Source organism: Streptomyces sp. 7R007, from assembly GCF_054850255.1.
In genome coordinates, this window is record NZ_JBTWMV010000002.1 from 170,937 (window position 1) to 226,924 (window position 55,988).

Genomic DNA, 55,988 nt, shown 5'->3' on the forward strand with positions numbered 1-55,988 from the left:
GCGGCCAGCGCCGCCTGCGGTACGTCGGTGGCGCTCAGCTCCGCCGTGCCGCGCGCCAGCATGCGCGCCACGTCCACCGCGACGTTCCCGACGCCGATGACCACCGCCGACCGGGCGTCCCGTACGAAACCGTCGTCGGCCGCGTCCGGATGGGCGCTGTACCAGGACACGAACTGCGTCGCCGACCAGCTGCCCGGCAGGTCCTCGCCGGGGATGCCGAGGTGGCGGTCGGTGGCGGCGCCCACGCAGTACACCACCGCGTGGTACAGCTCCCGCAGCCGCGCGACCGGCAGCCCGCCCGGGCCGATCTGGACGCCGCCGAGGAAGCGCACCCGCTCGTGTTCCAGGACCTTGCGCAGGTTGCCCTGGAGGGACTTGATCTTCTCGTGGTCCGGCGCCACCCCGTACCGCACCAGACCGTAGGGGCACGGCAGCCGGTCCAGGACGTCGACGAGGACCCCGGAGTCCTGCTGGACGAGGCTCTGGGCGGTGTAGACCCCGCTCGGCCCGGAGCCGACGACGGCGACATGCAGCACGGCAGAACTCCTTACCTGTTGAATTTACTGACGCCTCCAGCATCGCACTTGCGGCGCTCCGCTGACAGGGGCCAGACGGAACGGGTCTGCGCGTGTCCGTTCGTATGGAAAGTGATCATGCGGTTACGTTGCGTGTGTGCTAGAAGCATCCTTTCTTAATCTTTCTGATCGTTGTCCGACGGACGGCGCGGTGTCCGTATGGCCCGCGTGGGAAGTGCGGGAGGACGCGGGCGCGGTGACGACGACCTGGTACAACGTCCGGCTCACCTTCGCCGACGGCGCCCGGGTCGACACGCTCGCCGTCGTGTCGGAAGGGTGCGTGTCCCTGGAGGACGTACGGGCCCGGCCCGCGCTGTCCCTGGACGACCTCGCGGTCCTCGCGGACTGGATCGAGGGGCCGCTGTCCGAGGCGTGCGGGGCGGAGGGCGAGCAGGTGCCGTCCGGCGCGCGGCGGGCGCGGCCGACGTGGCCCCGGGGGATCGAGGGGCGGTGGCTGGTCGCGCAGGAGTACCGGGCGGCCCAGGAGGAGGGCGCCGACCCGGTGCTCGCGGTGATGTCGGCGACCGGTCACAGCCGGCGCAAGTCGCTCCGGCTGATCTCCCAGGCGCGCGACGCGGGCTTCCTGACGCCTCGTCACGCGCGCCGCTGACGCGCTGTGAAAAGCCGTTGCGCGGAGCGGGGCCGGGGCTGTTGGCTGGTCGTCGCCGTGACGCCGTCCGAGGAGGTGAGACCCGTGAACGCTGTATCGACGTGGGTGCTCCCCTCTTCTCCACGGTCTGGCGACTGAACGCAGGTGTCGCCGGGAGCGCCTCGACCACCAGGCACTCCCGAAAGGCACCAGCCATGCACGCTCCGCACTTCACCACCACCACGACGTCGAACGGCGTCCTCGAACGCGACTTCACCGTGGGCGACGTCCCCGGCGTCCTGTGGTCGCCCGTCTCCGCCGCCGACCGGGCGCCCCTGGTCCTGATGGGTCACGGCGGCGGTACGCACAAGCGCTGGCCGGCGATGACGGGCCGCGCCCACCGGCTGGTGACCGGCGGCGGCTTCCATGTCGCCGTCATCGACGCCCCCGGCCACGGCGACCGGCCGCGCACGGCGCACGACGAACGCGAGATCGCCGAGCTGTACCGGGCGCGGGCGGCGGGCGAGCCGGAAGGCCCGGTCGTCGTCCGCTACAACGCCCACCTCGCCCAACGCGCCGTACCGGAGTGGCGGGCGACCCTGGACGCCCTCCAGGAACTCCCGGAGATCGGCCCCGACGGGCCGGTGGGCTACTTCGGCCTCACCATGGGCACCGCGATCGGCGTGCCGTTCGTGGCGCTCGAACCGAGGATCACCGTGGCGGTCTTCGGGCTGCACTGGCCCGACGCCCTGGCCGAGTGGGCGCAGCGGATCACCGTCCCGGTCGAGTTCGCCCTGCAGTGGGGCGACGAGCACATCCCGCGCGAGGCCGGCCTCGCCCTGTTCGACGCCTTCGCCTCGCCGGAGAAGACGCTGCACGCCAACGCGGGCCGGCACAAGGAGCTGCCGCGGTTCGAGGCCGACAGCGCGGTCCGGTTCTTCGTCCGGCACCTCGGCCGGACGGCCTGACCCGGCCCGTGGGCGGCGCCCGGCCCGGCAGCCGGGCGCCGCCACGGGTCCGTCACCGGGCCGACCGACCGGTTTCCCCGGCCGCTGTGTCACCCGTGGCGAAGAAACGGGACACGTCCGTCTCGGACGTGTCCCCGGGCGCCGCACCGGCCTGCGGGGGGAAGCCCATCGTCCAGTCCAGCCGGTAGCGCTTGAACAACTCGGCGCGCACGGTCGTGATCGGCATCGGCACGTTCGGCAGCACCATGGCGTAGACGGCGCCCATGAGCAGCGACCGCAGCATCGGGTAGTCCGTGTCGGGGTCGGCCGACCCGTGCCGGACGCTGGTGTCCCGCAGCAGCTCCGCCAGCCGCTGCTGCTCCGGGCACTGCACGAAGCCTTCCGCCTGTAGCAACCCGGCCATGTGCTGGCGCATGAGCACCGGCCGGTCCCGGGCCAGGCCCAGGATCGCGTCGATGGCCCGCGCCATCCGCTCCCGGCCGTCCTCCGTCCTCGGCTCCCGCTCCAGCCCCTCCTCCAGGGTGCGGTGCATCAGCCGGTGCACGGCGGACTGCACCAGCTGGCGCTTGCCCGGGAAGTAGTACGACACCAGGCCGCGCGCCGAGCCCGCCCGGTCCGCGATCGCACCGAGCGTCGTCGCCTCGTACCCGTGCTCGCCCACCAGCTCCACGGCCGCCTGCAGCAGCCGCTCCCGGGAACGCCTGCGCAACTCTTCATTGACCGAGGCGCTGCGCGGGGACATGCTGTAACTCCCGTGTTGACTGGCTGCCAGCCAACTATACTAAGCGAGTCCGGACCGGCGCCCCGCGGGGCCTGGTCAGGGCTGCCGTCCGCCCTGGGCGACGCGGGGGATCGTCCAGGGCGGACGTGCCCTTCGCCCCGGTAGTGGCCTCAGGCGACGATGTCGGCCACCGCCTCCACGCCACCCGTCCTAGAGTGGGCACCAGTCTGCCGAAGCGAGGAGGCGTACGGAATGGAACAGGACCAACGGATCCTGGCCCGGATCACGGAGATGGTCGAGGACGAGCGCAAGCTGCGCGAGGCCGTCGCCTCCGGTGAGATCGACAGCGCGACGGAACACCAGCGGCTCGGCGAGCTGGAGCGCGAGCTCGACCAGTGCTGGGACCTGCTGCGCCAGCGGCGCGCGAAGGCCGAGTTCGGCGAGAACCCGGACGAGGCGCGGGTCCGGCCCTCCTCCCAGGTGGAGGGCTACCTGGAATAGGGGCCGACGGGGGCCGGAGCGCGGTCAGTCCACCAGGTCCAGCACCGCGCGCAGCGCGTCGGGCCGCTCGTGGGCCGGCAGATGGTCCACGAAGTGCACCCGGCACCCCAGCTCCGCCGCGCCGCCGTCGGCGCGGCGGTCGTCCCCGACCATCAGCGCCTCGTGCGGCTCGACCTCCAGCGCCTCGCAGGCGGCGGCGAACAGGCGCGGGTCGGGTTTCTGGACCCCGTGCTCGTACGACAGGACGTACGCGTCCACGAAGCGGTCCAGCCCGTGCTGCTCGAAGACCGGGCGCAGGTCCCAGCCGATGTTGCTGACCACGCCGATGCCGAGGCCGCGCTCGCACAGCCCGTACAGCACCTCGGCGGCGTCCGGGTACGGGCGCCAGGCGGCCGGCCTCATGTGCCGGTCGTACAGCAGGTCGTGCAGTGCCGGGTCGGGCAGCGGCACCCGGCGGGAGAGTCCCGTGTAGGCGGCGCGGTGCAGCGCGGCGCTCTGGTCGCGGACCTCCCACAGCTCGACGAGGTCCTCGGGCACCTGCTCGGGAGCAGGTCCGCCCGGCAGCGCTCCGGCCGCCTCCAGCGCCTTCGCCGCCTGCGTCACCTCCGGCTCCGGCAGCGGGATCCCGGCCTCCGCGAGCCCGGCGCGCAGCCAGGACTCGGTGGACTCGATGCGGAAGAGGGTGCCGGAGAAGTCGAACAGGACAGCGAGCATGCGGGGATCCTACGGCCCCCACCGCTCGTGCGCCGTCACCGCCAGCGCCACCAGCGTCGCCCCGATCAGCCAGCCGCCCAGCACGTCCGAGGGCCAGTGGACGCCCAGCCACACCCGGGTGAGCCCGACACCGGCGACCGAGACCACGGCCACCGTCACCGCCGTACGCCACACCGCGCCGCCGGCTCCGTAGCGGTGGCACAGCCACAGCAGGAGGCCGCAGACGAGGGTGGCGGTCAGGGCGTGGCCCGACGGGAAGGCCGCGTAGTGGGCCGAGTCGACGGGGTCGGGCCAGACCGGACGCGGGCGGCCGACCGCCGCCTTGAGGAACTGCTGGAGCAGCGTGCCCAGCGCGCACGTCAGCGCCAGCCACACCGCCGTCCACCAGGCCGCCCGGCGCCACACCAGCCACACCGCGACGGCGGCGCACAGCAGGCGCATCGTCGTGGGGTCCCACACCCAGTCCGTCAGGATGCGGAACACATGGGTGACACCGGGCTCGTCGACCGCCCAGCGGTGCGTGGTGCGGGAGACGTCGCCGTCGAGGCCGGTCAGCGGGTGCCAGCGGGTCGCGACCAGGGTCAGCAGCAGCGCGGAGCACAGGGCGAGCGCGCCCGCCGCGCGGGGGGCGGTGCGGGGGCGCGGCGGGTGGGGCGGGGACTCGACGGACGGGGTGTGCATACGGTGATCCTCGCCGACCGGTGGGGTGCGGGGCGAACGCCGGTACGGCTGCGGTCGTACGGGTACCCGGCCGCACGCGCTTGACGCGGAGCCGCTCCGCGCACGGCCGCCTCCCGCCTCCCGCTCACAGCGTGATCAGCATCGCCACCATCGCGATCCCCATGGACAGCCGGCACGCCCGCGCCAGTTCCGGCCGGTCGCCCCACCGCACGGCGCCGCCGCTTGCGGCCGCGGGGAGCAGCCGCGCGCCCGCCAGCAGCACGTACCCGGTGAAGTACAGCAGCAGCGCTCCCGTCACCGGCGGGACGCCGGACGGTGTGCCGTGCCCGGCGTGGTGGCCGGGGGAGGCGGCCATCACGACCGCCATGTAGACCATGGCCGCGGTGCCCACCAGATGGTGCAGATGGTGCGGGCCGGTGCGCGCCGCCCACAGGGCGCGCAGCGCGGCGGCGCCGAAGACGGCCGCGTAGGCGGGCCAGGTCCACGACGGCGGGCTGAACACCGCCGCCGGCACGGCCATCGCGGCCATGCCGAAGCCCATCAGCGCCTCGCCGCCCGCCGACCGGCGCTGCTCCTCGACCGTGCTGCGCATCCGCAGCAGGCAGTAGGCCCCGGTCGCCGCACAGAGCGCGACCAGCAGCCAGCCGGGCGAAGCCGGTCCGTGCACCGCACACCTCCCCGCTCGACGTGCCGTCAGTCCGTCGATGCCCGAGCCGCGCGGCGCGCACGCAAGCGCAAGGGTGTACACGGGGAGCACTTGAGGGAGCACGGGCGGTGAGCGCCTGGTCCGGCCGCCGGTGTCGCCCCCGCAGAGATTCGTTTACTGGTAAAACACCTGTTAAACTCCTTCGCATGAGAACTCCGCGTCCCCGTCTCCCCCTCGCCGGAGTGCTCCGCCTCGGCCGCCCCTCCGACATCTGGTTCAAGCCGGCCCTCAGCGTCGTCGCCTCGGTCGCCCCGCCCAACCTCACCCTCCTGGCGCTGGGCCGCCTCGACCTGGCGATGTACACGATGGCGGGGTCCCTGTGCGCGCTGTACGCCCACAACCGCCCCTACGCCGCCCGCGCCCGGGTTCTGGCCTGGGTCGTGCTCGGCATGACCGCCGGCCTCGCCGTCGCCCTGACCACCGCGTCCCTCACCGCCAACGCCGTGGTCCTGGTCACCGTCGGCGCCCTGCTGGCCGCCGCCCAGAAGGCCCTGTGCGACGCGACCCGCGTCGGCCCGCCCGGCAACGTCGTCCTCACCTTCATCAGCTCCGCCGCCCTGTTCGCCCCGCAGACCCCCGGCCGGATCCCCGGCCACCTCGCCCTCGCCGTCGCGGCCGGCGCCTGGGCCTGGACCGTCGGCATGGCACCGGGGCTGGTGCGCCCGCACGGCCCGGAGCGCCGGGCCACCGCCCAGGCCCTCGACGCCGCCGCCGCGTACGCCGCCACGCGCGGCACCGGCGACGGCCACCCGCGCGCCCGGGCCGCCGCGGCCGCCGCCGTCCAGGCCGCCTGGCACGTGCTGCCGGCCGCGGGCGACGCGGACACCCGCCGCGCCCTCGAACGCCTCGTCGTCCGTGCCGAGGTCACCCTCGCCGCTCCGGCCGACGCCGACCCGCGACGCCTGCGCACCTGGGCGCGCGAGCTGTGCGGCACCGGCCCGATCCCGCGGGCGCAGGGCCCGTACGACGACGAGGTACTCGGCGCGGAGGCCGAACGCGCCACCCCCGCCCGCCCGTTGCGCCACCGCCTGGCACCGCTCGCCCCCATCGCCGCACGCACCGCCCTCGGCTGCGCCCTCGCCGGCTACGCCTCCCTCGCCCTCGGCGTCGGCCGCCCCTACTGGGCCCTGGTCACCGCGGCCTCCCTCTACCAGGCCAACCTCGCCCTGACCTGGAGCCGGGGCGTCCAGCGGGTCGTCGGCAACCTGGCCGGCGTGCTGCTGTTCGCCGCCGTCGCCCCGCTCGCGCACCTCGGGCAGGCGGCCCTGGTGCTGTGCTGCCTGGCCTTCAACTTCGGCGCAGAGGCGCTGATCAGCCGCAACTACTGGCTCGGCACGGTCTGCGTGACCCCGATGGCGCTGCTCATCACGGAGTTCGCCGGATTCCAGGAGCCCGGCCTGCTGATCACCGAGCGCGTGGTGGACACCCTCGTCGGGGCCCTGGTCGGCCTCCTCGCCGCCGTCGCCGTCACCAACCGGCGCGCGGGCGACCGCGTCGAGGACGCGCTGGCGGCCGTCGAACGCGCCCGCGAACACGCCGCCCGCCTGCTCGCCGGGCCGCAGCCCGCGCCCGCGGCCCTGGAATCCGCCCGCCGCGGCCTCGTCGCCGCCCTGGCCGACCTGCGCGCCACCGTCGACGCCGCGTCCGGCGAGTGGTGGCGGCGCGCGCTGCCCGAGGAGCGGGTGGTGCGCGCCGAACAGGCCGGACACCGTACGCTCGCCGCGACGGTCCGCAACCAGGACGCGAGAGCGGAGGGCGTACAGCCATGACGGCACCGAACGGACGGCAGACGAGCGCGACGAGGGGCGACACCGTCTCCGCGGTCGTCCGGCAGTGGCAGGCCGTCCACCCGGCGCTCGACACCGGCCCGATGGAGATCATCGGCCGGATCAACCGCTGCGCCGCCCTCCTCCAGCAGGCCGAGGACGCCCCGCTGCGCCGGGCGGGCCTGAGCCGCGCCGAGTTCGACCTGCTGGGCGCCCTGCGCCGCACCGGCCACGAGCTGACGCCCGGGGAGCTGGCGCGCGAGACCTTCTCCTCCGGCGCCGCCGTCACCAAGCGCCTCAAGCAGCTCACCGAGCGCGGTCTGGTCGAGCGGCGCGGCGACACCCGCGACCGGCGCGTCGCCCACCTCCGGCTCACCGACGCCGGACGCGACCTGGTGGACGAGATCCTGCCGCACCAACTCGCCTACGAGACCGCCGTACTGTCCGTGCTCGACCCGCAGGGGCAGGGCGAACTGGCCGTACTGCTCGGCGAGTTGCTCGGCCGGCTGGAGGGGCATCCCGGGATTCCGCGCGCCTGAGCGGAACTTTCGGTGTCCGCCGGGGCGTTGACGCGATCGGCACCCGCTCCCTACGTTCGACCAGGCCGGTTCGGAACGCCGACTGGCGTGCGACATGCCGAACGAAGGGGATGCCGTGGAAGCCGAGACCCTCACCGTCGACCTGGGCACCGCCACCGGCCCCTTCCACGGCGGCGCGAGCGGCACCCTCTACGGCCTGTACGGAGACGGGGTGCCCGCCCGCAACGTCGTCGAGGGCATGTACGTCCGCACGGTCGCCACCAAGGCCCAGGACGGCGTCCAGCACCCCGGCGCCGACGCCCTGGAGATCCTGCCGGGCTTCGTCGCGGCCGGCGGCCGGGACGTCTACGTCTACCTGCCCGACCTGCACCGCGGCTTCCCCTACGAGTGGCCCGGCGCCACCGGCGAGGAACGCCTCGCCGCCCACCTGGACGGCATCCGGCGCCAGGTGGGCCTGGTGCGGACGACGGGCCCGCTCAGGTCCCACGTCGTGTACGTGCCGTTCAACGAAGCCGAGGGCAACATGTTCGGCACGGGGGAGTGGAGCTACGACGGGGTGTCCTGGCGGGACGACCCGCGTCACTTCTTCGCCGCCTGGCAGCGGGCGTACGAACTGATCAAGGGGCTGGACCCCGACGCGCGCATCGCCGGACCGAACACCTGTGTCCTCTACCCCGAGGTGCGCGGCTTCCTGGAGTTCGCCCGCGACCACGGCGTCCTGCCCGACGTGATCACCTGGCACGAGCTGTCGTCACCGGACGAGGTCCGCACGAACGTCGCCCAGTACCGCGCTCTGGAACGCGAGTTGGGCATCGGGCCGCTGCCCGTCAACCTCAACGAGTACGCGCACAACTACCACCTGTCCGTCCCCGGGCAGATGATCCAGTGGATCGCCGCGATCGAGGAGTGCAAGGTCGACGCCGACATGGCGTACTGGAACATCGCCGGCAACCTCGACGACTCCGCGGTGGAGGCCGTCAAGGGCAACGGCCAGTGGTGGCTGTTCAACGCCTACGGGCGGCTGACCGGGCACACCGTGCGGGTCACCGCCCCGCACCCGAACGCGCAGTACACGCTCCAGGGCCTCGCCACGCTGGACCGGGACAAGCGGCAGGCCCGGGTGCTGTTCGGCGGTGCGGGCGGGCGCGCCGACCTCGCCGTCGAGGGCGTGGACGCGGAGGTCTTCGGCGCGCGGGTGCACCTGCGGCTGGAGGAGATCTGCTGGACCGGCCAGGTCGGCGCGTGCGCGGGCCCGGAGCGGCTGCGGGACATCGAACTGCCCGTCGTCGACGGGCGGGTGACCCTGCCCCTGACCGGCCTCGACGAGATGTCCGCCTACCAGGTGACCCTGTCGCCCGGCGGCAACGGAGCCGTGCTGCTGCCGCCCTCGGTCGGCTGGCGGCGCACCTACGAGGCCGAGGACGCGGCGCACACGGGCAGCGGCTACGAGAAGCTCGGGCCCGAGGGATCACCGGCCGCCGTGGACCGGTTCGCCACTTCCGGCGGCCACCACGTCGGCGGCCTGCGCACCGGCTCCGACCTCGTCCTCGCCTTCGACGTCGAGGTCCCGCAGGAGGGCACGTACGACCTGCGGGTCTTCGCGGGCTCCCACAACCTGGCCGCCCTCGTGCGCGAACAGGGGCCCACCAACGTCTTCCTGCGCGTCGACGGCACCGACGCGCGCGAGCTCGTACTGCCGCTCGGCTACAAGCCGGCTGTGTGGGGCCACACCGACACCGCGTTCCACCTGACCGCGGGCCCGCACCGGATCACCCTCGCCGCCCGGGACCCCGACCTCGGCGCGACGAGGGGCGAGGCGACGGTCGATCGGCTCGACCTCGTCCTGCGCACCGGGGAAGTGGCGCTGTACGACGCCGAGTTCGCCGTCCTCGGCGGCGGGGCGCGGGTCAGCCACGCCAACATCGGCGCGTCCGGGCCCGGCACCGCCGTGCTCCCGCGCGGCGGCACGGTCACCTTCTGGGTGCACGCCGACGACGACGGCGAGGCGACGGTCACCGTTGATGTGCTCGGCCCCGGCGAGGGCCTGCTCACGGTCAACGGCGAGGAGATCGGGCGCCTGCACCGGGGCGCCCTCCCGGTGTTCCTGTCCGGCGGCGTCAACAAGCTGACGGTCACCGGGACCTCGGAACGCCTGATCGTCGACCGGCTGCGCGTCGGCCCCTCCCGCGGGCTGCTGCCGGCCAGGGCCTACGCCGCCGCGGACGGCATCCTCACCGGCACGGCGAAGGTGACCGCCTACCCGTACGCCACCGGCGGCAAGGCGGTCGACGGCATCGGAGCCGGTCCGCGCAACGCCCTCACCGTCACCGTCACGGCCGACCGCCCCGGCCGCCACGCGCTGACCATCCGCTACTCCAACGGCGAGCAGGCGCCCGCCACGCACTACAACCCGGACCCGGTCTGCCGCCACGCCGACCTGTCCGTCAACGGCGCCCCGCCGCGGCGCGTGCTGTTCCCCACGACCTTCCACTTCGGCAACTTCTGGAACCTCTCCCTGCCGGTCACCCTCGACGAGGGCCGGAACACCCTCACGTTCACGGCCGACGAGCTCCCCGACTTCGACGGCCGCACCCGCAACCCGTACGGCCAGCGCTCCGCGTACGCCCCGGTCCTCGACAGCGTCACGGTGACCCCGCTCGCCCTCCCCTGAGACGGCGCCTCAGCCCTCCGCGCCCGCCGCGTACACCCCGAACATCGCCCCCTGCGGGTCCCGCAGCACCGCGATCCGCCGGACGTCGGCCAGGGACGTGGGCTCCATCAGGACGGTGCCGCCGGCGTCCGTCGCCGTCGCGGCCGTGGTGTCGGCGTCCGCCACCGCGAAGTACGGCAGCCAGTGCGGGGGCACGGCCTGCGGGAACTTGTCGTCCATGCGCATCATGCCGCCGAAGTCGGCGCCCTCGACGCCCCACTGCGTGTAGTGCTCGGAGGCGCGGACGCTCCAGCCGAACACGGTCGTGTAGAACGTGACGGCCCGCTCGGGCGCCCGGGTCAGCAGCTCCACCCAGCCCAGCGAGCCGGGGGCGTTGAACAGCCCCGCGCCGGGAAAGGTCCGGGGCTGCCAGAGCTGGAAGGCCGCGCCGCCGGGGTCCAGGGCGACGGTGAAGCGGCCCGCGTCGAACACGTCCACCGGTCCCATGAGGACCGTCCCGCCGGCCGCCGTCACCGTCCGCACGGCCTCGTCCGCGTCCGTCACCGTGAACGCCACGTTCCACGCGACCGGCTGCGACTCCTGGTACAGCGGACTGATCCCGGCCACCGCCGCGTCCCCGACGTGCGCCACCGTGTAGCCGCCCGCCTCCTGCCGCGTGTCCGTCTCCGGCCGCCAGCCGAACAGCTCCGCGTAGAACCGCTTCGCCGCCTCCACGTCACTGGTCCCCAACTCGGCCCAGCAGGGCCCGCCGGTCACCGGCTCGTCGAGCTTCATGAGGTCGCCTCCACCGGCCGCCCGGGTCTCACCCCCTCCAGCACGCTAGCCCCGCCCCGGCCACCGGGCCAGTCGGCGAAAACCCCTGGCCGGTACCGCCCCGACCCGCCTACCCTCGACCGGGTACCGCACCGCATGGCGGCCTCCAGCCCACCCCGTACGCCCGGAGGTTCCCGCATGTCCGCGCTCACGGTGCGCCCCTTCCGCCGCGACGACCGCGACCAGCTCACCGACCTGGTCAACGCGCACGTCGCCGCCGTCGTCCCCGGCGTCTCCGTCTCCGTCAACACCGTCCTGAGCGACCTGGAACGACAGCCCGGCGAGTTCATCACCGACCCCTGGGTGGCCGCCCGTGCGACCCTCGTGGCCGAGCAGCGCCGTGCCGTCGTGGCCGCCGCCCACCTGCTGCGCTACCGCGCCGACGCCGAGGTCGGCGAGAACTACCGGGACGCCGGTGAGATCGACTGGTTCGTGTGCCGGCCGCCGGCGTCCTTCTGGCCCGACTCCGACGCCGCGGCCGACCTGCTCATGACCGCGTGCCTGGCCCAGCTCGCCCGCTGGAACGTCCGCGCGCGCTACGCCGACGGCGCCCTGCCCGCCCCCGTCGTCTACGGTCTGCCCCGCACCTGGCCGCACATCCGCGCCGCCTACGAACGCGCGGGCTTCCGGCACGTCGGCGACACGGAGGTCATCCTGATCGCCCGGGTGGAGGACCTGCCGACGGCCCCGTCCCGGCCGGACGTCAGCCTCGAACGCACCCTGGGGGAGTGCGGCACCCGCTTCACGGCCTACGACGACACGGGCGCCGCCCTCGGCTTCGTCGAGGTCGACACGTCCCTGGCCCGCCCCGAGCGCCACGCCCGCGGTGAGGGCCTCGCCGACGTCGGCAACCTCCACCTCGGCCCGTCCGCGCAGCGCACGGCCCTGGCGCACACGCTCCTCGCCCAGGCAGCCGACTGGCTGCGCCTGTGCGGCGCGGACCGGCTGTGCGCCTACGAACCGGCCGACGACCCGGCGGCGATCGACTTGCTGCTCGGCGCGGGCTTCCGGGAACTGACCCGCACCGACCGCCGCTGGGAACACCGGGCCCGCTGAGCGGGGCTCAGATGCCCGGGCGGTACCGGATCGGGTGGTCGGCCGGCACTTCCACCAGGACGATCCGGGTGCCGTCCGGGTCGGTGATCCACATCTCCAGCAGGCCCCACGGCTCCTTCACCGGCGGCCGCACGATCTCGACGCCCCGGCCGCGCAGCTCCTCGTGCGCCGCCGTGAGGTCCTCGACCTGGAGCCACAGCTGGACGGCCGGGGAGGGCGGGGTGGCGGAGCGGCCGGAGACCTCCAGGAAACCGCCGCCCAGGAAGTAGACGACGCCCCGGTCCGGGCCGGTGCCGAACTCCCGGTAGACGGACAGGCCCAGCTGCTCGCCGTAGAAGCGGCGCGCGCGTTCGGGGTCCGTGGGCCGCAGCAGGACGCGACTGCTCAGTACATGCACCATGCACCAGGAGCGTAGTGGCGCGTTACCCTCGTCCCTGGCCGAGCCGCGCCCGAGAAGTGGAGAGAGCCCGCATGGAGACCGCCGCCGACGGACTGACCTTCCGTGACGCCACCGACGCCGACGTGGACGCGCTGGTCGCGCTGATCGAGTCGGCGTACCGCGGGGACGCCAGCCGGGCCGGCTGGACCACCGAGGCGGACATCCTGGAAGGGCAGCGGACCGATCCCGAGGGCGTGCTCGCGGTCATCAAGTCGCCGGACAGCCGGCTGCTGGCCGTCGAGCGGGACGGCGCCGTCATCGCCTGCTGCCAGCTCGAACACCGGGGCGACCACGCCTACTTCGGGATGTTCGCGGTCAGTCCGAAGCTCCAGGGCGGCGGCCTGGGCAAGGTGATCATCGCCGAGGCGGAGCGCGCGGCGCGCGAGACCTGGGGCGTGCGCGAGATGCACATGACCGTGATCTCCGTACGCGAGGACCTGATCGCCTGGTACGAGCGGCGCGGCTACCGCCGTACGGGAAAGACGACGCCCTTCCCGTACGGCGACGAGCGCTTCGGTATCCCGCAGCGCGCCGACCTGGAGTTCGAGCTGCTGGTCAAGCCGCTGGTGTGACGTTCATGCGGTGAAGCGGGCGGTGCGCTTGATCTCCGGGAAGTCGGTGGTCGCGCCGTCCAGCCCGAGGGCCCGCACCAGCCGCAGGTGGTCCTGCGTGTTGACCACCCAGCCGATCACCCTGAGGTCCGCCTCGCGCGCGTGCTCCACGACCTCCAGCGTGAGCCGGCGGATGTTGAGGCAGAGGGTCCTGGCGCCGGCGGTCACGGCGCGCTCGACGATGTCGGTGCCATACCGGCTGCCGATCAGGGCGGTGCGGACGCCCGGCAGCAGGCGGGCGACCTCGGCGATCGCCTCGTCGTGGAAGGAGGAGACCTCGACCCGCGAGACCAGGTCCCGCTTGTCCATCACCTCGGCCAGTGCCCGAGCCGCCTGCACGTCCTTGATCTCGGCCTGCAGCGGCGTCTTCACGGCCTCCAGGACCTCCTCGAAGACGGGGACGCGCTCGCCGTCGCCCGCGTCCAGGGCGCGCAGCTCGGCGAGGGTCTTCTCGGCGATCGGGCCGGTGCCGTCGGTCGTGCGGTCCACGTCGGTGTCGTGCATGACGACGAGGGCGCCGTCCTTGCTGAGGTGGAGATCGAGTTCGATGACGTCGAGGCCGGCCTTCTCGGCGGCGACGAAGGAACGGAGGGTGTTCTCGGGTTCGAGTCCCATGACTCCGCGGTGACCGATGGTAAGGAAGTTCAAGGTTCAACTCGCTTCCGTCGACGGCGGCTCGGTCCGCGCGCGACCGGAGCGGACGGCCGCGCGGGCAGAGCCGCAGCCTAACGGCCCCGCCTCGCGATGAACCCGCGCCTGCACGGGGCCGTCGGGGTGGTGGACGGGGCACGTCCGGCCCGTGCCCCCGCACACGGTCACCCGGGGGTGGGCGAGTCCCGCGGCGATTGACCGGCGGGGCCGGCCGGGGCCGACTGGCGCGCACGTATACCCGGAACGGCGGCATCCAGCGTATCCGGCAGGAAAAAGTTCTGTGACCACCCGGGGTGAGCAGGAGGATTTCCCGAGGCTCCTCTTGCTGGGAGGAAGGCCCTGTGTATACGGTCGCCTTACGCGAGGTTCTCCCGTGGAGGATGGGACATGACGGAAATTCTTGTGCAGGCGGCTGAGGGGGATGCGGTGTCTCCCGCGACCAGGGTGGTGGAGCACCCGGCGTGGCCGGTGCTCAAGGATGCCGTGGAGCGCATCAGGCCCTGGCAGACCAAGGACGGCTCGATCGACTTCGACGCCGAGGGGGCGCCCGGGCGCGCGGAGGCCGAGGCCGCCGTACGGCGTGTCGCCGAGGCGGTGGAGGAGCTGTCCCCGCTGCTGCCGCACGACCGCGCCTACCACGAGGCCCTGGTCAAGGACCTGGACCGGTGGGCCGTCGACGGCTTCCAGGTGCCCGACTTCCTGGACTCGCTGCTCGCCTTCCAGCCCGCCGCCCACCGCGCGGACGGCCTGCAGCACCTGGTCGTCTTCCCGATGTACACGCAGAACGGCAACCCCGACCGCAACCTCGAAGCGGTCGTGCTGCGCATGGTGTGGCCCGACTGGCTGGCCGAGCTGGAGCGCACCCGGTACGACAACCCGCTGTTCTGCGGCATCACGTTCGAGGACTTCACGTCGGGTTACGACACCAACTCCGCCGTGCTGTTCCCGGAGACGATCGCCGTGCGCGAGGCGCCGGAACGATTCTCCTGGGGTGGCATCTTCTGCGACCGCGAGGCCGCCCGCTTCCGCCGGGTGACCGAGGCCGCCGTCGACATCCTCGGCCTGGAGCTGCCCGAGGACATCGCCGCCATGGTCCACGACCAGAAGCGCTGCGAGGAGGCCTTCGTGCTGTGGGACATGGTCCACGACCGCACCCACAGCCACGGCGACCTGCCCTTCGACCCGTTCATGATCAAGCAGCGCCAGCCGTTCTGGATGTACGGCCTCGAAGAGCTGCGCTGCGACCTCACCGCCTTCAAGGAGGCCGTCAAGCTCCAGGCGGACGGCGTCCCGCAGGGCCGTGACGTGCAGTACGCGGTCCTGTTCGACCGCATGTTCCGCTTCCCGGTCACCGGCGAGCGCGTGCGCAACTACGACGGCCTCGGCGGCCAGCTGCTCTTCGCCTACCTGCACAAGCACGACGTCGTCCGCTGGACCGACAACAAGCTGCACATCGACTGGGAGCGCGCCCCCCAGGTGACCAACCAGCTGTGCGCCGAGATCGAGAAGCTCTACCGCGACGGCATCGACCGCCCCAAGCTCGTCCACTGGTTCGCCGGCTACGAACTGGTCTCCACCTACCTCGCCCCGCACCCCGGCTCCAAGTGGGCCAAGGGCCCCGACGCCCTGGACCTGAGCCAGCCGCCGCGGAAACTCGTCGATGACGTGCTTCCGGACGAGTTTCCCCTGAGCATGTTCTATGAGGCCCTCTCCAAGAAGCTGAAGAACGTGATCGCCTCCACCAAGGGCATCACGGCGGAGAGCGCCGCGCGGATCGCCGCGTGAGCGGCGCTGTCGTGCGCGAGACCGAGAACACTGCTCAGCAGGAGGCGAAGATCATGGCGGGGAACGGAGCGCTCAGCGGTGCGGTGATCGCGGTGGCCGGTGCGGGCGGGCCCGCGGGGCGCGCGACGCTGCTGCGGCTGGCCGAGGCCGGGGCGACCGTCGTCGGCGCGGACAACGACCCGGAGCGGCTGGCGGAGGCCGTGGACGCGGCCCGCTACGCCTCGGGCGGGGCCACGGTGACCGGCGAGCCCGTCGACCTGCTGGACCTGGACTCCACACGGGACTGGGCCACGCACATCGAGAAGGAGTTCGGGCGCGTCGACGGCCTGGTCCACCTGGTCGGCGGCTGGCGCGGCAGCGAGACCTTCATCAAGACCAGCCTGGACGACTGGGACTTCCTGGAGCTGCTGCTCATCCGCACCGTGCAGCACACCTCCCTCGCCTTCTACGAGGGCCTGCAGCGCAGCGACCGCGGACGGTACGTGCTCATCAGCGCCGCCGGCGCGACCAAGCCCACCGCCGGCAACGCCTCGTACGCCGCCGCCAAGGCCGCCGCGGAGGCCTGGACGCTCGCGCTGGCCGACGCCTTCCGCAAGGCCGGGGGCGCCGGGGGGCCGACCTCGGCGGCTGCGATCCTGGTGGTGAAGGCGTTGGTGCACGAGGCGATGCGCGCCGAGCGGCCCAACGCGAAGTTCGCGGGCTTCACGGACGTCAAGGACCTCGCCGAGGCCATCGTCGACGTCTGGGGCAAGCCCGCCGCCGAAGTGAACGGAAAGCGTCTGTGGCTGACCGAGAAGCCGTGAACCCACCGAAGACCGACGCCCGCCGCCACCACGACCCGGGCGTCCGCGGTTTCGCCAGTGACAACTACGCCGGGGCCCACCCGGAGGTGCTCGCCGCGCTGGCCCTGGCCAACGGCGGCCACCAGGTGGCCTACGGCGAGGACGACTACACGGAGAACCTCCAGCGGATCATCCGCAGCCACTTCGGCGCCACCGCCGAGGCGTTCCCGGTCTTCAACGGCACCGGCGCCAACGTCGTCGCGCTGCAGGCGGTCACCGACCGCTGGGGCGCGGTGATCTGCGCCGAGAGCGCGCACATCAACGTCGACGAGTGCGGGGCGCCCGAACGGGTCGGCGGCCTGAAGCTGCTCACCGTACCCACGCCGGACGGCAAGCTCACGCCGGAGCTGATCGACCGGCAGGCGTACGGCTGGGACGACGAGCACCGCGCGATGCCGCAGGTCGTCTCGATCACGCAGAGCACGGAACTGGGCACGCTCTACACGCCCGACGAGATCCGCGCCATCTGCGACCACGCGCACACGCACGGCATGAGGGTCCATCTCGACGGCTCCCGCATAGCCAACGCGGCCGCCTCGCTGGACGTCCCCATGCGGACGTTCACCGACGCGGTCGGCGTCGACCTCCTCTCGCTCGGCGGGACGAAGAACGGCGCCCTGTTCGGCGAGGCGGTCGTCGTGCTCAACCCGGACGCCGTCCGCCACATGAAGCACCTGCGCAAGCTGTCCATGCAGCTCGCCTCCAAGATGCGCTTCGTCTCGGTGCAGCTGGAGGCCCTGCTCGCCAAGGACCTGTGGCTGCGCAACGCCCGGCACGCCAACGAGATGGCGCAGCGCCTGGCGGAGGGCGTCCGGGCCGTCCACGGCGTGGAGATCCTCTACCCGGTGCAGGCCAACGGCGTCTTCGCCCGGCTCCCGCACGCGGTGAGCGAGCGCCTGCAGAAGCGGTTCCGGTTCTACTTCTGGGACGAGGCGGCGGGCGTGGTCCGCTGGATGTGCGCGTTCGACACGACCGAGGACGACGTGGACGCGTTCGTGGCGGCGCTGAAGGAGGAGATGGCGCGGTCGTAAACCCGCCTAGTGCATAGGTATGCGGTCACCCGTAAAGTCATTGACTGACGGGTGATCGCTTTCCTATGCTCTGCGGGCATGGAGCTGATCCAGAACACCCCCGACCTGTCCGCATACTTGGCCGCCGACGAGGTCATCGACCATCACCATCCGGTGGTCCGCGAAACGGCCGCCCGGCTCGCTCGGGACGCCGAGGACTCGTATGCCTATGCACGTCTGGCGTTCGAGTTCGTGCGCGACACGATCCCGCACTCCCAGGACTCCGGTGACCCGCGGGTGACCTGGCGGGCCTCCGACGTGCTGGAGCAGGGCACCGGCATCTGCTACGCGAAGGCGCACGCGCTGACGGCCCTGCTGCGGGCCGAGGACATCCCGACCGCCCTGTGCTATCAGAAGTTCGACGTGGTCCACGGCCTGGTCGCCGTCCGCTTCAACGGAGCCTGGCACCGGCAGGACCCGCGCGGCAACAAACCCGGCGTGGACGCGCAGTTCTCCCTCGACGGCGAACGGCTGGCCTTCACGCCCGACCCCCAGTCCAATGAGCTGGACTATCCAGTCTTGTATGCTGAACCGCACCCGGCCGTCCTGGGCGTCCTCAAGGCCGCCCCCGACCGTCCGACCCTCTGGAACTCGCTCCCCACCGCACTCTGAGGCAGGCCATGACCCTCTCCCTGACCGTGTCCGACGAGGTACGCGCCCTCGCGCCCGGCTTCACCCACGTCGCGATCGAGGCGCACGGCCTCGTCAACGGGCCCAGCACGGAGGCGAGTTCGGCCCTCCTCGACGACGCGGCCCGCCGTCTCGCCGTACGCCTGGACGGACGCGCGCCGCACGAGGACCCGCACATGGCCGCCTGGCGCGAGGTCTACACGGCGTTCGGCTCGAAGCCGTCCCGCACCCGCAACTCCGCGGAGGCGCTGGCCAAGCGAGCCCTGTCGGACGCCGGTCTGCCCCGCATCAACCTCCTGGTCGACCTCTACAACGCCATCAGCGTCGCCCATCTGATCCCCGTCGGCGGCGAGGACATCGACCACATCCAGGGCGGCATGCGGCTCGTCCGTGCCACCGGCGACGAGGAGTTCGCGACCGTGGCCGGTGGCGAGCAGGTCGTCGAACATCCCGACGCGGGGGAAGTCGTCTGGCGCGACGACACGGGCGTGACCTGCCGCCGCTGGAACTGGCGCCAGGGCCCGCGCACCCGGCTCACCGAGGACACGGTGTCCGGCATCTTCCTGCTGGAGAGCCTGACGCCGATGCCGGTCGCCGAGGTGGAGGCGGCGGGGGCCGAACTCGCGGAGCTGCTGGAGAAGTTCAGCCCCGGGGCGCGGATCGAGGTGCGGACGGGGGACTGACGAAGTCGACCTCGCGGCGGGCCCAGGCGCGCAGTAGGTCGTCGCAGCCGGGTGGGACGGGGAGGTCGGGCAGGGCTGCGTCGGCGGCGCCGGCGCGCCGGGCTTCGACGTAGGCGCCGAGGGGGGCGAGGGGGCCGAGGACGGCGGTGAGACGGGCGGGGGGTGGGGGGTTGGTGCTCGCCTCCAGGGAGGTGAGGAGCAGAACCGCGGCGCCGAGGTAGCCGTCGGGGTCGAGGACGTCGGGAGGCATGGGCTGCGGCGACCTTGACTCCAGGCTCTGGACGATGGTCTCCAGGAAGCGCGACTCGTCGGTCGGCTGCCGCGCCCAGGGTGGGCCGGGGTGCTCTCGCACCCAGGCGCCCACGGCTGAACAGGCGGGTGGCGTGCTGTCCCACGGCGGTCTGGAATCCTCCTCCTGTCCCAGGAACACGAAGAGGCAGCGGGTGGCGAACGGGGACCAGAAATACTCCGCGTCGAAGATTCCCGGCCGCCATCGGTGGAAGAGCGACTCCAGATCCAGGTCGCCATTGCGCAGATGGGTGCCGAGGTCGGTCAGCCCATGCCCCAGGCAGACGTCCAGGAGACCGATGTCGTCGCCGCGAGCCATGGCCCGGAACCGTGCCGCGTGCTCGGCGACCTGTTCCCTGACGAACGACCACCAGTAGTCGGACGCGCCCGAGTCGGGTCCCCACGCGGCATACCCCGCCAGAAGGAGTCCCGTACGCCGGCGGCTCCCGTCATCCGACCCCACCGCTTCCCGGATCGCCGCTGCCAGTTCGTCGGCCACCACCTCAGGGCTCTCCCGGCAGTTGCCCAGCACCGCGGCCACCGCCCCGCTGAACTCCTCCGTCGCCGGATCCCCCGGCAACACATGCTCGAACGCCGCCCTCGTCAACCGCCGCACGACCCTCGGCGGCGGATCCACGCAGCTCAGGCAACGCCCCAGGAACGCCAGCACGTTGCCCCGCCCCGCCGCCGACCGGTGTCGCCGTTCACCGAGCAGGGCCGTGAAGAAGCGTGCCGCCCCGTCGACCGTCGTACGGTCCTTGATCTGGACCGCCAACTGGCCCACGATGTCCCACTCCTGGCGCGCCACCCGCGGAGCGAGCCGTCGGGCCAGGGCCTCCGGGGTGTCGCTGAGGCCGGCGAGCTGGGCCGCGGCGAAGTACTCCAGGAACGTGCGGTGCGTGAAGGTGTACAGGCCCTCGCCGCGCGCGGTGGTGCCGACCTCCGTGAAGACCCAGGCCCGCCCGCGGCAGAAGTCGACGAACTGCCGTGCCGCCACCTCCGCGTCCGCGCGCTCCTCGTAACCCCGGCCGTCCAGGAACTCCACGACCTGGCCGACGAGTTCGCCTTCCGTCACCGCCTGGGCGTCGCCCTCGCGCAGCAGCAGCCAGTACGCGACGTGCCGCAGCGCGGGCTCGACCATGCGGGACATCGCGAGTTCGACGTGGATGCGCCGTCGTACGTCCCACTTCTGGAACAGCAGCGCGGCGCACTGCTCGTAGACCTCGGGGCGGCTGCGCGGCATGAAGCCGGTGCCGCGGTAGAGGATGCACATCAGCGCCAGCATCAGGGGGTTGGCGCGCAGGTCGGTCAGGCCCGCGCTCTCGGCGAGGAAGTCGTGGGCACTGCGACGGGCCTCCTCGGCGGTCGTCTCCTCCTGGGCGAACCACTTCTCGACGTACTCCTCCGTCTGCGGCGCCCCGAACGAGCCGAGCCGGAAGCACTCGAAGAAGCGGTCGTCCAGGCGGGCCTCGTCGTAGCCGACGAACCGGGAGGTCACCAGGACCTGCGCCAAAGGGTACTTGGCGCAGAAGAGTTCCACGACCTCGGTCACCTCGCGCCGGCGGCCGGCGTCGAGCAGTTCGTCCAGGCCGTCGAAGAACACCGCCGCGGCGCCGCTCAGCAGCAGCCGGTCGACGGCGCCCGGCGGCGCGGGGCACTGGTAGTGGGTCTCCAGGCGATGCTCGATGTGGTCGACGACCGAGCGGCGCTCCCCGTCGCCGACGGCGAAGTCGCGCAGGACGACGAGGAAGGGCACCGCGGCGGCCGGGTCCGTCGCCCGGGCGTGCACGAGGACCTGGCAGGTGGTGGACTTGCCGCCGCCGGGGTCGCCCAGGAGCACCGTGCGGTCCAGCGCGCGCTCGAAGTCGCCGATGTCGAGGGCGGGTCCGTCGTCCTGGCCGGCGCGGTCCTCGGCGAGCCGCTTGAACTCGGGGCTCACGTGCAGCGCTTCGATCGGCACCCGCCGGCGCCGCTCGAAGTCGGGCGGCTCCAGTGAACCGTGCGCGAAGGCGGCCTGGCGCCGGTACGCGGCGACGAATTCCTGGTCCGCCGCCAGGCTGGCGGAGTCACGCAGGGTCAGGGCGCGGGTGTGCCGCTCGATCGCGCCGAGGACGGCGGTGACGCGGGCCGAGAAGGCGTCCTGGCGGACCCGGCCGAGCACGGTGGCGTCCATGTCGGCCAACGGGCCCACCAGGGAGGCGATTTCGAGGTCGCAGTGGTCGAAGAACTCCGTCGCGAGACCGGCCGCCGCCGAGCCGGGGTCCTGGTGGTCGGCGGAAGGGAAGAGGGCGGCGAGCGTCGCGCGGCCGCACGCGGCGTACGCCTCCCGGAGCCGGGTGATCACCGACTCGGGCGCGTCCGTCAGCCGCGCCGCCAGCAACTCGTGCAGCAGGGCCTGGCTGTCGTCGCCGCGGAAGAACTCCTCCACCGGCTGCAGCGGTACGCCGTCCGGGAGTTCCGGGCCGCCCTCCGGGGCCAGGGCCAGCTGATAGGTGTCGAACCAGCGGATCAGGGCCTGTTCGGCGCCGGAACCCCGCGCGGACTCGCGGCGCAGCCAACGGGCGGTGCCGGTGACGGCCTCGACGAGCACACCGGCCGCGACCTCGGCGAACACGCGCTGCGATCCCCCCTTCCCGGGCGCCGGCCCGGTAGGGCGACGGTAGCCAGGGCGCGCCCGGGCGTCCAGAGGACGTGGGCTGGGGGAGCGGGCCTCAGCCCGCCTCGGCCTCCCGCACCTGCTCCGGCGTGGGCGCCGTACCGCCCAGGTGCGCCGGCATCCACCAGGTGTCGTCCGGGCCCTTGGGACGTACCGGATAGGCGCGCTGGGCCGCCTCCAGCAGCTCGTTGACCCGCTCGCGCAGCTGGCGGGTGATCGCGCCGGCGTACTTGTCCTTGGATGCCTCGATCGCCTCGCCGACGCGGATGGTGATCGGGATGTGGCTGCGCTTGAAGTTGCGCGGGTGGCCCTTGGTCCACAGGCGCTGCGTGCCCCACACCGCCATGGGGATCAGCGGGACGCCCGCCTCCTGGGCGAGGCGGGCGGCGCCCGACTTGAAGCTCTTCAGGGTGAACGACTGCGAGATCGTGGCCTCGGGGAAGACGCCCACGATCTCGCCGGAGCGCAGCGAGCTCAGCGCGTGCTCGTAGGCGGCCTCACCCTGCTCGCGGTCCACGGGGATGTGCTTCATCCCGCGCATCAGCGGGCCGGAGATCCGGTGGCGGAAGACGGACTCCTTGGCCATGAAGCGCACGAGACGTTTCTGCGGCAGCGCCGCCAGTCCGTTGAAGATGAAGTCCAGGTAGCTGATGTGGTTGCTCACCAGGACCGCACCGCCCGAGCGCGGGATGTTCTCCGACCCCTTGCAGTCGATCTTCAGGTCCCACGCCTTGAACATCGTGAGCGCGAGGCCGATGACGGGACGGTAGACAAGCTCTGCCATGGACGGGGTGGGCCCTTCTCTCTGCCTGGGAAGGGAGCTCCCGGCGGGAAAGTTACGCAGCCGTAGGTTTACGGCATCTCGCAGATCGTGCCCGAAGAACGAACCGGTGGCCAGTCCGCGTGCCTGTGAACGGCGAGATCCTCGTCACGTCACCCGCCGTACGACCAGGTACATCTCGCATCCCAGGCAGTACCCGAAGGCTGCGTTGAGGAAGGCCGCCGCGAGCGCGGCGCCGGTCGCGGCGAGCCCCAGCCAGCCGGGCCCCAGTGTGTAGCCGACGAGGCCGAGACCGGCGAAGAGCAGCCCGACCGCCTGTGCGAACCGCGGCGGCTCCGGTGCCTCGAACCCGGTCGGCGGCCCGAGCCGGGGCCGTACGGCCGCACGGAAGAGCCAGCCGTACGGCGAGCGGGCCACCCCGCCCGCCGCGCCCAGCGCGAAGGCGAGTGTCTGCCAGGCCAGCAGCCACGCGTTGCCGGTGATCAGCACGACCGCCAGGACGACGGTCGTCACGGCGGCCCCGAAGCGGGGCCCCCTCACATCGATGTCCATGAATCAAGCATTCCGCAGCGGAAACGATCCGGGGAGCCGGGAATCTTTGCAGTCTCGTGAATGCTTCTGCAGGTTGTGACCGGACTTGTGGTGTGCGTGGCGGTGCTCGCGGCGGCGAGCGCCTATGGAGTGCTTCATCGGAAGCGGAGCGGGAGGGTACGGGTGCGCGGACGCGACGACGGCAAGCGGCTCGGCGCGGCCGAGCTGGGCGAACGGCTCGGGGAGCGGGCCACGCTGGTGCAGTTCTCCAGCGCGTTCTGCGCGCCCTGCCGGGCCACCCGGCGCATCCTCGGCGAGGTCGCGGGCATGGTCCCGGGCGTGCGGCATGTCGAGATCGACGCCGAGGCCCGGCTGGAGCTCGTCCGCGAGCTCGACATCCTCAAGACGCCGACCGTGCTGGTGCTCGACGCCGACGGCCGCGTCGTGCGGCGCGCCACCGGCCAGCCGCGCAAGGCCGACGTCATCGCGGCGCTGGGAGAGGCGGTTTGACGGCTGTGCGCGCAGAGGTGAGGCATCTCCCAGATGCCGGGACGCACTTGACTGTGCATGCCACCTATCGTCAGCCTGACCGTATGCCTACGGAACTCCTTCTCCACGGGCGGGTCCACGTCGACCTGGCCCGCACCGCGAGCGCGTGCTGTCCGGGCTGTTGAGCAGCCACGGACCCCGACGCCACTCCTCGCAGAAGGACATTCCCTTGACGGCCTCGTCCGAGCTCGGCACCCCTCAGCTCGCCTCTCCCGATCTGCTGCGCTCCGTCTTCCGCCGGCACGCGGCCGGAGTCGCCGTGATCACCGCCCGCGGCGACGCGGGCCCGGTCGGCTTCACCGCCACCTCCCTCACCTCCGTCTCCGCCGAGCCCCCGCTGCTCTCCTTCGGCATCAGCACCGGCGCCTCCAGCTGGCCGGCGATATCCGAGACCGGGCATCTCGGCGTCCACATACTCGGCGAGCACCAGCAGGACCTGGCCGCCACCTTCGCCCGCAGCGGGGCCGACCGCTTCGGCGCGCCGACCGCCTGGCGCGAGGGCCCCGAGGGCGTCCCCGTCCTCGACGACGTGCTCGCCTGGCTGGTGTGCCGGGTCGTCGCGCGCGTGCCCGCCGGCGATCACCGCATCGTCGTCGCCGAGGTCGTCCTCGGCGACCCCACGGGCCCCGGCCGGCCCCTCCTCTACCACCAGGGACGCTTCAACGGCCTGCGGGACTGACCGGCTTTCCTCCCGGCCTGCGAACCGGTCGAGTTCCGATTACGCTGCGTTGCGAAGGTCACAGTTCAAAGCGCTTGCTTAGCGGGAACGAACTAGGTGTACTGACGAGTAATATTTCGCTCGGAGCGCGGGTCGCCCCGATCGGGATCGGCCGCTTGAGGCGCCTATGCTGCCTGCAAGCAGGCAGCACTGAAAAGACGATGCAGTAGGAGAGCCGGCGTGAGCTTGAGGATCGTTGTCACTGTGAAGTACGTGCCCGACGCCACTGGCGACCGGCACTTCGCCGATGACCTGACCGTCGACCGGGACGACGTGGACGGTCTGCTCTCCGAGCTCGACGAGTACGCGGTCGAGCAGGCGCTGCAGATCTCCGAGAACTCCGACGACGACGTGGAGATCACCGTCCTGACCGTGGGTCCGGAGGACGCCAAGGACGCGCTGCGCAAGGCGCTGTCGATGGGCGCGGACAAGGCGATCCACGTCGAGGACGATGACCTGCACGGCACCGACGCCATCGGCACCTCGCTGGTGCTGGCCAAGGCGATCGAGAAGGCCGGCTACGACCTCGTGATCTCCGGCATGGCCTCCACCGACGGCACCATGGGCGTGGTTCCGGCGCTGCTGGCGGAGCGGCTGGGCGTGCCGCAGGTGACGCTGCTGTCCGAGGTGAGCGTCGAGGACGGCACGGTCAAGGGCCGCCGCGACGGCGACGCCGCCAGCGAGCAGCTGGAGGCCTCCCTGCCGGCCGTGGTCTCGGTGACCGACCAGTCGGGCGAGGCGCGGTACCCGTCCTTCAAGGGCATCATGGCGGCCAAGAAGAAGCCGGTGGAGTCCTGGGACCTGTCGGACCTGGACCTGGAGGCGGAGCAGGTCGGTCTGGAGGGCTCCTACACCACGGTCGAGTCCGCGGCCGCGCGCCCGGCCCGCACCGCCGGCACGATCGTCAAGGACGAGGGCGAGGGCGGCAAGCAGCTCGCTGAGTTCCTCGCGAGCCAGAAGTTCATCTAGGGCTTTTCGGGCTCGACACGCTGACCGCCCCTCACTTTTCGCAAGCAGGAGAGCAATCCCATGGCTGAAGTTCTCGTCTACGTCGACCACGTGGACGGTGCCGTCCGCAAGCCCACCCTGGAGCTGCTGACCCTGGCCCGCCGCGTCGGCGAGCCCGTCGCCGTCGCGCTGGGCAACGGCGCCGCCGACACCGCCGCCACCCTCGCCGAGCACGGCGCCGTCAAGGTGCTGACCCACGAGGCGTCCGAGTACGCCGACTACCTGGTCGTACCGAAGGTCGACGCGCTGCAGGCGGCCGTCGCCGCCGTCTCCCCGGCCGCCGTGCTGGTGCCGTCCTCCGCCGAGGGCAAGGAGATCGCCGCCCGCCTGGCGCTGCGCATCGGTTCCGGCATCATCACCGACGCCGTCGACCTGGAGGCCGGCGAGGACGGCCCGGTGGCCACCCAGTCGGTGTTCGCCGCCTCCTTCACCACCAAGTCCCGCGTCTCCAAGGGCACCCCCGTCATCACCGTCAAGCCCAACTCCGCCGCCGTCGAGGCCGCCCCGGCCGCCGGTGCCGTGGAGGCCCTGGACGTGACGTTCTCCGCGCAGGCCACCGGCACCAAGGTCACCGGCCGCACCCCGCGCGAGTCGACCGGCCGCCCGGAGCTGACCGAGGCCGCGATCGTGGTCTCCGGCGGCCGCGGCGTCAACGGCGCCGAGAACTTCGCGATCATCGAGGCGCTCGCCGACTCCCTCGGCGCGGCCGTCGGCGCCTCGCGTGCCGCGGTGGACGCCGGCTGGTACCCGCACACCAACCAGGTCGGCCAGACCGGCAAGTCCGTCTCGCCGCAGCTGTACATCGCCAACGGCATCTCCGGCGCCATCCAGCACCGCGCCGGCATGCAGACCTCGAAGACGATCGTGGCGGTCAACAAGGACGCCGAGGCCCCGATCTTCGACCTGGTCGACTACGGCGTGGTCGGCGACCTCTTCGACGTCGTCCCGCAGCTCACCGAGGAGATCAAGGCCCGCAAGGGCTGACCTCCGCCGCCTGTCCGAGGCCCCCGCGACCGCGCTGACGGTCGCGGGGGCCTCGTCTCATCCCAGGCTCAGCCACGCCTGCACGGGCAGGTGGTCGCTGGGGAACTGGCCGTGCGCGGAGAAGGTGTCGACCGCCGCCCGGTGCACCGTCACCCCCGGTGTGGCGAGGATCCAGTCGATGCGCTCACCGTCCTGCTTGAGGCCGTGGTAGCCGTGGAAGGTCCCGTACAGCGGGCCGCGCTCGGCCGCCGCGTCCCAGGTGTCGACGAGCCCCGTCGCCAGCATCTGGTCGTAGACCGGGTTCTGGTGGGCCGGCACGTTGAAGTCGCCGGTCACCACCACGGGCAGGGACGGCCGAAGTCCGGCCGTCCGACGCGTCATCAGGTCGGCGCTGCGTTCGCGCGCGTACTGGCTGGCATGGTCGAAATGGGTGTTGCACACGTAGAACTCGCGTCCGCCGTCGGCGAGATCACGGAAGCGGATCCAGGTGACGACACGGGGGAAGGCCGCGCCCCAGGTGTTGGAGGCGATGGTCTCGGGGGTGTCGGAGAGCCAGTAGGTGTAGTGCTCGACGGGGGACAGGCGCCGGTTGTCGTAGTAGACGGCGGTGGACTCGTCGCGGCTGCCGCCCTCACGGCCCGTGCCGATCCAGTCGTAGTGCGCCCCCAGGTCGGACTCGATGTCCCGCAGTTGCTGGTACAGACCCTCCTGGGTGCCGACGACCTGGGGGCGGGCGCGGCGCAGGAGGGCGCGCATCACGGGTCTGCGGTCGCTCCAGCTGTTGGGTTCGGCGGTGCTCGCGAAGCGCAGGTTGAAGGTCATCACCTGCAGGGCGGGTGCCTGGTGTGCCAGGAGCGGGGCGCGGCGCACGCGGGGTGCCGGGACCGAGGCGGAAGCCGTGGACGAGGCGGACGAGGCGGACGAGGCGGAGACCGCGGCGCTGGAGAGGGGCACGGTGACCGCCGCGGCCAACAAGGCCCGCAGGCCCAGACGGCGGGTGACTCGGCTGTGGTTCGGCACTCAGACTCCTTCGGTGGCACGGCCGGACGAGTCGCGCGGAGGCGAGTGGTGTGTCGAGCAGATGTGTCGAGCAGTGTGATACCCGGGTGCGAGTGGGGCGTGAACATGCGCAGGTGACGGCGCGGCCGGCAGGCGACATGCTGTTGACCATCCCGCCGGTCCGCGGATACCTTCGTTCTACGGATTGTTGATTCCGTACAGCGGAAAACAGGAGGGTGCGGGATGGGGCAGGGCCGGCAGGAGAAGGTGACGACGAGCCTCGCGGGCGCCGTCAGCGAGGAGATCAGCGCCTCCCTCGCCCCCGTCGACGCCGAACTGGAGCGCCGCTACCCCGGCGACCCGGGCACCCGCCAGCCCGTGCACACCGTGTACGTCCCCGGTGACGTCTTCGACGCCGGCACCCTCCGCTCCTGGGGCGACCAGGCCCTCGCCGCCCTCGACGAACACGCCCCGGACGCCGCCGCTTTCGCCGCCGTCCTCGGTCTGGCCGACGACCTCGCCGGGCCCGTCCACGCGCGCGTGCGGGCCAAGTTGGAGCGTGAGCCGATCGAGGACCTGCGCGTCGACTTCGAGGACGGCTACGGCCCCCGTCCGGACGCCGAGGAGGACGAGGCGGCGGCGCGCGCGGCGCGGCTGATCGCGCGGGCGTACGAGAACGGGACGGCGGCGCCGTACATGGGCATCCGGATGAAGTGCATGGAGGCGCCGGTACGCGACCGGGGCATCCGCACCCTCGACGTCTTCCTCACCGGGCTGATGGAGGCCGGGGGCCTGCCGGCGGGGCTGGTGCTGACACTGCCCAAGGTGACCTACGCCGAGCAGGTGAGCGCCTTCGTCCGGCTCCTGGAGGCCTTCGAGAAGGCGCACGGCCTGGACGCCGGGCGGATCGGGTTCGAGATCCAGATCGAGACCAACCAGGCCATCCTCGCCACCGACGGCACCGCCACCGTCGCCCGGATGATCCAGGCCGCCGAGGGCCGCGCCACCGGGCTGCACTACGGCACTTTCGACTACAGCGCCTGCCTCGGCGTCTCCGCCGCCTACCAGGCCAGTGACCACCCGGCCGCCGACCACGCCAAGGCGGTCATGCAGGTCGCGGCGGCGGGCACGGGCGTGCGGGTCTCGGACGGCTCCACCAACGTGCTGCCGGTCGGCCCGGCCGAGCGCGTCCACGACGCCTGGCGGCTGCACTACGGCCTCACCCGCCGTGCCCTCGCCCGCGCCTACTACCAGGGCTGGGACATGCACCCCGGCCACCTCCCCACCCGGTACGCGGCCGTCTTCGCGTTCTACCGCGAGGGGTTCGAGGCGGCCGCGGCCCGTCTCGCCCGGTACGCGAACCGCGCCGGCGGCGACGTCATGGACGAGCCCGCCACCGCCAAGGCCCTGGCCGGCTACCTGCTGCGCGGACTGGACTGCGGTGCGCTGGACCTCGCCGAGGTGTCCCGCGCGACCGGTCTGACCAGGGCCGGTCTGGAGGGCTTCGCGGCGCCCCGGCGCGGTGACCTGACGGTGTCGGCCACGTAGCAGGCAGGTCACAGCCGTCACGGGCGGCTGGCGTTGTCACCCCCGGCCCGTAGTCTGTTGGGCACGCGCGGACAGGTCACGCACAGACGGTCACGCACGAACGGGTCACGCACAGAACGGGGCGGCGGTGTCTTCGGGGGAGCACGGACAGACGGAGGGGGCCGGCCGGCTGCTGGCCGGGCGCTATCGCGTCGTGGCCCAGCTCGGCCGCGGCGGCATGGGCGTGGTGTGGAGAGCCGTCGACGAGGTGCTCGGCCGCGAGGTCGCCGTCAAGGAACTGCGCACGTACAACGACGCCGACGCGCCCGAACTGGCCGATCTGCGGCTGCGGATGCAGCGCGAGGCCCGCGCGGCGGCCCGCGTGCGCCATCCCGGCGTGGTCGCCGTGCACGACGTGGCGGAGGTCGACGGGCGTCCGCTGATCGTCATGGAGCTGATCGACGGCCCCTCCCTCGACGACGTGCTGCGCGAGCGCACCCTCGACCCGCGCGAGGCCGCCGAGATCGGCGCCGGGGTCATGGACGCGCTGGCCGCCGCCCACCGCGCCGGCGTCCTGCACCGCGACGTGAAGCCCGGCAACATCCTCCTCGACCGTTCCGGCCGCGTCGTCCTGACCGACTTCGGCATCGCGACCATGGAGGACCCCGGCGACGGTTCGGCCACCCACCTCACCCGCAGCGGCGAACTCGTCGGCTCCCTGGACTACCTCGCCCCCGAGCGTGCCCAGGGCGCCGACCCGGGCCCGGCCTCCGACGTCTGGGCCCTGGGCGCCACCCTGTACGCCGCCGTGGAGGGCGCCTCGCCCTTCCGCCGTACGTCCACGTACTCGACGCTCACCGCCATCGTCGCCGAGCCCCTCCCCGAGCCCCGCCGCGCGGGCCCCCTCGGCCCCGTCCTGCGCCGGCTGATGGACAAACGGCCCGAGTCCCGCCCGGAGGCGGAACAGGCCCGTGACCTGCTGCGCACGGTGGCGACGACGGTGGTCACGGACACACCGACGACGACCCTGCGCCCCACCTCGCCCCCACGCCAGCCCACCGAGCCCAGCGTGCCGGTGATACCGCCGGGGTTCGGCCCGCCCGAGCCGCCGGGGCCGGCCCAAGCCGGCGCCGAGGGCTTCGCCGCCGCCGAACCGGGCGCGGCGGGAGCACCGGGCGGCGCGGCCTCGGCCGTCACGGGCCCCCTGTCCGCCACCCCGCCCCGTCGCAGGCGCCGCGCCCTGCTCGCCGTCGCGGCCGGCGCCCTCGTGCTCGCCACGGCCGGGGCGACCGCCGCGCTGGTCAACGGCACGGACGACGCCGAAGCCGGCGCCGGTGCGGCCACGGACGGCGTGCGTACGGCCGTCGCCTCGTCCGCCTCCGCCCGTACCGACGCCGACCACTCCAAGAACCCTCGTCCCACAGAACAGGGCGACCAGAAGACCTCCACGCCGACGCGGAGCGCCCCGGGCGCCGAGCCCACCGGCGGGGCCTCCTCGTCCGCGCCGGCGAAGTCGGGCGGGGGCACCTCCAGGGGAACGTCCGGCGGCGCGGCCACCAGCGGCTCCGGCAGCGGAGGCGGTACGACGACGGGCTCCGGCGCCACGACGCAGGCCCCCTCCTGCACCTCCAGGGGCGGCGGCAGATACGACTGCTCCGTCTGGACGGACGCCAAGTCCTACACCGCCGACGGCACCGAGGCCGGCGTCCTGCACGCGGGCACCAACTACTTCTACTGCCAGGCGAACCTGGGCCGCCGCGAGACGTACGGCCAGTGGACCAACGTCTGGTGGGCGAAGACGGACGACGACAGCGGCAACACGGACGTCTACGTCAGCGACGTCTACATCAGGGGCGGCGACAACGATCAGCCGGTCCCCGGACTCCCCGTCTGCTGATCCCGCACGAAGCGCTCCAGGCCGGACGCCGTCACCAGCTTCTCCCGCGCGAACAACCGCGTCCCCTGCTCGCACAGCGCCCGGTCGGCCCGCGCCCGCGCGCAGAACTCCTCCGGGGTGACCCCGAACAGCTCCCTCAACCGGGGCAGCCCGACGAGGAGTTCGGTCAGCAGCTCCCGCTGCCCCGGGTGCACACGCGGCACGCCGGTGCCGTCGTGCAGCACCCCGTGCCGGTTGACGTACGCGAACGCGCCGGGCAGGACCGTCCCGTCGGCCGCCTCGACGCGCACCTCGGACGCGGGCAGCCAGGCGCGGCGGTAGTTGCCGTGCGGCAGCGGCACCCCCTCGCTCGCGTCGATCACCGTCAGCTGCTCGGCGTCGAGCCAGACGACGAACAGCTCCCGCACCGTCCCCGGCGATTCGACCGGCGAGGCGGACACGTACCCCATGCGGCTGACGTGCGCCGAGACGCCGACGTCGATCCCGGTGACCCGCGTCCTCACCATCGGAACGGGCGAAGTGATCCCCGATCCGGCCATCTTGTGGCGCAGTTGACCCGGGCAGGCGTTGGAGCCGATCGCCAGGACCGGCACCCGGTCCTCGTGCACCGGGCGGTCCAGGGGCAGCAGCCGGTCGCCGTCGAGCAGCCCGGACTCTGCGGGCCAGGCGCCGGGATACAGCAGCGGATGGTCGCGCGGCGCCTCGGCCAGGCCGAGCGCCTCCAGGGTGCGGTCCTCCACGGGCCGCTCAGCTCGCCGGCGGCAGTTCGCCCGAACCGCGGGTGATCAGCCGGGTCGGCAGCTCGATGCGCTCCGGGGTGAGCAGGTCGCCGTCCAGCTGGCGGAAGAGGCGTTCGGCGGCCGTCCGGCCGAGGGCCGCCGCGTCCTGGGCGACCACCGTGACGCCCGGCTGGAGCAGGTCGGCGAGCTCGATGTCGTCGAAGCCGACGAACGCCACCGGCCGCGGCTGCTCGGCCAGGACCCGGATCACGGTGACCGTCACCCGGTTGTTGCCGGCGAAGATCGCCGTGACGGGCGAGGCGCCGGAGAGCATCTCCTCGGCCGCCCGGCGCACCCGCTGCGGGTCCGTGACGCCCAGGGACATCCAGGAGTCCGCCACCTCGATGCCCGCGTCCTCCATGGCGGCCCGGTAGCCGCGCAGGCGCTCGGCGGCGGTGTGGATGCGGGGCATGTCGCCGATGAAGCCGATCCGGCGGTGACCGTGGGCGATCAGATGTGCCACGCCGTCGCGGGCGCCGCCGTAGTTGTCGGACAGCACCACGTCGGCGTCGATCTTCCCCGCCGGACGGTCGACGAACACCGTGGCGACGCCCGCCTTGATCTCGGGCTCCAGATAACGGTGGTCGTCGCCGGCCGGGATCACCACCAGCCCGTCCACCCGGCGCGCGCACAGCGCGAGGGCCAGTTCCTGCTCGCGGTCCGGGTCCTCCGCGCTGGAGCCGTTGATCAGCAGGGCGCCGTGCGCGCGGGCCACCTCCTCGACCGCGCGGCTGAGGGGGCCGTAGAACGGGTCGGCGAGGTCCTCCAGGACCAGGCCGATGCTCGCCGTGCGGCCCTTGCGCAGCACGCGTGCGCTGTCGTTGCGGCGGAAGCCCAGCGCGTCGATGGCCTCCTGGACGCGGCGCTCGGTCTCCGGGGTGACTCCGGGCTCCCCGTTGACCACGCGGGAGACGGTCTTCAGGCCCACTCCGGCCCGCGCCGCGACGTCCTTCATGGTCGGACGGTTGCCGTAACGGGTGGCGGGATGGCGGTCGGTGCGACGGGCGGTCTCGGGCACGATGCGCTTTTCCTGTCCTGTCTCGTCCACGGGGATGCGTCGGACCATGGGTTTGTATGAGGATGTGGCGTCGAGCATAGAGCCTGGACAACGTTGTCATATGCACGAGAGACTGTCCACCGCAATCTCCGGCCTGCGCCCCCACCGCGAGACCGGCTTGTACATCTTCGATGGTTGACGGGGGAACGTCCCCCCGGCTGACGGGAGATCCGATGGTTGACGGGGAGATCCGACACTGATGCACACCGACCTCGTGGCCGCGCTCGACATCGGCGGCACCAAGATCGCCGGCGCCCTGGTGGACGGCCACGGCCGGATCCTGGTGCGCGCGCAGCGCGCGACGCCCGCGCAGGAGGACGGCGAGACCGTGATGGGGGCCGTGGAGGAGGTCCTCGGCGAGCTGACCGCCGCCCCGCAGTGGACCGGCGTCACCGCCCTCGGCATCGGCAGCGCGGGGCCCGTGGACGCCTCCGCGGGCACGGTCAGTCCGGTGAACGTGCCGGGCTGGCGTGACTACCCGCTGGTGCGGCGGGTGCGGGAGGCGGCCGGGGGACTGCCCGTCGAGCTGATCGGCGACGGCGTGGCGATCACGGCCGCCGAGCACTGGCAGGGCGCCGCCCGCGGTCACGCCAACGCGCTGTGCATGGTGGTCTCCACCGGCGTCGGCGGCGGCCTGGTCCTGGGCGGCCAGCTGCACCCGGGCCCCACCGGGAACGCCGGTCACATCGGTCACATCAGCGTCGACCTCGACGGTGACGCGTGCCCGTGCGGGTCGCGCGGCTGCGTGGAGCGGATCGCGAGCGGGCCCAACATCGCGCGCCGCGCGCTGGAGAACGGCTGGCGGCCGGGGCCGGACGGCGACACGTCCGCCGCCGCGGTGGCCGACGCCGCCCGTCGCGGCGACCCGGTGGCCGTGGCGTCCTTCGAGCGGGCCGCGCAGGCGCTGGCCGCCGGCATCGCGGCGACGGCGACGCTGGTCGAGATCGACATCGCCGTGATCGGCGGGGGCGTGGGCAAGGCGGGCGACGTGCTGTTCACGCCGCTGCGGAAGGCCCTCGGCGACTACGCCACGCTGTCCTTCGTGCAGCGCCTGGAGGTCACGCCGGCCCAGATGGGCACGGACGCGGGCCTGGTGGGCGCGGCCGCGGCGGCGCTGGCCAAGCGGACGGACGCGGCGACGGTGTGACGCCGAGGACAGCGCCGAGGGCAGGAACGTTCACGCGGTGCGGGACGGCTTTCGGCGGTACCTGGCGGCCGGGTGAGGTGCTATCCGACCGGCGACGAGGGCCCGTGCGGCTCCGCCAGGGGCCGGGCCGTGTGCACTCCAGAGTGGTCTGCACCGGGGCCACATGGCGCCACGCGGGCCTACGCGGCTTTGCGAGGTGCCGTCCCGCGAAGTGCCCTGGATTCTCGTGGTCCCGTGCGGCTTTGCGGGGCGGCCCGGGTGATTGAGTGAAGTGCCCCTGATCGCTGGCGGCTCGCGGGACGCGCACGTGGCTCGGTGAAGCCGTGCGCGGTTTCCCGCAGTGCCGTGCGGCCTTCGCGGGGGCCACGTGGTCCCGCGCGGCGCTCCTCGTGGTCTGTCGCCGTACCGTGCGGCTCCATGTGGTCCACGTGTGTCCGTGGTCGCGGCGCACGCGGCACCACGCAGTCCGTGAGCCTCTCCGTGGTCCCGCAGCGCTCCCTCGCGACCCCTGGCAGCCCTGCGCGTGTGGACCCGGCGAGGCTCCGTGCGGTCGCCGGCCTGCATGGTGGCCGTCGGCCCCGCGAAGCTTGGCCGGGCGGCCTGGTGGCGGCCCCGCGAGGCTTGGTCGTGCCGGTGGGCGGGTGGTGGTCTCGCGGGGCTTGGTCGGGTCGGTGGTGGCCTCGCGGGGCTTGGTCGGCCGGTGGTGGCCTCGCGAGGCTTGGCCGGGCGGCCTGGTGGCGGTCTCGCGGGGCTTGGTCGGGGCCGGTGGTGGCCTCGCGGGGCTTGGCCGGGCGGCCTGGTGGCGGTCTCGCGGGGCTTGGTCGGGGCCGGTGGTGGCCTCGCGGGGCTTGATCGGATCGGTGGTGGCCTCGCGAGGTTCGGTCGGGCCCGGTGGTGGTCCCGCGGGGTTCGGTCGGGCCGGTGGTGGCCCCGCGGGGGTTCTCGGTGTGAGGTCAGCAGGTCAGGTGGGGGGCTGCCCAGTCCGCGTGGTCCGAGTCGATGCCGTCGCCTCCGTCCCTGACGACCAGGCGGACCACCTCGGCGCCGGTCACGTCCGCGGTGAGCGGCTGGGCCGGCATCGCGTTGGTGAGGACGCCCGTGGCGGCGACCCTCGTCCCGTCGGCCCAGATCTCGAACGCGACGGTGCCGTTCGCCCCCTTCTCGTCGTCGACGCCGACGTCCGCGGTGACCGTCTCGCAGGCCCGTCCGGTGTAGTAGGCCACCTCGCTCTCGGCGTGGACGCCGAGCCCCTTGGCGTACACGACACCGCCGATGGTGATCGGATGACCGTCGCCCGCCGCGCTCTCGCCGTTGCTGGTGTCACGCTCGACGGGACCGTAGCCGTTGGTGGCCGACAGCCAGGGCAGGTCGCCGAGTTCGGAGGTTCCGGTGGGAGGCGCGGTGACGATCGTCGCGGTCAGGGGCAGTGTTTCCTCGACGCGGTCACCGGTCGGCCCCCGGTAACTCGCCCGGAGAGTGAGGGGATACGTCCCCGTCGGCGTTCCCGTCGGCGCGGTGACCGACCAACTGGTGCGCAGGGAGCGGCCCGTGGGCAACGCGGGCGACCTCGTGGGGGACGTCGCCTTCACCGCCCACCCGTCGGGCCCCGTCAGCGCGGCGGAGACGCGCAGGGCGGGCGTACGGCCCAGGTCGGTGACGACGGACGTCAGCGTGGCGGCCTTGCCCGCCTCGACCAACTGGCTGCCGTCGAGGCCGACTTCGACGGCCGGCGGATACGCGGCCCAGCGCCGGTCGGCGGCCACCCGGACCAGGACCGTGCCGTGCGCCGGGACGGTCGCCGCGATGGCGCCGGCGGTGTTGTTGTCGCGGTGCCGCCACAGGTCGCGCAGGGTGTAGGCGCGGGCCGAGGGCAGCCCGACGGCCGCCGCGGTGGTGGCGATGTGCTGGGCGGTGTTCGTCTCGTTGAACAGGGCCACCGCACGGCTGCCGTCCTTCATCTCCTTGGCGACGACCCAGCGCCCGCCCTCGGAGGAGACCACCACGCCCTGCTTGCCCAGCGGGTCCTGGTCGACGGCGATGACCTCCTCGTTGCCGAGGATGTCGAGGGTTGACGGGGACGCCTTGCGCAGGTCGGAGCCGATGAGGAGCGGGGCGGCCATGACCGACCACATGGAGAAGTGCGTGCGGTACTCGGTGTCCGTCATGCCGCCGTTGCCGACCTCCAGCATGTCGGGGTCGTTCCAGTGCCCGGGGCCGGCGTACGGGGCGAGCGGCAGGTTCTGCTTCAGGATCCCCAGCATCGAGCCCCAGTTGTCGCTGATGTCACCGGTCGTCCGCCACAAGTGGCCCACGTCCGCCGCCCATTCCCAGGGTTTGTTCTGTCCCCATTCGCAGATGCTGTAGACGATGGGCCGGCCGGTGGCCTTGAGGGCGTCGCGCATGGTCGTGTAACGCAGCGTGGCGTCCACACCCTGGTTGTTGCAGTTGTCGTACTTGAGATAGTCCACGCCCCAGTCCGCGAACTGCCGGGCGTCGCTGTACTCGTGGCCGAGCGCGCCCGGGAATCCGGCGCTGTTGCAGGTCTTGGTGCCCGCGCTGGTGTAGATCCCGAGCTTGAGGCCCTTGGCGTGCACGTAGTCCGCGACCGCCTTGATCCCGTTGGGGAAACGCACCGGATCGGGGACCAGTTTGCCGTCTGCGTCCCGGCTGGGCAGGGCCCAGCAGTCGTCGAGGTTGACGTACTGGTAGCCGGCGTCCTTGAGTCCTTTCTCGACGAAGAGGTCCGCGATTCCCTTGACCATCGACTCGTTGAAATCGGCACGACAGTGGGTGGAGTTCCAGTTGTTGAAACCCATCGGAGGGGTGAGGGCGAGGCCGTCCGCGAGGGTGGGTGAGACGGGCCCGGCGGGTGCCGCGAGGGCGGGTGCGGCGAGCCCGGCCGCGCACAGCAGTCCTGCGGTGAGCGCTCCGACCACTCTTCGGCGGGTCGTGCGGGTGTGAAGGTGACGCATCGTTACGTTCCTCCGAACACGCGAAAGGTTGGATGACATCATGTCCTCGTCATCCATGCGCGTTTACGGTAGGACGTGTCGGACTCTGGTGGAAGAGATGCGTAACGGTTGTTCGATATCCCGTCAGAACCCTTGACGGCAAGGCCAGACGGAGGTGAGATCCAAGCCTCGCGTTCGGTTGTGTGGGGTGGCACCTCTGGGAGGGGCACATGGCACAGTCATCGTTCAACCGGAACGACCTACCTGCAGGCGCGTCAGGACATCGGATGTCCCGGCGGACTCTTCTGCGCAGCGCGGCCCTCGGCGCGGGTGCGGTCACGCTGCCCGCCCTGCTGGCGGGGTGCGGTGCGGGGCCCGGTGGCAACAAGAAGGAGGTCACGGTCGGCTCCAACGCCTCGGACGCCGTGCCGAAGAAGGCGTACGCGGCGGCCTTCCAGGCGTACGAGAAGAAGTCCGGGAAGAAGGTGAAGGTCAACACCAAGGACCACAACGACTTCCAGGAGAACATCAACCGCTATCTGCAGGGCACCCCCGACGACGTCTTCATGTGGTTCGCCGGATACCGCATGCAGTATTTCGCGACAAAGGGACTGCTCACCGAGATCAGCGACGTCTGGAAGACCTTCTCGGGCTTCTCCGACGCCCTCAAGGAGCAGTCCACGCACGACGGCAAGCAGTACTTCGTGCCGTACTACTACTATCCCTGGGCCGTCTTCCACCGAAAGAGCCTCTTCCGGCAGAAGGGCTACCAACAGCCCACCAAGTGGGACGACTTCATCGCGCTCGCCAAACAGATGCAGAAGGACGGCAATCCGGTCGCGTTCTGCGACAAGGACGGGTGGCCCGCGATGGGGACTTTCGATTACATCGATCTGCGCCTGAACGGATACGACTTCCACAAGTCCCTGATGGCGGGCGAGGAATCCTGGACGGACACCAAGGTGAAGAACGTCTTCGACACCTGGCGCGAACTCATGCCCTACTACCAGAAGGGCGCCCTCGGCCGGACCTGGGAGGAGGCCGGGCAGAGCCTGCAGAAGCGCGAGACCGGCATGGCGGTGTTCGGCATGCCGCACCCCGGGACCCAGTTCCCCGAGAACGAGCGCGACGACATCGATTTCTTCGCCTTCCCCGAGATCGACCCGCAGTGGGGCCAGGACGCCGTGGAGGCGCCCATCGACGGGTTCCTCATCGCCAGGAAGTCGAAGAACGTCACCGGCGCGAAGGACCTGCTGAAGTGGCTCGGCAAGCCCGAGGCCGAGGACGTCTACCTGAAGTACGACCCCAACAACGTGGCCGTCAACTCGGGCGCCGACACCTCCGCGTACAGCGCCCTGCAGAAGAAGTCCGCACAGCTCGTCTCGGGCGCCAAGCAGATCTCGCAGTTCCTGGACCGCGACACCCGGCCCGACTTCGCCTCGACGGTGATGATCCAGTCCATCCAGGACTTCATCGGCAACCCGAAGGACGTCGACGGGCTGTGCAACAGCATCGAGCGGCAGAAGAAGACCATCTTCTCGCAGCCGGTCGGCTGACCACTCGGGGGACACGTCCGTGGCACTCACCTTCCCACGGCGCGCCGGGCGACGGCGTCTGCGACGGTTCACCCGCCGCGACGCCGTCGTCCTCGGCGTGCTGCTCGGCATACCCGTCCTGCTCGACATCGCCATCGTCTGGGGCCCGACCCTCGCCTCCATCGCCCTGTCCTTCACCGCCTGGGACGGCATCGGCGACATCCACTGGGTCGGCCTGGACAACTACAAGAACCTCGCCGACAACTACCCGCCGTTCTGGCCGGCCGTCCGCCACAACGTCATGTGGCTGCTCTTCCTCGGCCTGATCGCCACTCCCTTCGGACTGTTCCTCGCGGTCCTGATCGACCGGGGCGTCCGCTTCAGCCGCTTCTACCAGTCCGTCCTCTACCTGCCGGTGGTGCTCTCGCTCGCCATCGTCGGCTTCATCGCCCAGCTGATCCTCGGCACCGACCAGGGCGTGATCAACACCATCCTCGGCAACCACGACGACCCGGTCGACTGGCTGGGCGATTCCCACCTCAACCTCTGGATGATCATGATCGCGGCCGGCTGGCGGCACGTCGGCTACGTGATGATCCTCTACCTGGCCGGGCTGAAGTCCGTCGACCCCGCGCTCAAGGAGGCCGCCGCGATCGACGGTGCCAACGAGCGCCAGACCTTCTTCCGCGTGGTCTTCCCGACCCTGCGACCGGTCAACGTCATCGTCGGCGTCATCACCGTCATCGAGGCCCTGCGCGCCTTCGACATCGTCTACGCCGTCAACAAGGGCCGCAACGGCCTGGAACTGCTGTCGGTCCTCATCACCGACAACATCATCGGCGAGGCCAGCCGCATCGGTTTCGGCTCGGCCATCGCGGTCGTCCTGCTCGTCGTCTCGCTGGGATTCATCGTGACGTTCCTGGTCCAAGAGCTGCGAGGTGCGCGCGAGCGATGACGGCAGACATCCGCACCACCGCGCCCGTGCACCGCCCGCCCGCGGCCCCCGCCCGCACCGCCAAACCCCGCCCCCGGCGCGGACGCTGGGGCGTGCACATCTTCCTCACCGCGGTCTCGCTCGCGTTCCTCGCGCCGCTGCTGCTCGCCGTGTACGCGAGCCTGCGGCCGTACGAGGACACCGCGCAGCACGGCTATCTGTCCTGGCCGCGGCACCTGTCCTTCGCCTACTACCGCCGGGCCTACACCGAGTCCGGCATGGGCAGGTACTTCACCAACACCCTGCTGATCGCGGTGCCCGCCGTGATCGTCACCCTGTTCCTGGCGTCGTTCGTGGCCTTCGCGGTCTCCCGGCTGCGGCTGCGCGGCGGACTGGTGCTGCTGATGTTCTTCACCGCGGGCAACCTGCTGCCCCAACAGGTGATCGTCACGCCCCTGTACGTCCTGTTCAACCACGTGCCGCTGCCCTGGTGGATGTCCGACTCGCTGATGATGTACGACTCCTACTGGGCCGTGATCGTCGTCAACATCGGCTTCCAGATGGGCTTCTGCGTCTTCGTGCTGTCGAATTTCATGCGCACCCTGCCCCAGGAGATCCTGGAGGCGGCGATCGTCGACGGCGCCGGCGTGTGGACCCAGTTCTGGCGCATCACGCTCCCGCTGTGCCGCCCCGCCCTGGCCGCCCTGGCCACCCTCGAATTCACCTGGGTCTACAACGACTTCCTCTGGGCGCTGATCTTCATCTCCGACCCCGACAAGCTGCCCGTCACCTCCTCCCTCAACAACCTCCGCGGCCAGTTCTTCACCGACTACAACCTCCTGGCGGCCGGTTCCGTCCTGGTGGCGCTGCCGACCGTCCTGGTCTTCCTGCTGCTGCAACGGCACTTCATCGCGGGACTCACGCTGGGCTCGACCAAGGGCTAGCCACTGCGGGGGAGACGGCTACTCCGGGGAGAACCTGCGCGCGAGGTCACGAAGCCTCTCCGCGGCCTGCCGTACCTGCTCCGCGGGGAGGTGCGCGCCGGGCGAACCGCCCAGGCGCTCCAGCCTCTCCGCGGAGCGCAGGTGCTCGCGGGCCGCGTGGTCACGGCACGGCAGACACGTCACGCTCTCCGGCCGCCGTGACGTCATCGCGTACGGCACCCGCAGTCCGCACCCCGTGGTCACGACGCTCGGCGCGTCGCCGACGAGACCGAAGGCGGACGCCAGCAGGCCGCGCACGGCGGCGTTGTCGTGCAGCAGCCTGGCGTCCACGTGGATGTGCCCGTCAGCGTCGTCCATGCGCTCTCCTCGGCGGACCGTCTGCCGTCGAGCATGCCAGTGCGGCCCGCCCCCGGCGAGGGCGGGCCGCACCGGTGACGGGGCCACGCGACGCCGTCGAAGTCCAGCTCGCGCAGTGTGCCGGGCGAGTTGAGGACGTGGCGCAGAATCGGCCCCGGAACGGAAAGGAAGCGGCTCGTGCCCGGTCTGCGGGCTGCCTCGACAGGTCCCTGGAGCGCGTCATCCGCGCGCTCTGGTCGCTCGTACTGCGAAGCGGCCCACGAGGGATGTCAACGGTTATGTCAGGACGTCTGAACAAACCCTCTGGGATCGTCGTCCTCCGCTCTGCGTGCCCTGGCGGCCAACCGGGTACTCGTCGGCCCTGCCCGGCTGGTCGTGGAGGTGGCGGAAGTGGTTTCGGAGGATCGGATCGCGAGGCCCTGGGGTGCGCGCACCCCCTACGCACCGGGCACCCCGTGGCCCGTACGCGGCGACCTGCACCTGGCGGAGGGCGTCGCCGAGGACGAGGTGGAGCGGTGGGTGCCGTCGGCGTCGATGCTGCACTCCAACGGTGACGCCATGGACATCGCGGTGCGCGGTGGCCGGATCGTCGGGGTGCGCGGACGCGCGCAGGACCGCGTCAACCGCGGCCGGCTGGGCCCGAAGGACCTGTTCGGCTGGCAGGCGGCCGCCTCCCCGGACCGGCTGACCCGCCCGCTGGTGCGGGAGGGCGGCCGGCTGGTGGAGAGCGACTGGGAGCACGCCATGGGCCGGGTCGTGGCCCGCACCAGGGAACTCCTCGACGAGCACGGCCCGGGATCGATCGGTTTCTACACCACCGGGCAGCTGTTCCTGGAGGAGTACTACACGCTCTCCGTGATCGCCCGCGCCGGCATCGGCACCGCCCACCTGGACGGCAACACCCGGCTGTGCACGTCGACCGCCGCCGAGGCGCTGAAGGAGTCCTTCGGCTGCGACGGCCAGCCCGGCTCCTACACGGACGTGGACCACGCCGACGTGATCGCCCTGTTCGGCCACAACATGGCGGAGACCCAGCCGGTGCTGTGGATGCGGGTCCTGGACCGCCTCGACGGCGCCGACGCGCCCCGCCTGGTCTGCGTCGACCCGCGGCCCACACACCCGGCCCGGCGGGCCGCCGTCCACCTGGCACCCCGGGCGGGCACCAACGTCGCCCTGCTCAACGCCCTGCTGCACGAGATCATCCGCACCGACCGCGTCGACCACGACTTCGTGCGGGCCCACACCGTCGGCTACGACGAACTGGCCGCCCGGGTCGCGGAGTGCACCCCGCGCTGGGCCGCCGGCATCTGCGACGTGCCGGCCGCGGCGATCGAGAAGGCCGCCGAGGTCATCGGCGGCGCCGAGCGGCTGCTGTCGACCGTCCTGCAGGGCGTCTACCAGTCCCACCAGGCCACCGCCGCCGCCGTCCAGGTCAACAACCTGCACCTGATCCGCGGCATGCTGGGCCGCCCCGGCGCCGGGGTCCTGCAGATGAACGGCCAGCCCAGCGCCCAGAACACGCGCGAGTGCGGCGCCGACGGCGACCTGCCGGGCTTCCGCAACTGGCAGAACGACGACCATGTCGCCGAACTGGCCGGGATCTGGAACGTCACGCCCGAGACCATCCCGCACTACGCCCCGCCCACCCACGCGATGCAGATGTTCCGCTACGCCGAGCAGGGCACCCTGCGCATGCTGTGGATCACCGGCACCAACCCGGCCGTCTCCCTGCCCGAACTCTCCCGCATCCGCTCCGTCCTGGGCCAGGACCGCCTGTTCACCGTCGTCCAGGACCTCTACCCGACCGAGACGACGGAACTGGCCGACGTGGTGCTGCCGGCCGCCGGCTGGGGCGAGAAGACCGGCACCTTCACCAACGCCGACCGCACCGTCCACCTCTCCGACAAGGCCGTCGAACCGCCCGGCGAGGCCCGCTCCGACCTGGACATCCTCCTCGACTACGCCGCCCGCATGGACTTCCGCGATAAGGACGGCGGCCCGCTGATCGACTGGTCCGACCCGGAGTCGGCGTTCGAGGCGTGGAAGCGCTGCAGCGCCGGCCGGCCCTGCGACTACACCGGACTGACCCACGCCCGCCTGCGCGAGGGCTCCGGCATCCAGTGGCCCTGTACCGCGCAGCACCCCGAGGGCACCGAACGCCTCTACACCGACGGCATCACCTGGGCCCACCCCGACGCCTGCGAGAGCTACGGCAAGGACCTGGTCACCGGCGCGACCGTGGAACCCGTCGAGTACCGCTCCCTCAACCCCGACGGCAAGGCGGTCATCAAGGCCGCCGCCTACGTGCCCCCGCACGAGACCACCACCGAGGAGCACCCCCTCCAGCTCACCACCGGACGCACGCTCTACCACTTCCACACCCGTACCAAGACCGGCCGCGTGCCCCAGCTGAACGCCGCGGCACCCGAGATGTGGGCCGAGCTGTCCGCGGCCGAGGCCGGCGCACGCGGCCTCGCGGAGGGCGACCTGGTCGAGATCGCCACCCCCCGCGGCGCGGTCCGCGCCCGGCTGCGCGTCACCGGCATCCGGGACGGCATGGTGTTCCTGCCCTTCCACTACGGCTACTGGGACGCCCCCGAGGACGAGCGCCCGCCCAAGACCGCGCCGGGCCGCGCCGCCAACGAGACCACCATCACGGACTGGGACCCGGTCTCCAAACAGCCGCTGTTCAAGACCGCCGCGGCCCGGATCAGCCTGGTCGCCCCCGGCGACGGCGCCCTCGCGCCGGCCCCGGTCAACACGGCCTCCGCGCCCGTACCCGATGCCGGAAGGAACGGCTCATGAGCGGCGTCACCCTCACCCTGCGCGCCCTGCACCACGGCGAACGCGACCTGGAGAAAGCCCTGTTGACCGCCGCCGAACGCCACCACGCCGACCATGAGATCCATCACGTGGCCGTCGATCTCGCCCGGTGGTCGCACGAGCACACCGCCCGGCTCGCCGAGACCGGCGAGGACTACGGCGTCGACCTGTCCGGCCCGCCGGACGACGCCGCGCCCGGCCTGGTCGCCACCCTGCGGGAGAAGGCCGCCGACGCCCTCGGGCGCCGCCCCGAAACCGGCCTGCTGCTCCTGCGCGACCTGCGCGAACTCCACCTGGCCGCGACCGGGAACTCCCTGCACTGGGAGATGCTCGGCCAGGCCGCGCAGGCGAGCAAGGACACGCGGCTGCTGGGGCTGGTCTCCGACTGCCATCCGCAGACCCTCCGGCAGATGCGCTGGACCAACACCATGATCAAGATCCTCTCCCCGCAGCTGCTCACCAGCCAGTAAGGAGCTGCCCCCAGATGAGCACTTCCTCCCCCGACGCCCTGCCCACCCTGCGCACCCTCAAGGAACTCGCCGGCCTGGTGGAGGGCACCCCGCACCTGTTCGTGCGCTGGTCACTCGGCCCCGAGGCTGACGAGAAGCAGGCCGAGAGCAGGGACGCGCTGACCGGCGTCCGCATGTCCGGGCTGTCCGCCAACCCCCTCGACGTCGAACCGTGGTGGGGCGAGCGCCCGGTGGACCTGTGGGTGGCCCGACGGCTCTACGACTACTCCCACCTGCCGCGCGAGAAGGGCGAGGGCGTGCGGCCCTGGGTCCTGCGCGGCCGGGTGCGGGGGCGCGGTCCCGACAACGAACCGCTGGTCGGCGACATCGAACCGGTCGGCTGGATCGACGACGAGGTGATCGCCCAGGCCGAGGCCGCCGTCGTCGAGCAGGAGGGCCCCTGGGGGCCGATGAGCCGCGAGGAGAGGTGAGCGCGCGGGCGTGACTCCCGGGGCGTGCGCGCAGTTGATCCGGTCATGAAGAAGCGCAGCATGCTCGCCATCGCCTCCCTCGCCACCGGGTTCGTCGTCGCCGCCGTCACCCCGTCCCACGCCCACGACCACGACGTCCTCGGGGAGCTGAACCTGCCGGACACCCTCAGCACGGTCGACCACCTCGCCGCCCAGGACAGCCTGGCCGTGGACGACACGCCCCTCGGCCGGAACGGCTGAGCGGGCCCTCTCCCCGCCGGGCGGCGCCGGTGTCCCTGCCACGGGGGACACCGGCGCCCCCTCCTGTGCGCCCTCAACTGGGGCTGGTTTCCGTGGCAGGGTGGAGCGGGCAAGCCACAGGGGGCCAAGAGAAGAGGGGGACCTGTCCGTGATCGTCTGGATCAACGGAGCGTTCGGTGCGGGCAAGACCACCACCGCACGGGAACTGATCGACCTGATCCCGAACAGCACGCTCTTCGACCCCGAGGTCATCGGCGCGGCGCTCACACACCTGCTGCCGCCCAAGCGCCTTGCCGAGGTCGCCGACGTCCAGGACCTGCCGATTTGGCGACGTCTGGTGATCGACACGGCGGCCGCCATGCTCGCCGAACTGGGCGGGACCCTCGTGGTGCCGATGACCCTTCTGCGCCAGGAGTACCGCGACGAGATCTTCGGCGGCCTCGCCGCGCGCCGCATCACCGTCCGGCATGTCCTCCTCGCCCCGGCGGAAACGATCCTGCGGGAGCGAATAGCCGGGCGGGAGGTCCCCGAGGACCTCCCCGACGGCGAGATGCGGGTACGGCAATGGGCGTACGACCACATCGGGCCGTACCGCAGTGCGCTCGCGTCCTGGCTCACCGCCGACGCCCACCCCGTCGACACCAGTGCCCTCACCCCGTACGAGACCGCCGTCCGCATCGCCGACGCCGTCGGCAACGGCGAGGTGCCGGCCTGTGACATCGTGCAGACGCCCGAGCCCACCGCGGAGACCCTCGCGGCCGGCGTGCTGCTCTTCGACGAAGAGGACCGCTTCCTGCTCGTCGACCCCACCTACAAGCCCGGCTGGGAGTTCCCCGGCGGTGTCGTCGAGCCCGGCGAGGCGCCCGCGCGGGCCGGGGTGCGGGAGGTCGCCGAGGAGACCGGGCTCCAGCTCGGCCATGTGCCGCGGCTGCTCGTCGTCGACTGGGAGGCGCCCGCGCCGCCCGGCTTCGGCGGACTGCGCCTGCTCTTCGACGGAGGCCGGCTCGACTCCGCCGAGACCGGCCGGCTGCTGCTGCCCGGACCGGAACTGCGCGAGTGGCGCTTCGTCACCGAACAGGAGGCCGCCGACCTGCTGCCCCCGGTCCGCTACGAGCGGCTGCGCTGGGCGCTGCGGGCGCGCGAACGCGGGGCGGCCTTGTACCTCGAAGCGGGAGTTCCGGTCGGCTGACTTCTGCCGAATTCTCGTGGTGCCGGCGCGGACGTCGCGGCCTCTGAGCGGCCGTCAGGACGCTTTGCCCGGCGTAGAGGGTTCCTAGAGGAAAGCGAGGGTGAATTGTCGCCGTCCCGGTATGAACAGGAACCTTAAGAAGGTACACCCGAGTTCTACGGTCGTTGCGCAGCTCGGTTCTCTCGCGGCCAGGTGGCCGCCTCGACAAGGCCGCGGGCCTTCCGTCGGCCGGAGGAGGGACATGCGCGCGCAATCGACCGCCCTCACAAGGGGACTCACTCTCGCCGCCGGGTTCGTCCTCGTCCTCGCCGCCTGCAGTGGCAACGGCGGCGGGGGCGGCGGTACCGGCAAGGGCAGCTCGGCCGGGCTGACGTCCTGCAACACCCAGGGCAAGGCCAACACCTGCAACTCCGGTGCCACCAAGTCCGGAGGGACGTTCACCTATGTGCTGGAGAAGAACATCCAGCAGTGGAACACCCAGGACATCAACGGCAACACCTTCGAGAACGGCGAGGCGCTGGAGGTGGTCCTGCCGCAGGTCTTCGTCCCGCAGCCGGACTTCAGCGTCAGGCTCAACACCGACCTGGTGACCTCGGCGACCCAGACGAACACCAGCCCGCAGACCATCGTCTACAAGATCAACCCCAAGGCGTCGTGGAACGACGGCACGCCCGTCACCGCCGACGACTTCGTCTACTACTGGCGCACCAACAACGGCAAGGACTGCCCGCCGCCGCCTGCCAGTGACGCCGGCCAGACCAAGGGCTGTCTGCCGCAGAGCACGGCCGGCTACGACCGCGTCAAGTCCCTCACCGCCTCCGACGGCGGCAAGACCGTCACCATGGTGATGGCCAAGCCGTACTCCGACTGGAAGTCCCTCTTCGGCGGCGGCTACCCGATGTTCCCCGCGCACGTCGCCGAGAAGATCTCCGGCGCCAGGGCCGGCGACGCCGCCCACATGACGGCCGCCCAGATGACCCAGGGCTGGCAGTACTTCCAGAAGAACCCGCCCTCCCAGTACGCGACCGCGGGCCCGTACAAGATGACGCAGTGGGTGGACAACGACCACGCCACCTACGTGCCGGACCCGAAGTGGTGGGGCGCGACCAAGCCCAGCCTGCAGCGGCTGATCTTCAAGGTCATCTCCGACGCCACCCAGGAGCCGACCGCCCTGCGCAACAACGAGGTCCAGGGCATCTACCCGCAGCCCGAGGTGGACCTGGTCAACCAGGTCAAGGCCATCCCGAACGTCACCTACTCCGTCGGCAACGGCCTGCAGTGGGAGCACTTCGACCTCAACCTGCACAACCCGGTGCTCGGCAAGTACCTCGCCCTGCGCCAGGCGATGTTCACGGCGATCAGCATCAAGGACATCGTCTCCAAGACCGTCGGCCAGTTCGACCCGGACGTCAAACAGCTCGGCAACCACAACTTCGTCCCCGGACAGGCCGGTTACCAGGACCTGGTCACCGCCACCGGACAGGGCTCCGGTGACCTGGCCAAGGCGAGGAAGTACCTCACCGACGCGAAGTTCACCGGGGTCGGCAGCGCGCTGAAGACCCCCGACGGCAAGGCGGTCGGGCCGTTCAACTGCCGCTACACCACCGGCAACCAGATCCGGCAGAGCGAGTGCCAGATCCTGCAGAGCGACCTCGCCGACCTCGGCATCAAGGTCACCATCAAGCCGATCGGCGCCGCCGACCTCGGCACGGTGCTGGCCGGACACCAGTACGACATCATCGTCTTCGCCTGGGTCGCACCGCCCTTCCCCACCTCCGGCGCCCAGCAGAACTGGTCCACCGGAGGCGGCGGCAACTACGGCGGCTACAGCGACAAGAGGGTCGACCAGCTGATCAACGAGGCCATCGGCCAGACCGACCCGTCCAAGGCGGCCTCCCTGCTCAACCAGGCGGACAAGATCATGGTCGACGCCGCCTATGTGCTGCCGCTGTACCAGAAGCCCACGTTCATCGCCGTGCAGACGCGGTTCGTGAACATGCGCAACAACGCCACCAACGTGGGCCCGCCGTACAACGTCGCCGAGTGGGGCCTGAAGAAGTAACCCCCGCGGCACCCGTCCGGTCCCGGCGACCCCGGGACCGGACCCGCCGACTCGACACCAGCCCACCGGCCTCGCGAGAGAAGACCGCATGCTCGCCTACACCGTGCGCCGCATCCTCGTCTCGATCCCCGTGCTGATCGCCTCGACGTTCATCGTGTTCCTGGTCGTCGTCAACGCCGGCGACCCGGTCGCCAACTTCGCCACCTCCCGCCAGCCCCCGCCCAGCAAGGCCGCCGTCGCCGCCTTCGCCCGGCACATCCACGCCGACCAGCCCGCCGTGCAGCGCTACTGGAACTGGATCACCGGGGTCCTGCACGGCGACTGGGGGCCGTCCGTACAGTCCAACCTCGACATCGGGCACGACCTGTTCACCCGCTTCAGGGTGACGGTCACCCTGGTCGCCGCCGCGATGGTCATCGCCCTCGTCCTCGCCGTGCTCTTCGGCGTCTTCAGCGCGATCCGCCAGTACTCCGTCGCCGACTACACCATCACCTTCTTCGGCTTCCTCTTCCTCGCCATGCCGGTGTTCTGGTTCGCCGTGCTGCTCAAGCAGGCGGGCATCTGGTTCAACGAGCAGACCGGCAGCCAGTTCCTCGGCACCATCGGCGAGAAGTCGCCGTACCTCGAAGCCGACACCACCTGGAACGAGTTCACCGACCGCGTCGGCCACCTCGTGCTGCCCACCATCACCCTCGCCCTGGTCTCGTTCGCCTCCTGGACCCGCTACACGCGCGCCTCCATGCTCGAAGTCCTGGGCAGCGACTACGTCCGCCTCGCCCGCGCCAAGGGCCTGCGCCGGCACACGGTCATGCTGCGGCACGCGCTGCGCACCGCCCTCATCCCGCTGGCCACCGTCACCGCGCTGGACATCGCGATCATCCTGGGCGGCGCGGTGATCACGGAGACGATCTTCCAGTGGCACGGCATGGGCGAGATGCTGGTCCAGTCGGCGTCGACCGTCGACGTCTACCGCACCATGGCGTGGCTGCTGCTGTCCGCCGTCGTCGTCATCGGGTTCAACCTCGTCGCCGATCTCCTCTACGCCGTACTCGACCCGAGGATCCGCTATGACTGACATCGAGGCACCCGGGTCCGCGGGCACCCAACTACCGCCCAGCGAACACGAGTTCACGGTCAAGCAGCGCAGTCAGGCGCAACTGGTGCTGCGCCGCTTCGTACGGCACCGGGCCGCCATGGTCAGCCTGGTCGTCTTCGTGCTGATCCTGCTGTGGGCGTTCATCGGCCCGCACCTGTGGCACTACTCGTACCGCAAGTACACCCCGGACAACTCCCAGCCCCCCTCCTGGAAGCACCCGTTCGGCACCGACTCCTCCGGCTACGACGGCTACGCGCAGGTCATGCGCGGCACCCAGACCTCGCTGAAGATCGCCATCATGATCGCCCTCGGCTCCACCTTCGTCGGCGCGGTCTGGGGCGCCATCGCCGGCTTCTACCGGGGCATCGTCGACGCCGTCATGATGCGCGTCGTCGATTTCGTGCTCACCCTGCCGCTGTTCGCGATCGCGCTGGTCATCTCCTCGCGCAGCGGCGGCTCCTGGTACTGGATCGCGGTCGTCATCGCCGGACTGACCTGGGCGTACGTCTCCCGCGTGGTGCGCTCCACCGTACTGTCGCTGCGCGAGAAGGAGTTCGTGGAGGCGGCCAGGGCGCTCGGCGCCTCGGACGCGCGGATCATCTTCCGGCACCTGCTGCCGAACTCCCTCGGCCCGATCATCGTCAACGCCACCGTGCTGGTGGCCACCGGCATCCTCACCGAGACGGCCCTGTCCTTCGTCGGCTTCGGCGTCCAGCCCCCCGACACCTCGCTGGGGTTGCTCGTCTCGCAGGCGCAGACCGCCGTCGACACCCGGCCGTGGCTGTTCTACATCCCCGGCGCGTTCATCATCGCCATCGCGCTGACCATCAACTTCATCGGCGACGGGCTGCGCGACGCCTTCGACCCCCGGCAGCAAAGGGTGCGACAGTGACGGTCATCTCACAGGGCGAGGAGTCGGGCGCCGTCCTCGAAGTCGAGGACCTCGGCGTGGAGTTCCCGACGGAGGACGGGATCGTGCGCGCGGTGCGCGGGGTCGGTTACCGGCTCGACCGCGGGGACTCGCTGGGCATCGTCGGCGAGTCCGGGTCCGGCAAGTCCGTCACGGCCCTCGCCGTGATGGGTCTGCTGCCGCCCGGCGCGCGGGTGCGCGGCTCGGTGCGCTTCGAGGGCACGGAACTGCTCGGCCTGTCCGACGCGCGCCTGTCGGACCTGCGCGGCAGCGGAATCGCGATGATCTTCCAGGACCCGATGACATCCCTCAACCCGGTGTACAACGTGGGCTACCAGATCGCCGAGACGCTACGCCGCCACCACCCCGGCCTGAAGGCCCGCGCCGCCCGCGAGCGGGCCGTCGACCTGCTCGGCACGGTCGGCATCCCGAGCCCCGAGCGCCGGGTCGACAGCTATCCGCACGAACTGTCCGGCGGTATGCGCCAGCGCGTCGTCATCGCCATCGCCATGGCCAACGACCCTGACGTGATCATCGCCGACGAGCCGACCACCGCTCTCGACGTCACCGTCCAGGCGCAGATCCTCGACGCGCTGGAGACCGCCCGCGCCGAGACCGGCGCCGCGCTCGTCCTGATCACCCACGACCTCGGCGTGGTCGCCGGCCACACCGACCGGGTCGCCGTCATGTACGCGGGGCGGATCGTGGAGACGGGGTCGGTCGAGGACATCTTCTACACCCCGCGGATGCCCTACACCCTCGGCCTGCTCGGCTCCCTGCCCCGCATGGACCGCGAGGAGGAGCGTCTCACCCCCATCACCGGCTCGCCGCCCTCGCTGCTGAACCTGCCACCCGGCTGCCCCTTCGCCCCGCGCTGCCCCCTGCGCCGGGAGGTGTGCGACAGCGCGGAGCCGCCGCTGCGCACGGCCGGTCACGATCTGCACCTCAGCGCCTGCCACTTCGCCGAGGAGCTCGTCGACACAGGCGCCGGGGAGGTGTTCGAGACCGCCGGCGCGGACTCCGAGGCGCTGGCCCGCTTCGCCGACACGACGGCGTCCGAGAACCTCGCGTCGGGCTCCGCCACGTCCGGCTCGGCCACGTCCGGCTCGGCCACGTCGGGCTCCGAGGAGGACGCCGTATGAGTGCCCCCGTGCAGGCCGCCACCCCGCTGCCCCCGCTGCCCGGGCACGGCGGCTCCGGCGAACCGGTCCTCCAGGTCCGCGACCTCGTCAAGCACTTCCCCGTCCTGTCCAGGGGAGTGGTACGGCGCCGCGTCGGCGAGGTGCACGCGGTGTGCGGGGTCTCCTTCGACCTGTACGAGAACGAGACGCTCGGCCTGGTCGGCGAGTCGGGCTCCGGCAAGACCACCATCGCCCGCACCCTCCTGGGCCTGGAATCCGCCACCTCCGGCCAGGTCCGCTACCGGGGCACCGAGCTGACCGGCCTCAGCAGACGCCGGATGCGGCCACTGCGCCGCGAGCTGCAGATCGTCTTCCAGGACCCGTACGCCTCCCTCGATCCGCGCCTGTCCGTCCACGAGATCGTCGCCGAACCCCTGCGCATCCACGGCAGGTACGGCCCCGAGGCCAAGGACGAGGTGCGGGAGCTGATGCGTCTGGTCGGCCTCAACCCCGAGCACGGCAACCGCTTCGCCCACGAGTTCTCCGGCGGTCAGCGCCAACGCATCGGCATCGCCCGGGCGTTGGCCCTGCGTCCCCGGGTGATCGTGCTGGACGAGCCGGTGTCCGCCCTCGACGTGTCGATCCAGGCGGGCGTGCTCAACCTGCTCATGGACCTGCAGAGCGAGCTCGGACTGTCCTTCCTCTTCGTGGCGCACGACCTGTCCGTGATGCGGCACGTCGCGGGCCGGGTGGCGGTCATGTACCTGGGCCGGCTGGTGGAGATCGCCCCGGCCCGCCGCCTGTTCGCCGCTCCCGCCCACCCCTACACGCAGGCCCTCGTCTCCGCCATCCCGCTTCCCGACCCGCGCAGGGAGCGGGCCCGCACCCGCATCCTCGTCCAGGGCGACGTCCCCAGCCCCGTCCGTCCGCCCAGCGGCTGCCGCTTCCGCACCCGCTGCCCCAAGTTCGCCCGGCAGTTGACGGAGAGCCAGCGCGCCGCCTGCGTCGAGCAGGTGCCGGCGCTGGTCGACCGGGGCGGCGGCAACCCCGTGGCCTGCCACTACGCCGAGAGCCTGGAGCTGCTGTAGGCGCGCCGCAACTCCTCGTGCGGATACGGCGTCAGGCGGCTGTCCTCCTGCAGCCGGCGTGCGAAGTCGGTCATCCGCACGGCGAGCGGGGCGTGCCGGGTGATGATGCCGGCGGCCGCGGGCGGGATGCCGTCCAGCCGTGCGCCGCCCTCGGCGCAGGCGCGCACGAACTCCTGCCGCTCGGGTCCGCGATGCCCGTACAGGGCGGTGACCAGCCAGGTGACCAGGAACCAGGAGCAGTAGACGCGGTCATACGACCGGTGCCGGTGGAGGAACTCCCGTTCCTGCGGGGCGAGTCGGAACCGGGCGGAGAGCGAGAGGCCGTAGTCGGCCAGGTAGAGCCGGCGGCCGTCGGTGAGGATGTTCTGGAAGTGGGCGTCGAAGTGCACGAGTTGCTGGCTGTGCAGGAAGTCGGTGACCGCCCGCAGCCCCCGCTCCACCATGACACACGCCGAATCGGCCCCGCCCGTGCGGAGCTGGACGTCGAACCAGTCGTGCAGGGTGTGGGGGAGGTGCTCGAGAAACAGCGTCAGGCTCGCCGGCGCCTTCTCCAGCGCCTCGACGCGGCGGCGCAGTCCCGGTCCCCAGTACGCCACGACCCGGTCGACGTCGGCGAGCGCCTCGGGCAGGGGGCGGGGCGGATGGGGCAGGACCCGCCAGTGGTGGGTGAGCGGGAAGCCCGGGAACCGTCCGGACACCACCCAGCCGGTGGTCATCGTGTGCACGGCCAGCTCACGCCAGGTGCCGAAACCGGGGCTGCCGATGCCGTAGTGGCCGTACGCCGGCACGTCGAAGAGGTTCGCCGTCGAGCGGACGTTCTCGGCGAGCAGCTCCTCCTCGGTCAGCGGCACCTGCTTCACGAACACCTGCCTGCCGGCCACCTCCACCACCACCGAACGCCCCCCGATGCCGGTTCCGGCGGGTGTGCCCGACGCCACGAGGTCCTCGATCTCCCGGTCGGACAGGAGCGCGAGAGCGGTGGAGGCGTCGGCATGGGCGGCGAGGCGCGAGGGTGAGGTCATGCCCCCAGCATCAGGCGGTGCCGGCCGCATGGCGGAGCGTTTCCGCGGCCCGGCCGATCACCGGGTCACCGTGGCCGAAACACGCCAGGTCCGCGTCCAGCGCGGCGAGTCGGCGCAGGGAGTCCAGCAGACGGGGCCGGTCGAGGTTGAAGACGCCGGGCATCACCCGTCCGTCCACCGGGGAGGCGGCGACCGTGTCTCCGGTGAACAGCACGCCGTGGCACGGGAGATGGACGGCGACGCTGCCGTGGGTGTGGCCGGGGACGTGGACCACGCGCGCTCCGCCGCCGAAGTCGAGCACGTCTGCGTCGGACAGCTCGGTGACGTGGGCCGGGCGTGTGAAGTCCCGGTCGGGGAGCAGGCGGTACGCCTGGTCGTGGAGGGGGCGCTCCCACTCCTCGAACACCGGTGGCGGGCCCGGCACCTCACCGCGCACGACCGGCGCGTCCAGGCGGTGGACCAGCACCTCGGCGCCGGTCAGCGCGGCCAACTCGCCCGCGCCGCCCGCGTGATCCTCGTGGAAGTGGGTGAGAACCAGGCGCCGTACGCCCGGAAAGGCCCGCGCGATCAGCGGTCCCGAGCCCGGCGGGCCCGCGTCGATCAGCGTTGTCTCGGTGCCGTCGCGCCAGACGTATGCCTGGCCGACCGGGAAGCGCAGCAGGTGCAGGTGGGGGAGGATCTCGACGACGTCCATGGCACGAACGTAAGGGCGCCCCGCCGTGCGGCGGGGCGCCCTCGGCTGTCGGCAGAGGCCGGTCGTCAGCCGGCCGCGTAGTTGCGCAGGAACAGTGCCTCGGCCACCGACAGGCGCTCCAGCTCCTGGGGCGACACGCTCTCGTTCACGGCGTGGATCTGGGCCTCCGGCTCGCTCAGGCCGATCAGCAGGATCTCGGCCTGCGGGTAGAGCGAGGCGAGGGTGTTGCACAGCGGGATCGAGCCGCCCTGGCCGGCGTACTGCATCTCCTGGCCCGGGTAGGCGACCGCCATCGCCTCGGCCATCGCCGCGTACGCCGGGCTGGTGGTGTCGGCGCTGAACGCCTGGCCCTGCCCGACCTGTTCGACGGCCACCCGGGCGCCCCACGGCGTGTGCGCCTCCAGGTGGGCCTGGAGCAGCTTGGTCGCCTCGACGGCGTCCGCGCCCGGCGGCACCCGCAGGCTGACCAGCGCGCGGGCGCTCGCCTGCACCGACGGGGTGGCGCCGACGACCGGCGGGCAGTCGATGCCGAGGACGGTGACCGCCGGGCGCGCCCAGATCCGGTCGGCGACCGTGCCGGAGCCGATCAGCTGCACGCCGTCGAGCACCTTGGCGTCCGCCCGGAACTGCTCCTCGTCGTACTGCAGACCCTCCCACCGCGTCCCGGGGGCGAGCCCGTCGACGGTCGTCGAGCCGTCCTCGGCGCGCAGCGAGTCCAGGACGCGGATCAGCGCGGCCAGCGCGTCGGGGGCCGCACCGCCGAACTGGCCCGAGTGCAGGTTGCCTTCGAGCGTGTCGATCCGCACGCGCACGAGGGTCATGCCGCGCAGGGTGGAGGTCACCGTCGGCAGTCCGACGCGGAAGTTGCCCGCGTCGCCGATGACGATGGTGTCGGCCGCCAGCAGCTCGGGGTGCTGCTCGGCGTACCGCTCCAGACCGCCCGTGCCCTGCTCCTCCGAACCCTCGGCGATGACCTTGACGTGCACGGGCACGCCGCCGTTCGCCTTCAGCGCGCGCAGCGCGAGCAGGTGCATGATCACGCCGCCCTTGCAGTCGGCGGCGCCGCGCCCGTACCAGCGTCCGTCGCGCTCGGTCAGTTCGAACGGCGGGGTCGTCCAGGCGGCCTCGTCCAGCGGGGGCTGCACGTCGTAGTGGGCGTACAGCAGCACCGTCTTCGCGCCCTCGGGCCCGGGCAGGCAGCCGTAGACCGACTGCGTGCCGTCGGGGGTGTCGAGCAGGGCCACGTCCTGGAAGCCCTCGGCGCGCAGGGCGTCGGCGACCCAGTTGGCGGCGCCCTCGCTCTCGCTCTTCGGGAACTGGTCGAAGTCCGCCACCGACTTGAAGGCCACCAGTTCGGCGAGCTCCGCCTGCGCCCTCGGCATCAGCGAGGCGACGGTCTCGGCGACCGGATTCGACGACATGGGCACGCTCCTTGTGGGTGCGACGTTGTACGAGTGAAGTGCAGAGATCCTCCCACAGCGGTCCGCGGCGACGGCCGCCGTAGGATGCGTAGGACAGTGCGGCAGCGGCTTGATCGGGAGCAGTAGACCATCGTGAGCAGCGAGAACTCTTCGGCGGACGACGTGCAGCGGGTGTGGGACGTCGTCGTGGTGGGCGCGGGACCCGCGGGGGCCTCGGCCGCCTACGCGGCGGCGGTCGCGGGGCGGCGCGTGCTGCTGCTGGAGAAGGCCGAGCTGCCACGGTACAAAACCTGCGGCGGGGGCATCATCGGCCCCTCGCGCGACGCGCTGCCGCCCGGCTTCGAGCTGCCCTTCCGCGACCGGGTGCACGCGGTCACGTTCTCCAACAACGGCCGTTTCACCCGCACCCGCCGCTCCAAGCAGATGCTGTTCGGCCTGATCAACCGGCCCGAGTTCGACCAGCAGCTGGTCGAGCACGCGCAGAAGGCGGGCGCCGAGCTGCGGACGGGCGCCACCGTCCAGCGCGTCGAGCAGCACGGCTCGGCGGTGCCGGACCGGCGCACGGTCGCCGTGGTGCTGCAGGGCGGCGAGACACTGCTCGCCCGGGCCGTGGTCGGCGCGGACGGCAGCGCCAGCCGGATAGGAGCACACGTCGGAGTCAAGCTCGACCAGGTGGACCTCGGTCTGGAGGCCGAGATCCCGGTGCCGGAGACGGTCGCCGAGGACTGG

At 72.0% G+C, this 55,988-nt stretch carries 54 protein-coding genes (2 of these 54 cut by a window edge); 35 read left to right on the forward strand and 19 right to left on the reverse strand.

The annotated features are described in order from the left end of the window. A protein-coding gene (locus ACYF6T_RS04045) for an FAD-dependent oxidoreductase (RefSeq protein WP_461693438.1) crosses the window boundary here: on the reverse strand, positions 1-536 show its start. 805 nt of this gene lie to the left of the window's left edge; only the first 536 of its 1,341 coding nucleotides appear in the window; it begins with the start codon at positions 534-536; its stop codon lies off the left edge, out of view. A gap of 190 nt (positions 537-726) precedes the next feature. Here ACYF6T_RS04045 and ACYF6T_RS04050 point away from each other — a divergent pair, with 190 nt between their 5' ends. Further along, positions 727-1,185 carry a DUF6214 family protein gene (locus tag ACYF6T_RS04050; RefSeq protein ID WP_461693439.1) on the forward strand — a complete coding sequence of 153 codons (459 nt, stop codon included), beginning with the start codon at positions 727-729 and terminating at the stop codon, positions 1,183-1,185. Positions 1,186-1,379: 194 nt separating this feature from the next. Beyond that, positions 1,380-2,132 carry an alpha/beta fold hydrolase gene (locus ACYF6T_RS04055; protein WP_461693441.1) on the forward strand — a complete coding sequence of 251 codons (753 nt, stop codon included), beginning with the start codon at positions 1,380-1,382 and terminating at the stop codon, positions 2,130-2,132. Between the two features lie 52 nt (positions 2,133-2,184). Here ACYF6T_RS04055 and ACYF6T_RS04060 read toward each other — a convergent pair whose 3' ends face one another. Further along, positions 2,185-2,874, reverse strand: coding sequence for a TetR/AcrR family transcriptional regulator (locus tag ACYF6T_RS04060; RefSeq protein ID WP_461693443.1), 690 nt, complete (start codon positions 2,872-2,874; stop codon positions 2,185-2,187). A 231-nt stretch (positions 2,875-3,105) separates the two neighbouring features. On the opposite strand from ACYF6T_RS04060, the gene ACYF6T_RS04065 reads away from it, so the two are divergent. Next, the gene (locus ACYF6T_RS04065; protein ID WP_461693444.1) at positions 3,106-3,354 is read left to right on the forward strand and encodes a DUF2630 family protein; all 249 of its coding nucleotides are present in this window, start codon (positions 3,106-3,108) and stop codon (positions 3,352-3,354) included. Positions 3,355-3,378: 24 nt separating this feature from the next. Here ACYF6T_RS04065 and ACYF6T_RS04070 read toward each other — a convergent pair whose 3' ends face one another. The 3 genes from ACYF6T_RS04070 to ACYF6T_RS04080 form a co-directional block, all read right to left on the reverse strand. Next, complete coding sequence (locus ACYF6T_RS04070; RefSeq protein WP_461693445.1) at positions 3,379-4,068, reverse strand: HAD family hydrolase; 690 nt, start codon at positions 4,066-4,068, stop codon at positions 3,379-3,381. Positions 4,069-4,077: 9 nt separating this feature from the next. Next, positions 4,078-4,749, reverse strand: coding sequence for a phosphatase PAP2 family protein (locus ACYF6T_RS04075; RefSeq protein WP_461693446.1), 672 nt, complete (start codon positions 4,747-4,749; stop codon positions 4,078-4,080). 124 nt (positions 4,750-4,873) lie between these two features. Further along, on the reverse strand, positions 4,874-5,416 hold the full coding sequence (locus ACYF6T_RS04080; protein ID WP_461693448.1) for a DUF5134 domain-containing protein: 543 nt from the start codon (positions 5,414-5,416) through the stop codon (positions 4,874-4,876). Between the two features lie 185 nt (positions 5,417-5,601). Between ACYF6T_RS04080 and ACYF6T_RS04085 the strand changes: the two genes are divergently transcribed. The 3 genes from ACYF6T_RS04085 (at position 5,602) to ACYF6T_RS04095 (ending at position 10,431) form a co-directional block, all read left to right on the forward strand. After that, positions 5,602-7,224, forward strand: coding sequence for an FUSC family protein (locus ACYF6T_RS04085; protein WP_461693449.1), 1,623 nt, complete (start codon positions 5,602-5,604; stop codon positions 7,222-7,224). Further along, a complete protein-coding gene (locus ACYF6T_RS04090; RefSeq protein ID WP_461693450.1) occupies positions 7,221-7,760 on the forward strand; it encodes a MarR family winged helix-turn-helix transcriptional regulator in 540 nt (179 codons plus the stop codon). Before ACYF6T_RS04085 ends, ACYF6T_RS04090 begins: the two co-directional genes overlap by 4 nt. A gap of 94 nt (positions 7,761-7,854) precedes the next feature. Continuing rightward, positions 7,855-10,431 (forward strand): cellulosome protein, encoded by a 2,577-nt coding sequence (locus ACYF6T_RS04095; RefSeq protein ID WP_461693451.1) that lies wholly within the window; start codon positions 7,855-7,857, stop codon positions 10,429-10,431. A gap of 9 nt (positions 10,432-10,440) precedes the next feature. Here the strand turns inward: ACYF6T_RS04095 and ACYF6T_RS04100 are convergent, their stop codons facing one another. Continuing rightward, the gene (locus tag ACYF6T_RS04100) at positions 10,441-11,205 is read right to left on the reverse strand and encodes a VOC family protein (protein WP_461693452.1); all 765 of its coding nucleotides are present in this window, start codon (positions 11,203-11,205) and stop codon (positions 10,441-10,443) included. Positions 11,206-11,382: 177 nt separating this feature from the next. Here ACYF6T_RS04100 and ACYF6T_RS04105 point away from each other — a divergent pair, with 177 nt between their 5' ends. Next, positions 11,383-12,300 carry an N-acetyltransferase gene (locus ACYF6T_RS04105; RefSeq protein ID WP_461693453.1) on the forward strand — a complete coding sequence of 306 codons (918 nt, stop codon included), beginning with the start codon at positions 11,383-11,385 and terminating at the stop codon, positions 12,298-12,300. A 7-nt stretch (positions 12,301-12,307) separates the two neighbouring features. On the opposite strand, the gene ACYF6T_RS04110 is transcribed toward ACYF6T_RS04105, so the two are convergent. Further along, positions 12,308-12,700: a VOC family protein gene (locus ACYF6T_RS04110; RefSeq protein ID WP_461693455.1), complete on the reverse strand. Its 393-nt coding sequence runs from the start codon at positions 12,698-12,700 to the stop codon at positions 12,308-12,310. Positions 12,701-12,771: 71 nt separating this feature from the next. On the opposite strand from ACYF6T_RS04110, the gene ACYF6T_RS04115 reads away from it, so the two are divergent. Continuing rightward, positions 12,772-13,311 (forward strand): GNAT family N-acetyltransferase, encoded by a 540-nt coding sequence (locus ACYF6T_RS04115; RefSeq protein WP_461693456.1) that lies wholly within the window; start codon positions 12,772-12,774, stop codon positions 13,309-13,311. Positions 13,312-13,314: 3 nt separating this feature from the next. Here the strand turns inward: ACYF6T_RS04115 and ACYF6T_RS04120 are convergent, their stop codons facing one another. Beyond that, positions 13,315-13,998, reverse strand: coding sequence for a glycerophosphodiester phosphodiesterase (locus tag ACYF6T_RS04120; RefSeq protein ID WP_461693458.1), 684 nt, complete (start codon positions 13,996-13,998; stop codon positions 13,315-13,317). A 390-nt stretch (positions 13,999-14,388) separates the two neighbouring features. Here ACYF6T_RS04120 and ACYF6T_RS04125 point away from each other — a divergent pair, with 390 nt between their 5' ends. The 5 genes from ACYF6T_RS04125 (at position 14,389) to ACYF6T_RS04145 (ending at position 19,011) form a co-directional block, all read left to right on the forward strand. After that, positions 14,389-15,786 (forward strand): DUF6421 family protein, encoded by a 1,398-nt coding sequence (locus tag ACYF6T_RS04125; RefSeq protein WP_461693460.1) that lies wholly within the window; start codon positions 14,389-14,391, stop codon positions 15,784-15,786. A 53-nt stretch (positions 15,787-15,839) separates the two neighbouring features. Beyond that, entirely contained in the window at positions 15,840-16,589 is a 750-nt protein-coding gene (locus tag ACYF6T_RS04130; protein ID WP_461693713.1) for an SDR family NAD(P)-dependent oxidoreductase, read from the forward strand. Beyond that, positions 16,586-17,659, forward strand: a complete 1,074-nt coding sequence (locus ACYF6T_RS04135) for a threonine aldolase family protein (RefSeq protein WP_461693462.1) — start codon at positions 16,586-16,588, stop codon at positions 17,657-17,659. Before ACYF6T_RS04130 ends, ACYF6T_RS04135 begins: the two co-directional genes overlap by 4 nt. A gap of 78 nt (positions 17,660-17,737) precedes the next feature. Continuing rightward, the gene (locus ACYF6T_RS04140; RefSeq protein WP_461693464.1) at positions 17,738-18,310 is read left to right on the forward strand and encodes a transglutaminase-like domain-containing protein; all 573 of its coding nucleotides are present in this window, start codon (positions 17,738-17,740) and stop codon (positions 18,308-18,310) included. 8 nt (positions 18,311-18,318) lie between these two features. Then, on the forward strand, positions 18,319-19,011 hold the full coding sequence (locus tag ACYF6T_RS04145; RefSeq protein WP_461693466.1) for a B3/B4 domain-containing protein: 693 nt from the start codon (positions 18,319-18,321) through the stop codon (positions 19,009-19,011). Here ACYF6T_RS04145 and ACYF6T_RS04150 read toward each other — a convergent pair. The 3 genes from ACYF6T_RS04150 to ACYF6T_RS04160 form a co-directional block, all read right to left on the reverse strand. Beyond that, positions 18,971-21,913, reverse strand: coding sequence for an NACHT domain-containing protein (locus ACYF6T_RS04150; protein WP_461693467.1), 2,943 nt, complete (start codon positions 21,911-21,913; stop codon positions 18,971-18,973). The genes ACYF6T_RS04145 and ACYF6T_RS04150 overlap by 41 nt on opposite strands. A 97-nt stretch (positions 21,914-22,010) precedes the next feature. After that, the gene (locus tag ACYF6T_RS04155; RefSeq protein ID WP_461693468.1) at positions 22,011-22,739 is read right to left on the reverse strand and encodes a lysophospholipid acyltransferase family protein; all 729 of its coding nucleotides are present in this window, start codon (positions 22,737-22,739) and stop codon (positions 22,011-22,013) included. A 144-nt stretch (positions 22,740-22,883) separates the two neighbouring features. Then, on the reverse strand, positions 22,884-23,288 hold the full coding sequence (locus tag ACYF6T_RS04160; protein WP_461693469.1) for a DUF4395 domain-containing protein: 405 nt from the start codon (positions 23,286-23,288) through the stop codon (positions 22,884-22,886). A 75-nt stretch (positions 23,289-23,363) separates the two neighbouring features. Between ACYF6T_RS04160 and ACYF6T_RS04165 the strand changes: the two genes are divergently transcribed. The 5 genes from ACYF6T_RS04165 to ACYF6T_RS04185 all read left to right on the forward strand — a co-directional run bounded on the left by ACYF6T_RS04165 (position 23,364) and on the right by ACYF6T_RS04185 (position 26,526). Beyond that, positions 23,364-23,777: a TlpA family protein disulfide reductase gene (locus ACYF6T_RS04165; RefSeq protein WP_461693714.1), complete on the forward strand. Its 414-nt coding sequence runs from the start codon at positions 23,364-23,366 to the stop codon at positions 23,775-23,777. Between the two features lie 83 nt (positions 23,778-23,860). Further along, a complete protein-coding gene (locus tag ACYF6T_RS04170) occupies positions 23,861-23,941 on the forward strand; it encodes a putative leader peptide (RefSeq protein ID WP_356347483.1) in 81 nt (26 codons plus the stop codon). 44 nt (positions 23,942-23,985) lie between these two features. After that, the gene (locus ACYF6T_RS04175) at positions 23,986-24,495 is read left to right on the forward strand and encodes a flavin reductase family protein (RefSeq protein ID WP_461693471.1); all 510 of its coding nucleotides are present in this window, start codon (positions 23,986-23,988) and stop codon (positions 24,493-24,495) included. 219 nt (positions 24,496-24,714) lie between these two features. Continuing rightward, a complete protein-coding gene (locus tag ACYF6T_RS04180; RefSeq protein WP_461693473.1) occupies positions 24,715-25,503 on the forward strand; it encodes an electron transfer flavoprotein subunit beta/FixA family protein in 789 nt (262 codons plus the stop codon). A 60-nt stretch (positions 25,504-25,563) separates the two neighbouring features. Beyond that, positions 25,564-26,526, forward strand: coding sequence for an electron transfer flavoprotein subunit alpha/FixB family protein (locus tag ACYF6T_RS04185; protein WP_461693475.1), 963 nt, complete (start codon positions 25,564-25,566; stop codon positions 26,524-26,526). Between the two features lie 57 nt (positions 26,527-26,583). Here ACYF6T_RS04185 and ACYF6T_RS04190 read toward each other — a convergent pair whose 3' ends face one another. Further along, positions 26,584-27,546, reverse strand: a complete 963-nt coding sequence (locus ACYF6T_RS04190; protein WP_461693476.1) for an endonuclease/exonuclease/phosphatase family protein — start codon at positions 27,544-27,546, stop codon at positions 26,584-26,586. Between the two features lie 222 nt (positions 27,547-27,768). Between ACYF6T_RS04190 and ACYF6T_RS04195 the strand changes: the two genes are divergently transcribed. Together ACYF6T_RS04195 and ACYF6T_RS04200 are read left to right on the forward strand one after the other, a co-directional pair. Then, positions 27,769-29,073, forward strand: coding sequence for a DUF6986 family protein (locus tag ACYF6T_RS04195; protein WP_461693478.1), 1,305 nt, complete (start codon positions 27,769-27,771; stop codon positions 29,071-29,073). A 127-nt stretch (positions 29,074-29,200) separates the two neighbouring features. Next, positions 29,201-30,949: a serine/threonine-protein kinase gene (locus ACYF6T_RS04200; protein ID WP_461693480.1), complete on the forward strand. Its 1,749-nt coding sequence runs from the start codon at positions 29,201-29,203 to the stop codon at positions 30,947-30,949. On the opposite strand, the gene ACYF6T_RS04205 is transcribed toward ACYF6T_RS04200, so the two are convergent. Beyond that, positions 30,919-31,689 (reverse strand): hypothetical protein, encoded by a 771-nt coding sequence (locus ACYF6T_RS04205; RefSeq protein WP_461693482.1) that lies wholly within the window; start codon positions 31,687-31,689, stop codon positions 30,919-30,921. The genes ACYF6T_RS04200 and ACYF6T_RS04205 overlap by 31 nt on opposite strands. Positions 31,690-31,696: 7 nt before the next feature. Further along, entirely contained in the window at positions 31,697-32,794 is a 1,098-nt protein-coding gene (locus tag ACYF6T_RS04210; protein WP_461693484.1) for a LacI family DNA-binding transcriptional regulator, read from the reverse strand. 190 nt (positions 32,795-32,984) lie between these two features. Here ACYF6T_RS04210 and ACYF6T_RS04215 point away from each other — a divergent pair, with 190 nt between their 5' ends. Next, the gene (locus ACYF6T_RS04215; RefSeq protein WP_461693486.1) at positions 32,985-33,932 is read left to right on the forward strand and encodes an ROK family protein; all 948 of its coding nucleotides are present in this window, start codon (positions 32,985-32,987) and stop codon (positions 33,930-33,932) included. Positions 33,933-34,885: 953 nt separating this feature from the next. On the opposite strand, the gene ACYF6T_RS04220 is transcribed toward ACYF6T_RS04215, so the two are convergent. Continuing rightward, positions 34,886-36,904: an NPCBM/NEW2 domain-containing protein gene (locus tag ACYF6T_RS04220; RefSeq protein WP_461693487.1), complete on the reverse strand. Its 2,019-nt coding sequence runs from the start codon at positions 36,902-36,904 to the stop codon at positions 34,886-34,888. A gap of 266 nt (positions 36,905-37,170) precedes the next feature. Between ACYF6T_RS04220 and ACYF6T_RS04225 the strand changes: the two genes are divergently transcribed. From ACYF6T_RS04225 to ACYF6T_RS04235, 3 genes are read left to right on the forward strand one after another with little or no spacing between them, the layout of a single operon-like run. After that, the gene (locus ACYF6T_RS04225) at positions 37,171-38,439 is read left to right on the forward strand and encodes an ABC transporter substrate-binding protein (protein WP_461693489.1); all 1,269 of its coding nucleotides are present in this window, start codon (positions 37,171-37,173) and stop codon (positions 38,437-38,439) included. 19 nt (positions 38,440-38,458) lie between these two features. Further along, the gene (locus ACYF6T_RS04230; protein WP_461693491.1) at positions 38,459-39,373 is read left to right on the forward strand and encodes a carbohydrate ABC transporter permease; all 915 of its coding nucleotides are present in this window, start codon (positions 38,459-38,461) and stop codon (positions 39,371-39,373) included. Beyond that, complete coding sequence (locus ACYF6T_RS04235; RefSeq protein ID WP_461693493.1) at positions 39,370-40,296, forward strand: carbohydrate ABC transporter permease; 927 nt, start codon at positions 39,370-39,372, stop codon at positions 40,294-40,296. Before ACYF6T_RS04230 ends, ACYF6T_RS04235 begins: the two co-directional genes overlap by 4 nt. Positions 40,297-40,314: 18 nt before the next feature. On the opposite strand, the gene ACYF6T_RS04240 is transcribed toward ACYF6T_RS04235, so the two are convergent. Then, positions 40,315-40,653 (reverse strand): hypothetical protein, encoded by a 339-nt coding sequence (locus ACYF6T_RS04240; RefSeq protein WP_461693495.1) that lies wholly within the window; start codon positions 40,651-40,653, stop codon positions 40,315-40,317. A gap of 390 nt (positions 40,654-41,043) precedes the next feature. Here ACYF6T_RS04240 and ACYF6T_RS04245 point away from each other — a divergent pair, with 390 nt between their 5' ends. From ACYF6T_RS04245 to ACYF6T_RS04290, 10 genes are all read left to right on the forward strand, one after another. After that, complete coding sequence (locus ACYF6T_RS04245) at positions 41,044-43,458, forward strand: molybdopterin oxidoreductase family protein (protein WP_461693496.1); 2,415 nt, start codon at positions 41,044-41,046, stop codon at positions 43,456-43,458. Continuing rightward, complete coding sequence (locus tag ACYF6T_RS04250; protein ID WP_461693498.1) at positions 43,455-43,946, forward strand: hypothetical protein; 492 nt, start codon at positions 43,455-43,457, stop codon at positions 43,944-43,946. The genes ACYF6T_RS04245 and ACYF6T_RS04250 overlap by 4 nt, the downstream gene beginning before the upstream one ends. Positions 43,947-43,960: 14 nt before the next feature. Further along, positions 43,961-44,416, forward strand: coding sequence for a DUF6098 family protein (locus ACYF6T_RS04255; protein ID WP_461693500.1), 456 nt, complete (start codon positions 43,961-43,963; stop codon positions 44,414-44,416). Between the two features lie 45 nt (positions 44,417-44,461). Then, a complete protein-coding gene (locus tag ACYF6T_RS04260; RefSeq protein ID WP_461693501.1) occupies positions 44,462-44,656 on the forward strand; it encodes a hypothetical protein in 195 nt (64 codons plus the stop codon). Between the two features lie 148 nt (positions 44,657-44,804). Beyond that, the gene (locus ACYF6T_RS04265) at positions 44,805-45,845 is read left to right on the forward strand and encodes an NUDIX hydrolase (RefSeq protein WP_461693502.1); all 1,041 of its coding nucleotides are present in this window, start codon (positions 44,805-44,807) and stop codon (positions 45,843-45,845) included. 241 nt (positions 45,846-46,086) lie between these two features. Beyond that, positions 46,087-47,907: an ABC transporter family substrate-binding protein gene (locus ACYF6T_RS04270; RefSeq protein ID WP_461693503.1), complete on the forward strand. Its 1,821-nt coding sequence runs from the start codon at positions 46,087-46,089 to the stop codon at positions 47,905-47,907. Positions 47,908-47,995: 88 nt separating this feature from the next. Beyond that, positions 47,996-48,982 (forward strand): ABC transporter permease, encoded by a 987-nt coding sequence (locus ACYF6T_RS04275; protein ID WP_461693505.1) that lies wholly within the window; start codon positions 47,996-47,998, stop codon positions 48,980-48,982. Beyond that, the gene (locus ACYF6T_RS04280; RefSeq protein ID WP_461693506.1) at positions 48,975-49,895 is read left to right on the forward strand and encodes an ABC transporter permease; all 921 of its coding nucleotides are present in this window, start codon (positions 48,975-48,977) and stop codon (positions 49,893-49,895) included. The genes ACYF6T_RS04275 and ACYF6T_RS04280 overlap by 8 nt, the downstream gene beginning before the upstream one ends. Continuing rightward, positions 49,892-51,055, forward strand: a complete 1,164-nt coding sequence (locus ACYF6T_RS04285; RefSeq protein ID WP_461693508.1) for an ABC transporter ATP-binding protein — start codon at positions 49,892-49,894, stop codon at positions 51,053-51,055. Before ACYF6T_RS04280 ends, ACYF6T_RS04285 begins: the two co-directional genes overlap by 4 nt. Further along, on the forward strand, positions 51,052-52,122 hold the full coding sequence (locus tag ACYF6T_RS04290) for an ABC transporter ATP-binding protein (protein ID WP_461693510.1): 1,071 nt from the start codon (positions 51,052-51,054) through the stop codon (positions 52,120-52,122). Before ACYF6T_RS04285 ends, ACYF6T_RS04290 begins: the two co-directional genes overlap by 4 nt. Here the strand turns inward: ACYF6T_RS04290 and ACYF6T_RS04295 are convergent. The 3 genes from ACYF6T_RS04295 to ACYF6T_RS04305 all read right to left on the reverse strand — a co-directional run bounded on the left by ACYF6T_RS04295 (position 52,095) and on the right by ACYF6T_RS04305 (position 55,259). Beyond that, the gene (locus tag ACYF6T_RS04295; protein ID WP_461693511.1) at positions 52,095-53,144 is read right to left on the reverse strand and encodes a protein kinase family protein; all 1,050 of its coding nucleotides are present in this window, start codon (positions 53,142-53,144) and stop codon (positions 52,095-52,097) included. The two genes, ACYF6T_RS04290 and ACYF6T_RS04295, sit on opposite strands and share 28 nt — an antisense overlap. A gap of 10 nt (positions 53,145-53,154) precedes the next feature. Next, complete coding sequence (locus ACYF6T_RS04300) at positions 53,155-53,838, reverse strand: MBL fold metallo-hydrolase (protein ID WP_461693513.1); 684 nt, start codon at positions 53,836-53,838, stop codon at positions 53,155-53,157. 65 nt (positions 53,839-53,903) lie between these two features. Continuing rightward, the gene (locus tag ACYF6T_RS04305; RefSeq protein ID WP_461693515.1) at positions 53,904-55,259 is read right to left on the reverse strand and encodes a M20/M25/M40 family metallo-hydrolase; all 1,356 of its coding nucleotides are present in this window, start codon (positions 55,257-55,259) and stop codon (positions 53,904-53,906) included. A 132-nt stretch (positions 55,260-55,391) separates the two neighbouring features. Between ACYF6T_RS04305 and ACYF6T_RS04310 the strand changes: the two genes are divergently transcribed. Continuing rightward, a protein-coding gene (locus tag ACYF6T_RS04310; protein ID WP_461693516.1) for a geranylgeranyl reductase family protein crosses the window boundary here: on the forward strand, positions 55,392-55,988 show its 5' end (the start). The gene runs 735 nt beyond the window's last position; 597 of the gene's 1,332 nt are visible here — the first part of the coding sequence; its start codon is at positions 55,392-55,394; the stop codon falls past the right edge of the window.

Coding starts and splice junctions, on each gene's coding strand:
- ACYF6T_RS04055 (WP_461693441.1), top strand. CDS start 1,380: ATGCACGCTCCGCACTTCACCACCACCACGACGTCGAACGGCGTCCTC.
- ACYF6T_RS04060 (WP_461693443.1), bottom strand. CDS start 2,874: ATGTCCCCGCGCAGCGCCTCGGTCAATGAAGAGTTGCGCAGGCGTTCC.
- ACYF6T_RS04065 (WP_461693444.1), top strand. CDS start 3,106: ATGGAACAGGACCAACGGATCCTGGCCCGGATCACGGAGATGGTCGAG.
- ACYF6T_RS04070 (WP_461693445.1), bottom strand. CDS start 4,068: ATGCTCGCTGTCCTGTTCGACTTCTCCGGCACCCTCTTCCGCATCGAG.
- ACYF6T_RS04075 (WP_461693446.1), bottom strand. CDS start 4,749: ATGCACACCCCGTCCGTCGAGTCCCCGCCCCACCCGCCGCGCCCCCGC.
- ACYF6T_RS04085 (WP_461693449.1), top strand. CDS start 5,602: ATGAGAACTCCGCGTCCCCGTCTCCCCCTCGCCGGAGTGCTCCGCCTC.
- ACYF6T_RS04090 (WP_461693450.1), top strand. CDS start 7,221: ATGACGGCACCGAACGGACGGCAGACGAGCGCGACGAGGGGCGACACC.
- ACYF6T_RS04095 (WP_461693451.1), top strand. CDS start 7,855: ATGCCGAACGAAGGGGATGCCGTGGAAGCCGAGACCCTCACCGTCGAC.
- ACYF6T_RS04100 (WP_461693452.1), bottom strand. CDS start 11,205: ATGAAGCTCGACGAGCCGGTGACCGGCGGGCCCTGCTGGGCCGAGTTG.
- ACYF6T_RS04105 (WP_461693453.1), top strand. CDS start 11,383: ATGTCCGCGCTCACGGTGCGCCCCTTCCGCCGCGACGACCGCGACCAG.
- ACYF6T_RS04110 (WP_461693455.1), bottom strand. CDS start 12,700: ATGGTGCATGTACTGAGCAGTCGCGTCCTGCTGCGGCCCACGGACCCC.
- ACYF6T_RS04115 (WP_461693456.1), top strand. CDS start 12,772: ATGGAGACCGCCGCCGACGGACTGACCTTCCGTGACGCCACCGACGCC.
- ACYF6T_RS04125 (WP_461693460.1), top strand. CDS start 14,389: ATGACGGAAATTCTTGTGCAGGCGGCTGAGGGGGATGCGGTGTCTCCC.
- ACYF6T_RS04130 (WP_461693713.1), top strand. CDS start 15,840: ATGGCGGGGAACGGAGCGCTCAGCGGTGCGGTGATCGCGGTGGCCGGT.
- ACYF6T_RS04140 (WP_461693464.1), top strand. CDS start 17,738: ATGGAGCTGATCCAGAACACCCCCGACCTGTCCGCATACTTGGCCGCC.
- ACYF6T_RS04145 (WP_461693466.1), top strand. CDS start 18,319: ATGACCCTCTCCCTGACCGTGTCCGACGAGGTACGCGCCCTCGCGCCC.
- ACYF6T_RS04155 (WP_461693468.1), bottom strand. CDS start 22,739: ATGGCAGAGCTTGTCTACCGTCCCGTCATCGGCCTCGCGCTCACGATG.
- ACYF6T_RS04160 (WP_461693469.1), bottom strand. CDS start 23,288: ATGGACATCGATGTGAGGGGGCCCCGCTTCGGGGCCGCCGTGACGACC.
- ACYF6T_RS04170 (WP_356347483.1), top strand. CDS start 23,861: ATGCCTACGGAACTCCTTCTCCACGGGCGGGTCCACGTCGACCTGGCC.
- ACYF6T_RS04185 (WP_461693475.1), top strand. CDS start 25,564: ATGGCTGAAGTTCTCGTCTACGTCGACCACGTGGACGGTGCCGTCCGC.
- ACYF6T_RS04195 (WP_461693478.1), top strand. CDS start 27,769: ATGGGGCAGGGCCGGCAGGAGAAGGTGACGACGAGCCTCGCGGGCGCC.
- ACYF6T_RS04210 (WP_461693484.1), bottom strand. CDS start 32,794: ATGGTCCGACGCATCCCCGTGGACGAGACAGGACAGGAAAAGCGCATC.
- ACYF6T_RS04215 (WP_461693486.1), top strand. CDS start 32,985: ATGCACACCGACCTCGTGGCCGCGCTCGACATCGGCGGCACCAAGATC.
- ACYF6T_RS04220 (WP_461693487.1), bottom strand. CDS start 36,904: ATGCGTCACCTTCACACCCGCACGACCCGCCGAAGAGTGGTCGGAGCG.
- ACYF6T_RS04225 (WP_461693489.1), top strand. CDS start 37,171: ATGTCCCGGCGGACTCTTCTGCGCAGCGCGGCCCTCGGCGCGGGTGCG.
- ACYF6T_RS04235 (WP_461693493.1), top strand. CDS start 39,370: ATGACGGCAGACATCCGCACCACCGCGCCCGTGCACCGCCCGCCCGCG.
- ACYF6T_RS04240 (WP_461693495.1), bottom strand. CDS start 40,653: ATGGACGACGCTGACGGGCACATCCACGTGGACGCCAGGCTGCTGCAC.
- ACYF6T_RS04250 (WP_461693498.1), top strand. CDS start 43,455: ATGAGCGGCGTCACCCTCACCCTGCGCGCCCTGCACCACGGCGAACGC.
- ACYF6T_RS04255 (WP_461693500.1), top strand. CDS start 43,961: ATGAGCACTTCCTCCCCCGACGCCCTGCCCACCCTGCGCACCCTCAAG.
- ACYF6T_RS04260 (WP_461693501.1), top strand. CDS start 44,462: ATGAAGAAGCGCAGCATGCTCGCCATCGCCTCCCTCGCCACCGGGTTC.
- ACYF6T_RS04270 (WP_461693503.1), top strand. CDS start 46,087: ATGCGCGCGCAATCGACCGCCCTCACAAGGGGACTCACTCTCGCCGCC.
- ACYF6T_RS04275 (WP_461693505.1), top strand. CDS start 47,996: ATGCTCGCCTACACCGTGCGCCGCATCCTCGTCTCGATCCCCGTGCTG.
- ACYF6T_RS04280 (WP_461693506.1), top strand. CDS start 48,975: ATGACTGACATCGAGGCACCCGGGTCCGCGGGCACCCAACTACCGCCC.
- ACYF6T_RS04290 (WP_461693510.1), top strand. CDS start 51,052: ATGAGTGCCCCCGTGCAGGCCGCCACCCCGCTGCCCCCGCTGCCCGGG.
- ACYF6T_RS04295 (WP_461693511.1), bottom strand. CDS start 53,144: ATGACCTCACCCTCGCGCCTCGCCGCCCATGCCGACGCCTCCACCGCT.
- ACYF6T_RS04300 (WP_461693513.1), bottom strand. CDS start 53,838: ATGGACGTCGTCGAGATCCTCCCCCACCTGCACCTGCTGCGCTTCCCG.
- ACYF6T_RS04305 (WP_461693515.1), bottom strand. CDS start 55,259: ATGTCGTCGAATCCGGTCGCCGAGACCGTCGCCTCGCTGATGCCGAGG.